The sequence below is a fragment of the Niallia sp. 03133 genome (assembly GCF_052663225.1).
In genome coordinates this window covers 115,344-173,014 of sequence record NZ_JBQTCY010000003.1, presented here as the reverse complement: position 1 = coordinate 173,014, position 57,671 = coordinate 115,344, and the positions used below count along the sequence as shown (strand labels likewise).

Below are 57,671 nucleotides of genomic sequence, written 5' to 3'. Positions count from 1 at the left end.
GCCATTGAAACTGCTATCCAAGCGTACAATTTAGAAAATAGCAGTGAACAAGAACAGAAAGTGGAGGTTGTTTGAGAGAGGGGAAATTCTCTCTTTTTTTGTGATATTTAAGAGCAGACAAAATTGAGTTTAGACCATATCCTTGTAAACCTTCCACCTTTTTGTTCCTTTGCTTGCTAGATGAAGTGATTTTAAAATTCTTGCTGCAACGAAAGGAGAGGATATCTTTAAAAAATCTCTTAATTTGCTGCTCGTTATATAGGGACCAAATAAAAGATAATAGTCCTGTAATGCTTGTAGATGTGCATCTCTACATGTTTTATCGCATTTAGGACAATACCATGTTCCGTGCACTCTAGTTAACGGGATAAAATTACAAGTTGTGCATCTAACCCCTTTGATCAGCTCCCTTTCCTTTATTTGAAGCCTTTCTAAAATAGAATCTTTATTAGGGGTTTCCTGGTTCTTTAATGTGCGAATCCACTTTTTCAACTCCTTCTCTTGCAGCATTACTTTCTGGTTGCATTTTTCTAATTCGTTTATTTTAGTTGGAATGAATTCACGATGAATTACTTTTTGATGAAGTTGATGATTTTCGGGGGAAGTGTGAATGAAGGTCTGGGGATTACTGATAACCACGACTGAATAGATTGGAATATTCGTTAACTTGTTTGCTGAAGCCCATTTTCTCAACTGATCCTTGTGCCGGTTTGCTTGCAGCATCGGATCGGAAAAAACCGTATCTACTCCTTCTTTTGTACGTACTAACTGATGAAACATAGGATCAAAATATAGAGAACCTGAAATATTTTTCACTTCTATTATCAGAGCGAATTTTTTAGACAATAACAACGTATCCATTTGAAAATAGCTAGATTGAAAGGAAAGCCGTAAATCATGAAAAAAATAATAATCTTTTTCGGGAAGTAGATTTAGAAAATAATCAATCGAGGTCTCGCCTTTATAACCGGCAGTGTGTCTTTGAATATAATCTTTGACAAGGGGGTACTGAGGGTGATCACAAGGAGTTCTTGGTTCTAATACGAGTAGTTGACGCAGAAAAAAAGGCTTTTTTCGTTCTTTTATTATCATTTCATCACTCCAAACACCATTTTCCCGTATATTTCGGCAAAAATGCTGAAGATTCCTGCTTTTTATAGAGATACTTTTTTATATTATTTGATACTATTTGCAATTTTCGGGTTCTATTTGCGAAAATCCTACTTCTATTTGCGATTTTTCAGATTCTATTTGCGAAAATCCTACTTCTATTTGCGATTTTTCAGGTTCTATTTGCGAAAATCCTACTTCTATTTGCGATTTTTCAGGTTCTATTTGCGAAAATCCTACTTCTATTTGCGATTTTTCAGGTTCTATTTGCGAAAATCCTACTTCTATTTGCGAATCCCCACGTTAGGCATCCAAAACGCCAATGGAGCCTCCACCATCAAAAAAAACCACCTCTAAAAGTGGTTTTCACACATAAGTTAATAACATTGAAAAGACCGGATGCGATCGGCGTCTGTGCCATAGTACACCCATCTGTAGTTGCGCCAACGGTATCCTGCAACGGATGTTCTTCCAATATAGGTCGGATAGAACCAAAAACTACGTCCGTTATTTAGCCATACATAAGTATATCGGCGCAAACACCTCCTCATAGAACCTGGATCGACTGCGTATACTCCCGCAGATTGCTGCAATTGTGGCGTATAAGATGGCGGTGGCGATGTTGGTGCATCATAACCTCCACCACTTCCTGGGAAATTAGGCTGTGATGGCTGCCCTCCTCCTCCAATTGGCGGAAAAAAATTCCCTTGACCAGGAATAGTCGGAAACTGTCCTTGACCTGGGGGTGGAAATGGGGGCGGACTTCCAGGCTGTTGGCGAAAGGCATTTACATCATAAGGATAGAATGATGGATAGTGCATAAACATATCTCCCTTCGGATTAGTATGCTTTAACTTATGCAATTTGCCTAATTTGGTGAGTAGTAAAAAGAGAACAAAAAAAACATTTTTTCTAAAAAAGAAAAAATGTTTATCTAAGCGTCCATATTTTCTACTGTTCCTGCTTTAACAAACTTATATAACAAATAACCAATGATGGTTCCAAATGTATTTAGAATAATGTCATCTATATCTGTAAACCTATTGGATAATAATAGTAACTGTGTGACTTCTATACATGTTGAGAAGCATGCACCAATAATGGCAGCTTGGTAAACAGCATGAATTCGGCGAAATCTCCAAGGAAGAAGGAAGCCAAAGGGAACAAATAAAAAAATATTGCCTCCAACATTAATAATGAAGATCCTCAGCGACTCTTCTGTCCACAACCCTTGCAGCATTTTAAAGGGAATCAAGTTTATTCCACCTGCTCCAACCCCAATACCTAATGCAGGATGCGGAAACATGGTTAAATAAAAAATATATAAGATAGAAACCAGCAATAATAGATTTATAAAATTTCGATAAATAGGCTACACCACCAACATTCACTTAATAAAGTAAAATTATACCATCAATGAAAAGAAAAAGCTTTTGACAGACTTGCTACCCGTGTGAATTATTCCAAATTCAACAGCCATGCAACCCCGAACTTATCCACAATCCATCCGAATTTTTTACCCCCACTGATGGAAAGGTTCACTTCATTGCCTCTTCGGCTTGTCCTTGAAACATTAGAAATGGCGTCACTTTTAATTTGTTAATTTAGATAGAAGATGCAAATGATGATTAGCCATTCCACCTAACCCAATTAAACCAACCTTAATCTTTTCATCCCTCTGCTCCCTCCAATAAGTATGTTCCTTTTTTTACTGTATGATATGTAGCCTATAATTAAGAAAGAAATAGTGAAAACGTTTAATATAGTGCACTTTTTACGGAAGATGAAACGCTTCTAATTTCCATTAAGAAAAGCGCAAGCGAGGTGAGGGAAGCGTTGAAGTCGATAGGGTGCTTGCGCTAGACACTTGTCAGACTTCAGAAAACTTATACTTTCTTACTCTTTCAAAAAAGAAAGCCATCCCTTTTACCATGGAAGGTGAAGGGATAGCCCATTTATATTAGAAGATAATAATGACTAATACCTAATCTTTAAGCACCACTCAACAGGCGCTTTAGATTTCTATGTTATTTTAAAAGATAGACTCTTGCCTCATATGGTTTTAAAAGAAAGCTTGAAATATCTTCGTTCTCTTCTTTATAATTGCTAATTAACAGTTCTTTCGTTTTATACGTGATGCTGTTTGGCAAAGTAAAGGTTGGCTGTTCACTAGAGAAATTTGCCACTACAAGTAATGTTTTCTCTCTCAGTACACGAGTGTAGGCATAGATTTGCTCATCTTCTTCTAAAATCAGACGATAATCTCCATACACTATAATGTCATTTTCTTTTCGGAGTTTAATTAACTGTTGATAATAATAGAAAACAGAATTAGGATCTGCCAATGCTTGCTCTACATTAATGTCATTATAGTTTGGATTTACTTTCAGCCAAGGTGTACCTGTCGTAAATCCTGCATTTTCCGTATCATCCCATTGAACAGGTGTACGAGCATTATCACGTCCTTTTGCATAAATGGCTTCCATTACTTTATCAGGATCTTCTCCACCTTCTATCACTTTTTCCCGATACATATTTATAATTTCGATATCATTATAGTCTTCCAAGTCGAATTGAACATTAGTCATCCCAATTTCTTCGCCTTGATAAATGTATGGGGTGCCTTGTAGCATATGTAGAAAAGTTCCCAGCATTTTAGCTGATTCCACCCTATATTCTTTATCATTTCCAAAGCGGGACACCATTCTTGGCTGATCATGGTTATTTAAATAAAGGCTGTTCCATCCTTTCCCGTTTAGCCCATATTGCCATTTTGACATAACCTCTTTTAGAGCCGATAGCTTAAATGGTTTTACATTCCATTTGCCGCCTTCTCCTGAATCCACATCCATATGTTCAAATGTAAAAATCATATTCAGTTCTGTATCTTGGTTGTTTGCATATTGGATGGCATCTTCAACAGATGCTCCTGGAGACTCGCCAACTGTAATAATGTCATACTTAGATAACACTTCTCTGTTCATTTCCTGTAAAAATTCATGCACGCGGGGGCCATTCATAATATAATCGCCGCCCCACTCATACTGCCCGTCTCCAGCACCGTCAGGAAGTCCCTCTACTTTAGAGATTAAATTGATAACATCCATGCGGAAGCCATCAATTCCTTTTTCCAGCCACCATGTCATCATATCGTATACTTCTTTTCTTACTTTTTCGTTTTCCCAATTAAGATCTGGCTGTTTTTTACTAAATAAATGGAGAAAATATTGTTCGGTTGATTCATCATACTGCCAAGCAGAACCGCTGAAAAAGGAGGACCAATTATTCGGTTCTTTTCCATCTTTTCCGTCCCGCCAAATATAATAGTCGCGATAAGGATTGTCTTTTGATTTCCGAGACTCTATAAACCAGGCATGTTCATCAGAAGAATGGTTGACTACTAAATCCATCATCAGCTTCATCCCACGTTCATGTAAACCAGCTAATAATTTTTCCCAATCCTTCAATGTCCCAAATTCATCCATAATATCTTGATAATCGCTAATATCGTAGCCATTATCATCATTTGGCGATTTATACACAGGCGAGAGCCAAACAACGTCCACTCCTAGTTTTTTCAAATAGTCCAATTTTGAAATAATTCCTTGCAAATCCCCTATTCCATCACCATTGCTATCCATAAAACTGCGGGGATAGATTTGATAGACAACACTTTCTTTCCACCATTTTTTTTGCACGATTTTTCCTCCTGTTCTCTTGTAAGCACTTCATCTACTTCTTCTGCTGATTTAATTAAACCTTTTTTTACATATCTTTTACAAATTGCCAGCTTGCTTTTAAATACTAATTCCCTTTCATTCTCCTTTAACTTTGCCGTAGGAAATGAGTGTTCTTTAAGATACTAAGAATATTAAATAATTGCAGCCTTTCTTAATCTAGTTGCTGGTACGTATTGATCTGATTGGAATGAAGATTTTGTACTAATTTCCTTTTTTTCATTTCAGCGCCCATACTCTTTTGATAAAAATGGGTCACAATTATAGCTGTCAACCCTGGCAAAATAAAAATCAGCAAAGGCGGAAACACCCTCCACATAATATACGCTGCAGCCACGGCATCTAAAATCATAAGAATAGCATTCAAAGGATGCATGAGTAATAAAAACATGGTGTTGGTAAGGTATGCCTTCAAAGGCAATTCCTGATCAACGAGAAAACAGTAGACGTACAAAAAGAAGAAGGGTGTAACAATGACCAGTACGTAAAAAACTATCGCCAATATAGAGGAAATTCCTGCATAATATCTTAATGCTAGATAAAAAACAACCAATATTGAGGCATTCAGACAGCCAAATCCCATACTTTTTTTATACTCTCTTTTATAATAATGCAAAAACATTTTAAATAATGGAAACCCATCGTCACCCTTTAAAAATCTTCTTGTTATTCCCATGACAGATGCAGTTGCCGGCGCAGCCACAAACGGAAATAAGATGATACCGATTAATACAATTGTGTGGACGGCATCTATCTCTCGCGCTGCCAGAAGATTTACACTTAAAAAAACATATGGAACATTAAATAACCACCAAATTCCCGACAGCTTTAGAATCATATAGAGCCACTTCATCAAATGATTACTCCAACCCAGCCAGTTCATTTGGCACCTCCCACTTTACATTGAACTTCTTCTCTATTCTTTAACAGACCCGATGACTAATCCGCTCGTAAAATACTTTTGCAAAAATGGATAAATGATCAATACAGGAATAGTAGAAACCACAATCTTAGCTGCATTCAATGTTTGATTGGATATCGAAGCGACAGCCTTTAATTGTGACACATCCGTAATCTTAGTCACGTCAATGTTTAATTGTTGAATATACGTTTGCAGCGGGTAATTTGCCGCTTTGTTTATATAAAGCAAACCACTGAAATAATCATTCCAATGTCCTACAATAGCAAAAAGGGAAATGGTTGCCAATGCAGGCAAAGAAATCGGCAAATAAACTTTAAACAAAACTTTTAACTTTGACGCACCATCCATGATAGCGGCTTCTTCCAATGAATCTGGAATACTTTTAAAAAAGTTCATTAATAAAATAACATTAAAAATTGGCACTGCTCCTGGTAAAACAAGGGACCAAATGGTATCAATCAACCCTAAACTCTTTACTACTAAAAACATGGGAATCATTCCACCAGAAAAGAGCATTGCAAATATCAAAAGATTCATATAGATATTGCGTGCACCGAATTGCCGCTTATTTTTAGACAATGGATAAGCCATCAGAATGGTTAATATCATATTTAAAGCTGTCCCTAAAACTACTCTTTCCACCGAAATCATAAAGGAACGCCAAAACTGTGCATCACTTAGCAACACCTGATAAGCACCTATATTAAAATTAACGGGCAGCAATCCGACCTCATTTGCTTGAGCCGCAACTCTGTCACTAAAAGAGATAGACACCATATTAAGCAGCGGCAGCACACATAAGGCCGTCATCAGTAAGATTACAGCCCAGATACATACATCTGAAAACCGACTTCCAAACGTTTTTGATCTCATTGATTATTTCGCTCCTTTTAAAAAATACGCATGTTTGCAAGTTTTTTAGATAATTGATTTGCTGATAATATTAATATACAGCTTACCACTGATTTCAATAAGCCAATTGCCGTTGCAAAACTATACTGTTGTCCCAACAGACCTACTCGATAAACATAAGTATCAATAACATCCCCTGTTTCATACACAATAGGATTATATAAAGCAAAGATTTGGTCAAAGCCAGCATTCAAAATGTTTCCTAAATTAAGTGCTGAAATCAGCATAATAGTTGGTAAAATCCCAGGCAATGTGACGTGCAGCAATTGTTTAAAGCGATTAGCACCGTCTATGGAAGATGCTTCATAAAGACCTGGATCAATCCCTGTTAAGGCTGCTAAATATACAATCGCGCCATACCCGAAGCCTTTCCATACGTCTGTTGATATAATAATACTTCTAAACCACTCATTACTCCCTAGGAACAAAATTGGATCCATCCCAAGTCCTTGTAAAAAATTATTTACTGGTCCATGGTAGTCAAATATATTAATAAATACTGCTGCTAAAACTGCCCAAGATAAGAAGTTAGGCAAATATACAATCGTCTGAATCGATTTTTTAGCCCATTTCAATCTAATTTCGTTTAACAATAAAGCAAAGATAATCGGCACCAACGTACCAAAGATAATCTTGCCAACAGCAATTACGACTGTATTCCTTAATATTTTCATACTATCCGGGATTTGCAGCATATATTTAAAGTTTTCCAGCCCGACCCATTCGGACCCTAAAATACCTTTAGCAGGTATATAGTCTTGAAATGCCATGATAATCCCAAACATCGGGATAAAACTGAAAATAATCAAAAAAATAATGCCCGGCGCCATCATTAGATGATACTCCAGCTGGCCACCGCGTTTTTTCTTTTTTTTCATTTTTGATTTCATCTTCAGAGGATACTCCAACTGCTCTACATGTTTTTTCTCTATTTCCATTTCACAAGCTACCCTCTTTCTCTTTTTTTATTAAATGGGTACAAATATTCATTTGTACCCATCTGTGGTTTTATTTTTCTTTAATCGTTTCAGTTACTTCTTTGGTGATATCGCTGCCACCTGTTTTCTTCCATGTATCAACAAACTTATTGAAATAATTCAAGTCTTTTTCACCTGTCACAATTTTCAAGAAGGCTTCATCTTCCAGTTTTGTTAAATTCGCCCATTTCAACTTCATACTTTTTGTTTGTCCAAAGAAAACAGGATTTACTTCATTAATTTTTGTCTCAGCCATTAATTTACCAGCTACCATTCTAGACTTATATGCACTCCATTGGTTAGCATCTGCTTTTGCTGGATCTTTTAAATAACCTGTAATTTTTTCATAAGATGATTGGTCATCAAGTGATAATGTAGCAGGATCTTTTTTCCCCTCAACAGCAGAATTAATATTTTGATACATTTGCGCGGTTGCATCATTAAAGTTAACCATAATATTTATAGGTGCCCCGCGATCGCCGCCTTCTTTTATAAAGTCAACAACTGGCTGGTAATTACGATCTTCGCGGCGTAGTTTATCATCTAATGCGCTTAAGACTTTAGGTAGTACTTCTGGATGCTGAAAGCCTTTTTTCACAACGTAAAATTCAGAAGCAGGATTTTGTGTATAAGCAGTAATAGTACCACTGCCATCTTTAGAGATAATGTATGGTTCCCAATCAGCTTTTGCATTTTTCTGTTTTGCAGAATTTAATGGATAGTCAGGTGTCCACCATGGACCAAAGTACGCACCAGTTTGACCGCCTATAATCAAATCTTCAATACTTTTTCTTACAGCAAACTGCGGATCTATTAAACCATCTTTATACCATTCTGCTAATTTGCCTAATCCTTGTTTTGTTTCCTCTGTAATAGATCCATAAACAACCTTGCCATCTTGTTCAATCCACTGGCGTGGGAAAGAATTATAAGTGGAAAGGATATTATCCGCTACGAACAATGATCCATACAGACCACCAATACTAGGAGAAAGAGCCAGCCCAACCGTATTGCCTTTTCCATTGCCGCCCGGATCTTTTTGGACAAATGCTTCTAAGACTTTTTCCATATCCTCAACCGTCTTAGGCGCATCTAAACCAAGCTTATCCATCCAATCTTTTCGCAGCCAAAGCATGGTAGGAATATTGGCATTAGCAGTTGATGGAAGCGCCATTAATTTACCGTCAAATGTCGCTGCATCCAATGCACGTCCGTCATAGGAATTGTACATATCTTTTATATAATCGGAAGCACTGGATTTATAAACATCTGATAAATCAGCAATCATATCATTGTCGACTAATTGCCGTAATGTTGTTGCATCAACCGACATAATGTCTGGTAAATCACCGGAGGCTACTGCCATCGAAACTTTTTGATTATAAGCATCCCCGTCTTGTGCTTCAAACTTATTTTCACTTTGGATATTAAGCGTTTCCTTTAAATACCGTGTATAAGCATCGTCTTCGTATGTTTGCCCCTTAGGTAATTTTGCAATACCTGGTGTTGCTTTTCCGACGGTATAAGTAACGGTTTCTTTATATTTGCCGAAAGGTGTTAATTCTTCTTTCGTTGCAATCGTTTTCGTTTTTGTATCTTCTGAAGAGTTGGAGAGCATGGAACATCCTGCCAAAACACTAAATGACATCAGTGATGCAGCAGCAATCGAGAAAATTTTCTTCATGAATGTTTCCCCCTGTGTATTCATTTTGTACTAGTTCTATTTAATTCATCAAAACATCGCTTCACAGAAAATGCCCTTACAGTTATTAATTAAGTGGATGAAAGCCAACAGATGTCTTAGTCTAAAAAACAATGCCATTATATCGTTACATCTATTTTATTGATCACCAGTTTAATTTCACTGATCACACTCCTTGATTTTATGTACTTGCCGCTTCGGTAAACGTTTACGTTTTATCCAAAAACATAAACGTTTACTTATTCAATTCTACATTAAAGTAAACGTTTACGTAATGAATATATCATGTGATTCACTATCAGTCAATATCTTTTGGCAAACGTTTACATTTTCTTTTCATTCCCTGTAAAACAGAAAATTCATGTCTATAAAAATGAAACTATTATTTTAATCTTAAAATCACTATTAAACTAACCAGAAGGAATTTACCCCACACTTAACGAGCAGTAAGACCAACACCTCGAGGATGCCGAGAAATCGAGGAAGCTAGGTGGGGGATAACTGCCTGTAAAGGTCCGAGGGTGGTACACAAACTAATGTCGCCACTTCCTTATGTCTTCGTTTGTGTGATCCACATCCTGTGGACCTCAAGCTTTCCATCAGTGTGGGGATGAAGAACCCCCCACTGATGGAAGGTTCACTTTATCAGCCCTTGCTGGAAAGGAATTTTTCCAAAGTCGCAATAGCCTCCACTTCATCCATTCCATCTGCAAGAAGCATGATTTCTTCTTTTTGTCTAATGGCCAGCGACATCACTCCCATAATACTTTTGGCAGCTACCCTTCTTCCATTTTTCATAATGCCTATTTCACTGCTAAAAACTGAAGCTTTTTGCACAAATTCTGTAGCATTGCGGGATTGAATTCCATGTTCAAGAAAAACAATTATTTGTTTTTCTATCATTTCAGCACTTCCTTTCCTTTAATAAGATTCATTAGAACGCAAACATTCGCCTTTTTACTCCTTCAAGAACAAGTAAAATTTCATTTCTTTTCATCATTATTCCTAATGAATTTTCTGCGCTGCGTTTATTCATTTATTTTTAAAGTTTTTTTGTTTTGAGGACCATCACAGTCGATAACAATCATTTCCCAATATTCGAGACTAGGAAGCGTGATAACTAATTCTGCATTTTCCCATTTATAGGAAAGTTCATTTAATTGTCCCTCATTCCGATCTGGACTTGCCGCATAAACCTTTAAATGAGGCAGTTCTTTTACTGTTTTCCCGATTGGATACCTTACTGTTAAATGATCGTATTTTTTTGGTTCTGACGCTGCATTTCGCCAATTTTTATCATTATTAAGCAAATTGACAAGATGAATAATCTCGTAATCTTCAAATCCTTTATTCTTTTTATTATTCCTTACAATCGACCAGATGGTATTATTTTCTCCTGTCTTGCTTATCTTTACCGGCTGCCCATTATTCTCTATTTTTACTTCTTTTTCTGTTTTTTTACTGTCAAACAGAAGATTTTCGTAGGCAGTAAAGAATTTATAATAGTCCTTCATCGACTCTTTTAATGAATTGGTCATTTTTTTACTGCGATTTGGATAATATTCATGTGCCAGCATATTAGGTCCTTCTTCCAGTTTTTCAGCAGTACCAAGCTCAATATGCGTAGCGCCCATTGCTGCTAATCCTGCATCCATCAGACGAACGGAAGGTTCATCGAAAAATCCAATGGTCATTCTCTTCAATTGAATTGTTCCTTTTTGATCGGATTCTTGCTTTAAGGTTACTTTATGTTTTCCAGCTGCTAAATCTGGCAATACAATATAGCCATCTTCACTATAGGATTCTATATTTCCTGTGCTTTTGAATGCTATGGTAGACGGACTTCCTTGCTCATCTAAAATCGGCTTTCCATCGATGTAAATAGTACGATCCGTCTCTGCTCCCGCATTGGAATAAGTAAAAATAAAACTCGTTTCTCCTTTTTCTGCTAATTGAACATCAAAGGTTACTTCATCTCCTGCGTGGCCAAAATTTTTCAGTGTATCTTTAAATAGGTGCATTGGTGCCAGGGCGTCTGCTGATTCAGCATGATACTTTTTGCTTCCCATTTGCAAGTAATCAAGCTTTACACCATCATCGTCTAAGTTTTCTACTTTAATGGTTACCTTGTTTTTCCCTTCTTTTAATGGAATGTCCTTCATAATCAGATCTTTCCATTCGTTTCTATAGACAAAGTTAACGCTTTCAACTTTCTTGTCATTTACATATACAGCTCGTGTAGCATCGCGTTTTGATTGTGCATCGTTATTATATCTCCAAATCAAATCATAATTTCCTGCTTTTGGAGCATTCATTTCAAAATTTAAGAAGTCGTTTTCCTGTTGGAAATCAGATACATAACCTGTGGTCGTTGTAATCCCATGGTTTGCTGGGGCAAAAGCCGCTTCTTCCACCTGGTATTCTTCATCACCAACAAGCAAACTATCCAGATTCATATATTCCCCATCAGAAGCAAGTTCCAATTCAATTTCATGAGTGCCAGCAGGTATAGTGGCTTTTACTGATTTTTCCACCATTGCACCGTCCCAGCCTCCTGGTGTACTCGAAAATATATTTTCTGAAACAGTTTTTCCATCCACATACTCGTTGTTTTGGGAAACAATTTTTCCGTCTACATAAATATTCACTTTTGGATTGTTGCCAGTTCTATACTTGAATCGGAGTGTAGTTGTCTCTGTTTGATTTTTCACAGTGAAAACGACACGTTGGCCAGCTTTCCCAAAATTATTTGTAAAACCTGGCACCACTGTAACCTCACCTGTTTTTGGCGAAACAGGATTCCATCCTATCTCTGCCTGTTCTGCTTCTTTTACATAATTATTAAGTATAAACTTATCCACTTCTATTCCAGTGCCCTCTGTCTCGTCTTCCATTTTAAATTGAAAATCATTTGCTCCTTCATAAAGGTAGATGACAGTCTTCACTTCTCCCCAGTTATTCCCGTCTGTAGGAGGGAGCGTTGCCACTGCTGCCTTTTTTCCATTTACCAGCAAGCTTCTCTTTGTTTCTTGACCAGAATTCTTATAAATGATAGAGATAGGTACTTGCTTTGACTCTTCTGCATTCATATTAAAGGCGATGAAATCTCCTTGTTGTTTAAAGTTAATCGCCTGATTAGGTATTTTTTCGATCATTGGCTGTTTGGTCGGCTGCCAGCCAATTTTTGCTTTTTCTGCTTCATATCTTGCTTCGCCAACTTTCATATAATTAATATTTGCTCCGTCATCACTTGTTTTTTCCACTTTTAAAACAATTTTGTTCTCTCCTTCATTTAAAGGGACTGCTAGTTCCGAAGTATTTTGAAAGGTTTCCAGACCTCCTGTTGGCTCCATTTTAAGCGAGTCGGCAACAAGTTCATTATTGACATATAAAGAACGAATCACTGCAGTTTTTGCCACCCCATAATTGAACGCAACCGGATGAGAGCCAGTTTTCTCTGCCTTCACCGTAAACTCAATGTAGTCTCCATCTGTATTAAAGTTGTATACCACTCCATACTTATCTACCTTGCAGCTGATTAATTCAGCATCTTCTGCTTCATAGATTTTTTCAAAAGCATCTTTTTTTATTATTAAGCTGTTTACATTTAACCACAAGTTATTGCTGTTTAATTGAAGCTTTATTGCATTCGTTCCCTTCTTTAAATCCAATGTTAAATCTTTGCTTGCAACTGGATTTCCCCATCCAGTTTTCTTATTAAATTCAATACTGTTCTCTACAAGTTGATTATTGACTGATAATTTTCCGATTGGACTGCTTTCATTATCATGTCCATACATAAGGGAAACATTATACGTCCCATCCTCTGGTGCTTCGACTGTCCATATGATTTGATCTTCATCCTGCTTCCCGAAATCTCCAACCCATCCATTAATTTTTTGAAGAGTGGATGCAAGCTGGGTAAGTTTAGGTATGTTTTTCAAATCTGCAGCTTCGTAATGGTCTCCAGTTGCTTGTTTATAGTTCATATATCCAGCAATGACTACTGCTTTTCCTCCATTTTTTTGTCGTGTCTCTTCCACAACTTTTAATAAATCAGTGTAATTATCTTTATCTTGCCATATTTCACTATAATCAAAGTCTGTTTTAGTAGAGGGAGAAGGAACATCCTGATAGCCTTCATTGCCTCCAACCATATTAAAAGTAACAAAATCTTTCTTTTTATTATTTTTTACAAGTGATTCTTTTACTGCATTAATAAGAGAATCGTAGTCTTTAGAAAAAAAGCGTTTTTGTCCGTTGTAATCATACAAATAATCATTATCCGACCAACCCCATTGATCAAGATGCATGCCGTCAAAGCCAAATTCATTGACACTTCGATTAAATTCTTTCGTAATATATTTTTGCCATTCTGGATTGCCCGGGTCTTGAAGATAAAGTGCTGTTGGAGGATTTACCCAATCAAAAAGGAAGCCTTCCTGGTCACGATTTATATCGATATTAGGAAAAATCGTATTCTTTTTAAATAATCCCCATTCTTTTTTCACACCGAATGCTTTATAGTTTTCTCTGGCTGCATAATTCATTTGATAAGCCATGGCAGCAGCATTGTATTTTTGAGCAGCTTCTATTTGTTGTTTGATTGTCTGCGGGTACAGCTTTCTTCCTAACAAATCATGATAAGATGCAGCAGTCGTTATTTTTTCTGAAATAAAGTTTCCCTTTTTATCTAAAATAGGCTTTCCCTTGCTGTCTGTTTTTGAATAAACAGATACATCATGACGCCACATCCAATCATAAAATTGAAAGCTGTTCAAATAATATTCTTGTGTGAGCTGTTTCAATTTCTTATCACTGTCTGCAGCTGATTCTGTAGGAAATTCTGTTGTGTACCCATAGCGGGGAAACCGTGTCCAATCACTCGAAACATCAATAGCTGCAGTTAAAACCTGATCTGAACCTTCCATATATGCTTTTACAGAATAGCCGCGGAAATCATTAGCTGGAGGAGTCCAGCTTATTTCTACACCCTTTAACTTCGTATTAACTCGAATATTCTTCTTACCTTCAGCTACTTTTTCATTTAAATGATAGACTTCAATATGAAGTTTTCCCTTCCAGTTTACGGTGGAATCAAATAATAAAGACATGTTTACTTTTTCACCTGGATTGTATCTTGCTTTGTCTACTAAAAATGCTTGAATTGGTTGAGCTGGAGTGGTCTTATATATTTCTTTTTCATCGTTACTAGATATTTGTTGACTAGCTGCTTGAGCTTTTGATGTTGATGACAAAAGGGGGACGGGCGATATAGTCAAGTTCAAAGCTACTAAACTCAAAAGAGATAATTTCCGTTTGGATTTAAAGTTTTTCATGCTTTTTCTCCTTCATTATTTTATCTTTATTAAAGCTTTTAAAACGTTTTACGTAAACGTTTACGTTCGGTTTAAAAAAAATAATCTAAAGTAGACGATTATTTTTCACTGACTTTCTTACCACTAATTGAAAAGGAATTATTTTAGAAGGAATTGTTTTCTTGCTTTGAATAGATTCTATAACTCGTTCACATCCTTCTTCTCCCATTTCAAAGAACGGCTGCCCAATAGAAGTTAATGGCGGGATGGACATTTCTGCCACTCTCGTATTATCATATCCGATAACAGATAATTTTTCTGGCACTTTCAAGCCATGATCGTTCGCTTCTGAAATGATCCCTAATGCAACGTCATCACTTACACCAAAAACAGCAGATAACTCCACTTTTTCTTCTAGATAGGATTTCATTGCTTCTTTACCGGAATAAAAACTAAAATCCCCATACTTCACTAGTTTTCTATTAAACGCTATCTCATTGTCTTCCAACGCTTTTTTGTACCCTTCAATTCTAGGAATTCCAGCTACTCTGTCATCAGGATTTACACCAGCTATCCCAATTTTTGTGTGCCCATTTTCAATAAGGAACCGTGTTGCAGCATATGCAGCATCAAAATCATTCACCTTAATATAGGGTGCATCCTTACATGGCGTATCCGTCGAAAGCAAAATATAGGGAATTTGAAGGGAATTTACTAACTCTACCTGTGCTTTGTTTAATTCCACTGTCACAATTACTAATCCATCTACCTTTCTTTCTGCCATTACATTGACACAATCATTAAATCTGTCACCGTTAATACCGGAATGGGAAATGATAACACTATACCCATTCGTATGTGCTACACTCTCTATACCATTTACAATTTCTCCATAGAATATAGTTGCAACATTTGGCATGATAACTCCTATTAAATTGCTGGAGTTTTTCACAAGACTTCTAGCCATCTCATTTCTTCTATATCCTAATTTGTTTACTACATCCATTATTTTGTTTTTTGTTTCTTCATTATATCCCCCAGCTCCATTAAGAACTCTTGAAACGGTTGCTGTTGAAACATTTGCTATTCGTGCAATATCTTTTATCGTTACATTCATTTTCTCAATCCTTTTAAGTAAACGTTTACTTTGTTAATATAACATTCGATTTTTTTTAAGTCAACTGCAAAAACAAAATAAAGAAAGCGTTTTCTTATACTTGAAAGAAAAAGCATGATCAGACATTTCCGATCATACCTTTTCATTAATCCATATTAACAGAGATTATATTTCCACCGTTTCTTTTTCCGATACATGATTAACAGCGGGTCTTCCAATCGACCGATAGAAAATGTCTGCTTTTTGGGCTTCGGCTAAACTGTAGCAATTTCTTCCATCATATATATAAGGTGAAGCCATCTTTTCTCTAAAAAGCGAAAGAGGAAAATCCTTAATCTTCTTCCATTCGGTAAAGATAAAACAAATATCTGCATTTTCTATTGCTTCCTCAATCGTTGATTCGTATGTCACTTGAGTCGGAAAAATTTTCTTGAAATTTGCTGCGCCAATAGGATCGTATAGATGAACATTTGCTCCTTCATTTAATAACAGCCGTACATTCGGGATAGAGGGTGCTTCGCGCAGATCATCAGTACCTGCTTTAAAAGTGACGCCCAATACCGCTACTTTTAATCCTGCAAAAGAAGCGAATTCTTTCCGTGCCTTTTTCATTAACTTAAACTTTTGTTTTTCATTTACCTCTATAGCTGCTTTTACTGTGCGCAGCACATAGCCTTCCTCTTCGGACAGCCAGTGCAGTGCTTTTGTATCTTTTGGAAAACAGGAACCGCCATAGCCAATGCCCGCCTGCAGAAATTTATTGCCGATGCGGCTGTCATAGCTCATTCCATTCGTGACATCATCAATATTAGCTCCTACCACTTCACATAAATTAGCGATATCATTTACAAATGAAATTTTTAATGCTAAAAAATCATTCGATGCATATTTCACCATTTCTGCACTGCGGCGATTCATGGAAATTATCGGCTGTTGAAATGGCTCGTACATTTCCATTAACGTCTGCTTTGCCCGATCACTTTCAATCCCTATTACAATCCGTGAAGCATGCATCGTATCGTGAACAGCCGTTCCTTGAGAAAGAAATTCCGGATTAGAAGCAACTTCGATTTTCACATCATTCACCACATTTTTTTGCATAAATGCTTCCATTTTATCATTTGTACCGATGGGAACCGTTGATTTTATTACCACAAGACAATCTTTTTCAACGGATTGGGCAATTTCCCGAGCTACCGTATAAAGAAAGGTCAAATTGGCAGAACCATCTTCATTTTCCGGTGTACCTACTCCAATTATAATAATATCTGCATTTGCGTACGCTTTTTTATAATCGCATGTAAAAAAAAGCTTCTTTGCTTCAGCATTTTTTCTTATTAATCCATCAAGCCTTGGCTCATAAATAGGAGAAATATTTTTATGTAAAAGTTCTATTTTTTCTTGAATAGGATCGACGCACGTAACGATATGACCAACTTCTGCTAAACAAACCCCTGTTACTAAACCTACATATCCGGTTCCTGCAACTGTAATATGCATGATAAAATATCTCCTTTTCCTGTTGGTTAAACTAGCTTATTTCATAATACCAAATGGTAGTTAAACAACTTTGTTTTTTTTGTAAAATCGACGTAAACAAAATGTAAAAACCATTAATAACAAGAATGCGGATATAATCACCGGTAAAAAAGATCTATTTTCCATGGGTATTTAGATTTATTTTCCCTAAAAAAGCATAATAAATCGGTAAAAATTAAGCATTTTTATAGGGAAAGAGGTACAATAAAATCGGATGGAATTTCCAAATCCAAGGCATTCCAACACTCACTCACTGAATGCCTTGGATCTTTTTTTACACGATAAGAAAGTATAAGTTTTCTGAAGTCAGATAGCTGTCTAGCTCCGACTTACAGGATGTACTAGTGCCGATGTTGCAACAGGACGTTGCTTACTTAATCGGCCAGTTCGTACGGCAATGAGCAAAGTGCTTGCGCTTTTCTTAACCTAGTACTTTCTATCTATTTTTGTATTTAGAAAATCCCCCTCCATGCCATTTTCTCTATCCTTCTCTCATTTTATTGTTAGTCGATAGAAGATCACTTCCCATCCAATATCCAATGACAATCAGCAACCCTCCCAGCATATTCCTGTTGTTTCTATTTATTGTAATTCCCTCTATTTTACTTAAATTTTTAGGACAGCTAAAAAAGTGTATGAAAATAGACATTATAGGAAATTTTAGTAATGATACATTATTAAACATGGAGTGTATAAACATATGAACAGCGCATGGAGTCGACTAACCAAAAAAAAGAAAAAAGAAAAACAATCAGTTCACTATGTAGAGACAGAAATAAAATCTATTGCAGAAGATCTTAATGTAGATATCAATATCAATATTAAAAACATTAAGCAGGCATTAGGGAACAGCAGTGATGTAACTATTCGCGAATTTAAAATGGGGAAACCCTATGAAAAGAAAATTGCCACTATTTATATTAACGGATTAACGGATAAACAACTGATGGGCAATTTTATTATTGATAAACTAATGAATAATATAAACATAGCTGAGCATGCAGACCAATCTGTCTCATCTCAAATAGGCAACTTCATCAAAGATCATGTTATTGCCGTCACACATGTAGAGGAAGCAAAAGATTGGAAAAAGCTTTTCCAATTCCTTTTGTCTGGTCAAACGATTGTTCTTATAGACGGCTGGAATCAAGCACTGGGCTGCGCCGCTCAAGGGGGAGAATTAAGAGCTATTTCAGAGCCGCTAGCAGAAGCATCTGTTAGAGGACCAAGAGACAGTTTTACAGAGTCGTTAATAACCAATACCGCTTTGATTCGCAATAGAATTAAAACACCTGATTTATGGCTAGAGACAAGAGTAATGGGCAATATTACACAAACGGAAGTTGGAATTATGTACATCAATGGAATTGTCAATAATAAGCTTCTTAAAGAGGTCAGAGAACGGCTGGATAAAATAGAAGTAGATGAAGTGTTTGGTACGAGTACGATTGAAGAATGGATAAGTGATAAAATGGCTACCCCTTGGCCTACCATGTTTGTAACCGAAAGACCAGATGTTGTAGCCGGAAACCTTTTGGAGGGCCGTGTAGTTATTTTTGTCAATGGAACACCGAATCCTTTAATTTTGCCAGCAACATGGATTCAATTTTTCCAAACAGCGGAGGATTATTATTTACGCTGGTCATTTGTAGGCTTTTTAAGAATGATCCGAATTCTTTCCTTTTTGATTACACTGCTTGGTCCATCTTTATTTATTGCTTTTTTATCGTTTCACCAAGAGTTAATTCCTACTCCTCTTTTGATTAATCTTGCCTCACAAAGGCAGAATGTTCCATTTCCTATTATTATAGAAGCTTTGTTGATGGAATTTACTTTTGAGGTATTGCGAGAGGCAGGGGTAAGGATGCCTAGACCAGTTGGCCAAGCTGTTTCCATTGTTGGTGCCCTTGTATTAGGAGATGCAGCAGTTTCTGCCGGAATTGTCTCAAGTGCTATGGTTATTGTGGTGGCTGCAACAGCAATTGCGAGCTTCACCATCCCGCACTATCCAATGACTGATGCCATACGGCTGCTGCGTTTCGGGTTAATGCTTTTGGCTGCTACTTATGGACTTTTTGGCATTGGCCTTGGTGTCATTATACTAGTTGCACATACTTGCAGCTTGCGGTCTTTTGGCATTCCGTATTTGGCCCCCTTTTCTCCTATGATTTTGGCAGATCAAAAAGATGCACTTATCCGGGTTCCATTTCCATTTATGTCCAAACGCCCACGTTTAATTAGTCAAAAAAATATACAAAGATCTGGGGATGCTCAAAATCTTGGCCCCCCTAAGGAAAAGAGTACAGATACTAACGGAAAAAAGAGTGATGCAGATGAAACATAAGCGGGTTTCTATGTTTGCACTGTGTATATGTACAGTTCTTTTGTCTGGATGCTGGGATAGCACCGAACTGCCGAAACTTAGCATTATATCGGGCATCGCCATTGACAAAGATGACGAGGATCATAATCGATTTCGTACAACCGTTCAAATTATCAATCCATCCCAAGTTGCTGGCGGTCAGCAAGGTGGAAAGGTGCAGGCGTCTCCAGTAAAAACATTCAGCAATACAGGCAGCACTTTATCCGAAGCACTGAGAAAGATTTCACCAATGGTTCCAGGTCAGCTGTTTTTCCCTCATATTCAAGTGATGGTGATTAGTGAAGATGTGGCAAAAGAAGGCATTCAGCATTTATTTGATGTGATTGAACGGGATTCTCAATTTCGCGTCCTTTTCCCCGTCTTAGTTGCAAGAAATAGTGCGGCGAGTGATGTACTTCAAGTAACCACCCAGCTATATCCTATTCCTTCTGATGAAATCGTGAAAAATTTACAAACTTCTGAAAATGAATGGGGAGAATTTATCAGTACACAGGCGGATCAAGTGATAGAAGGACTAAAAGATGGAAGTCTAGTCATTTCAGGGATAAAAGTAACTGGTGATAAAAAAACAGGAAATACAACGGAAAATATGCTGCAGATTTCTCCAGGTGCAAAAATAGAAATAGGCGGTCTCGCTCTTTTTACTAATGGAAAACTTGTCGATTGGATGGATGGAGAAACAACAAGAGGCTTTACCTGGATAATGAATGAAATAAAAAAAACGGTAATTAACATCGATTGCAAGAAAACAAAAGAAGCCGTGGCAGTGGAAGTAGACCGTTCGAAAACGAAAATCAGAGTGAACATGATGAACCATCAACCAGTAATTAATATTCATGTTGATGCAGAGGGAACAATTTCCGAAACACTTTGTTCCGTGGACCTTTCCAAACCAAAAGAAATTATAAAGCTGCAAAAAGAGCTGGAGAAAAAAATCAAGAAAGAAATAGAAAAAACGGTTAATATCGCAAAAAAGAATAAAAGTGACTTTTTAGGCTTTGGGGAACATATCAACCTGAAGGACAAAAAAGCATGGAAAAAAATCAAAAAAAATTGGGATGCAGAAGTTTTTCCTGAAACAAAAGTAAACATAAAAGTAAATGCGTTTATACGTCGAACTGGCATGCTTACGAACCCTTCTAGTAAATAAATGAAGCGAATGGAGATTCTATCAATGTGGAAAAAGCTAAAATAAGTGGCATTCAGTTGTTTTCAATGATGATTATGTTTGATATGGGAACTGCTTTGGTAATTAGTTATGGAATATCTGCTGGAAAAGATGCTTGGATCGCCATTCTTATATCCATGGGAGCAGGTATTTGCTTATTTTTTATGTATTACTTATTATTCAACTTTTATCCTAATCTTCCTCTTACGAGCTATACTAGAATCATTTTCGGCAAATATTTAGGGTGGATCATTGGTTTTTTATATGTCTTATACTTTTTGCATATTGCCACAAGAAACATTCGCGAGCTTGGCGATTTGCTTGTCTCCTCCACCTTAAGGGACACACCGTTGTTATCCATCATTATCCCGTTGGTTCTTGTTATCTGTTACGTGCTTTATTTGGGAGTAGAAGTGTTGGCTAGAACTTCAGAAATATTTATTGTGATTTTGTGCTTGTTTGGAATTGCTGGAAATTTTTTTGTTTTAGTTTCTGGCAATGTGGAATTTTCAAATTTGCTTCCAATGATTGAAAATGGCTGGAAGCCCATAGTTAAAACTGCTTTTCCACATATTATCGCATTTCCTTTCGGTGAGTTGATTGTCTTTACGATGCTTCTCCCTTTTTTGAATCAAGCTAAATACGTGAAAAAAGTATGGCTTTCTGCCTTAATCTTCAGTGGGATTATTTTAAGCTGGACTGTCAGCTTAAATATTGCTGTTCTTGGAATGAAAGTGACACAACGGGCTACCTTTCCGACTTTGGCAACGGTTGGGAAAATCAATTTGCTGGATTTTATCCAAAGACTTGATGCCATTATCGTGTTTACTTTGCTGATTACGGTTTTCTTTAAGGCATCTATCTATATTTATGCTTTATTATTAGGAATTGCAGACCTATTTAAACTAAAAAGCCATCATCGCATTGTTTTCCCCATTGGGATGATTGTTATTTACTTATCGATTACTACCACTGCTAATTTCCCAGAGCATATAAAGGAAGGGAAGAATATGGGATATTATTATCATTTCCCAATGCAGATAATCATACCATTGCTATTATTAATTGTCTCGTTTATCCGCAGGAGGCTAAAGAAGAAGTCCAGGCCTATTTTCTAAGGAATCATCCTCCTAAGGAAGAAGGAAAATAGTTTACAGTCATATTTGCTGAATGAACATTGCATCCATCCTTCTCTTTAAAGTTAGTTACTACTGTTGGAGAAATTAATTTGCAACACACCTTTAATTTTAACTATGCACCATAAAGCAAACTTCCATCAGTGGGGGTTTTTCCTCATCCCCCACTGATGGTTAGTTGCACTTATCGGACCTTTACGGGCGAATTTCAATACCTAGCTTCCTCGATTTCTCGGCATCCCCGAGGTGGTGGTCTTACTGCCCGTTAAGAGTGGGATAAAATAAGAAAATAGTGTTTGTTGTTTTGGTGAAATAACAGTTAATTTATGGTTTCATATGGCGAAATAAAATTAGGAGAAAATCATGGAAAAAGCTAAAATTAGTAGTATTCAATTATTTTCGATGATGTTTATTTTTGATATGGGAACTGCTTTGGTAATCAACTATGGTTTATCAGCAGGAAAAGATGCATGGCTTGCCACGCTTATAGGCACATGCATTGGAATTATCCTATTTATCCTTTATTACTTATTATTTCTTCAGTATCCTAAACTCCCTCTTACAAGTTATGCAAGAAAAATCTTAGGAAAATATATAGGGTGGGCTGTTGGTTTTTTATATGTACTATATTTTTTGTATATTACCTCTAGAAATGTTCGTGATTTCGGCGACCTTCTGATTTCCTCGACATTAAGAGAAACACCCTTAATAGCCATTAGTGTGCCCTTTATTTTAGCTATCTGTTATGTGCTTATTTTAGGTGTAGAAGTGGTAGCTCGAACTTCCGAAGTATTTATTGTCATTATCTTTTTGTTTGGTGTAGCAGGAAATTTTCTTGTTTTGATATCAGGCAATATGGAATTTCATAATCTCCTCCCTTTTCTAGAAAATGGGTGGAAACCAGTTCTCAAAACTATTCCTAATATCATTCCTTTGCCTTTCGGGGAAATGATTGTGTTTACTATGCTTGTCCCATTTTTAAATGAAGCGAAGAAAGTGAAAAAAGTGTGGCTTTCTGCCATGATCTTAAGTGGTGTTATTTTAAGCTGGACCGTTAGCTTAAATATTGCTGTTCTTGGGGTGGATGTAACAGAGCAAGCTACCTTTCCTACTCTTAAAACCGTAGGAAAAATCGATCTGTTGGATTTTATACAGCGGCTTGATGCTATTATCGTGTTTACTATGTTTATTACTGTATTTTTTAAAGCATCCATTTTTCTTTATGCTGCGGTGATTGGGATAGCAGACTTATTTAAGCTGAAAAGTCATCATCGAATATTGTTTCCTATCGGGTGCATTGTCATCTATATATCGTTGATAATGGCAGCTAATTTTCAGGAACATATAGCGGAAGGGGAAAAAATGCGGAATTACCTTCATTTACCAATGGTAATCATCTTTCCTTTTCTTATGATTCTTGTATCTTTTATTCAAAAAAGAAACAAAAAAAAAGCAAAAAGCTAACTAGAGCCCTTTGCTTTTTCAGATTTCTCTTTCCTAATCATGACAATTTGCTGTCCGACAACGATAATAATGAGGCCAGCTAATATAACATACTCTCCTGCATGCATAGCTCTAAACGGATCAATGAGATGATCAAGGGATTGCGACAAGCTATCTCCGATCAAAAAATCCATTGCCATCACCATTAATAAGGAACTAACTAAAACAACAAAAAAAATCCCAAGTATCTTCATTTTATTTTCACCTAGCCTTTTCGCTCTCTTTCTCTAGTATTGGTAAAAAAGAGAGAGAATAATCAAAACATTAGAGGAATGAAAACAACACCGCCAATTAATTATTCGTATTTTCTAACAATCAGAGAATTAATTCTAAATAATCGCATTTTAAGATTCTTTCTCCTGTTCTTTCTCCTCCATCGTTCTTTTCTGTTCGTAACTTGATGAATTTCCATCCCTTTTTTTTGCTAATTCATGGAAACTCCATGATATGCTAAAATCTACTATATAATGAATGTATATTCGTTAATTTTCAAAAAGGAGGAGAATGCTGATGAAAAAAGGTATGACGTTATTGCTTATTCTCTTTTTATTTTCTTTTGCATCGAATGTCTTGGCTGCAGAAACAAAAAAAAACAGCCACCTTTCTACAAATAATGTAGAAAAACAATTTGATTCGAATAAAGAGTTTAAAGGACTAGAGCTGATAATAAAATTTAATTCTTGGATAACAGATAACGAAAGACAACTTATTTTATCTAGCGCCAGTCTAGAGGAGAAATCGTTTTACAAAGGATTTTCCTTAGCAAAAGCTGCTTCCAAAGATGCTTTTAAAATAGCCGCTGATCGTTTAGTAAAAGATACTAAAATTGAGTTTGTGGAGCCAAACTATACAATAAAGGCTTCTTACACCCCAAAAGATTCTTTCTATCCAAAACAATGGTACTTAAACAAATTAAACAATCAACAAGCATGGGATGCAACAAAAGGTTCAAAAAAAATCACAGTAGCTGTTATTGATGGAGGAATGCAAACAAACCACCCTGAATTCAAAGGCAGAATTCTCTCCCCTTTCAATGCTGTAACAGAAAGTGAATCTATCAAGACTGATGTACATGGAACACATGTAGCAGGAATAATAGCTGCTGCAAATGATAATAAAGGAACAGTAGGAATCGCACCGAATGTCCAGATTATGCCTATTAATATTTTTTCAGGAGATGGAGCAGACGCTTATGATGAATCGGTTGGCATTATGTATGCTGTCGATCATGGAGCGAATATTATTAATATGAGCTACAACAGCCTGGAATATACATATACAGAAGAATATGCTATTGACTATGCAGCATCAAGAGGAGTTGTTTTAGTTGCAGCAGCTGGAAATGATGGAAATAATGCCCCCAATTATCCAGCAGCATATGATTCCGTTATTTCAGTAACAGCAGTTGATCAGAAGGATAGACTGGCCAACTTTTCAAATTATGGTACATCTATTGATATTTCTGCACCTGGTGTAAACATCTACTCAACTGTTCCAGCCAGTCATTACCGTTCCATGGACGGAACCTCGATGGCAGCTCCGATGGTTTCGGGTGTGGCAGCACTTATTCTTTCCAAAAATCCTTTGCTGACACCAGAAGATGTTAAACATATACTAACTTCAACTGCAAAAGACCTTGGTGCAAAAGGATTGGATGAACGCTTCGGATACGGCCGAATTGATGCAGGAAACGCTTTGCAAAACACTCCCGCTCCTCTTAGTAATATGAAGGTAGATACAAATTCCTTTAATATAGACGGAAATAGGAGAAACAATATATCTATCTCTATTTATAAAGGAAGCAGTGTTTCAATAACAGTGGAAAATGCGAAAAGGAAAACGGTTAAAACACTCGTTTCCAATAAAAAGTGGAATGGCGGAAATCTTTCTGCTCCTTGGGACGGCACCGATGATCAAAACCATTTAGTCCCAGAAGGAACATACAGCTTTGTTGTAAAAGCGAAAAACAACAAAGAAATCGTAAGCAAAGCAAAAAAAATAAAGGTATCACATGAAAAAACAGCGTCTCTTACCCTTAAGAGCAGCTCTTCTGATCATTTTTCACCTGCAAGAAAGAAAAAAGGAACAGCCTCCTTCCGATTAACAAAAAAGGCGAAAATAAATGCAAAAATAATCGACAATAATGGAAAAACGGTTAAAACACTTCTATCGAAAAAACAGTTTGCAGCAGGGAGCTATTCGTTAACATGGGATGGAAAGGATAAAGGGAAAAAGGAAGTAAAAGATGGGACATATCAACTTGTGGTATCCATTGCTGATATCTATAGCAGGATCAAGCCGGCTTCCCTAAGAATGGTTGTTGATACAAAGGCCCCTTCTTCCAAGAAAGAAAAACTATCCTCCACTAACCTTCAAATGAATGGAAAGAACCAAATAACCTCCACACTTGAGCTGCCGGAGGATGCTGCTGTTACAGCCTATATCCAAACAGATAAAGGCAGCAGCCGTAAAAAACTGACAAATAAAAAACCAGCTAAAGCGGGAAAAACAACATTTCGTTGGAATGGAAAAAATGATAAAAACGATTTTGTAGAAGAAGGAAACTATTATTACTACTATGAAATATTCGATAAAGCAGGAAATAGCATCAGGAAAAAAGGAGCCTCCTTTATTGTACAGGATTGGCAAAAACCATCCTTAATCTTAAACAATGTAAATTATGATAAAACGTCCGGCGAGCTTTTGATCCCATATACTGCTTCTAAATCAGGAATCATTCACGTAGAACTATCAAAAGATAAAAAGACTGTCAACATGCTAGAAAAAGAGACAAGTGCAGGAAGCCAAACTATAACATGGAATGGAAAAGATAAGGATGGAAACACAGCTGAAGATGGAAAATATGAAATAAAAATGACCATGATAGATTCCTATCATCAAAGTATCACAAAAACAGCTATAGTAGCAGTTGGATCCACACCAATTACATTAGAGGCTCCAGCAACCGTTCAATATAATTCTGAATACGTGGCAGAAAAAGCGGCAGAGGTGTTTTATAAGCTTTCCAAAGATGCGGATGTTACGATAAAAATATTCGATACATACAGCAATTTGGTCAAAACAATACAAGACCACGCACTAGTACATGGTGGAGTTAACAGTTTTAGTTGGGACGGAAAAGATAATGATGGCTATTGGGGCATGGACAACAGCTTCACCTATGAAATAACAGCAGACGCTGGAACAGAGAAACAAACCTTAAAAGGCAGCATAACAACAGAAAAGCCAGCGTGGCTAAAAAAAGAACAACTAACCAATGTCCCAAGTAATAATGGAGAACAAGAGTCAAAAGGAATCGATCTTCATATCACGACAGAAAGTGATATGACTTTAAAGTGGGATGTGTATGATGATGAAAATAATCTAATAACGAACCAAAAATACAACCTAACAAAAGGATTATTTACAGCCTATTATGAAAAACCATCCCCTTCTAAAGAGTATCATTATAAACTCACCTACACAGACGCGTTAGGAAACCAATATATGAACAAATATGATGAATAGAAAAAACACCTTGTCATTTGTCTATGACAAGGTGTTTTTTCTCACCACTTCCATTTTATCCCTTGTTAATCATTCTAAACACAGGAAGGCTTAAAAGCATCGGGTGGTATAAAGTAAACCTTTCCATCAGTGGGGGTTGTCTTCATCCCCCACTGATGGAAAGCTTGCGGTCCACAGGATGTGGATCACACAAACGAAGACATAAGGAAGTGGCGACCTTCGTTTGTGTACCTCAATCGGACCTTTACGAGCAGTTTTCCACCACCTAGCTTCCTTGATTTCTCGGCATCCCCGAGGTGGGGGTCTTACTGTCCGTTAAGAGTGGGATAAAGGAAAATCCCACTGTTGACGTTTCCCTTTATCTTTTATCATGATGTTTGGTGGCTAATTTTAATGGGATAATCTTACTGCTGTTTTCATGATGATGCTCGCTTGCACCGATTGTTTCATCATCTAACACTTCCTCTTCCTCCCATACATCTTCTGCACTGAAACGATATAAACCTGATGGATACTCTCCGTCAGCGTTTACCATATTGTAATGCAGGTTTGCCAACTCATCTGCGAGTAAGGTCTCTAACTCTGCAACTTTTGCGGAAATGCTGTTTTTGGAAACATCAAATTCTGCCGCCAATTCTTTTTGCGTAGGAATATCTTCATAAGGAAAATGTTGATTTATTAAATATACAAGTGCAGCCACATAAATCATCGGCTTTTTTATGGATGGATCTTTTCGCTGACAGTATTGAAACCAAAGCTGCACGCCTATATCAATATTGCCTCCATCCCTATTAGCTTCTATCATAAAATCAATAAAAAGCAAGGCAACATTTTTTTGCTGAGTACTATTCCAATACAATCCTTCTACCGTTATATCGGATGGACCAAAGAAAAAAAGAGAAAGCACTTCCGGATAATGCTTGCTAATAAAAGCATGCTCATTTGCTTTATTTTTCTTTTCATATAATGTCAAAACAGCATCTACAATTCTATCACTTATATTTGCAGGCATTTCCACATATGTCGTAAAAAACAACGCCGTTTCACCTGCTGGAAGAATGGTTCCTAATAGAATGCCTCCAGGTTGAACGGTTGCCTCATCGCCAAAAAGCTTTACTCTAAACATTTGCTTTGTAAATATATCTTGTACTGTTACATAAGAGTCATCATAACTTTGAATAATGGATACCGAAGATTGTGCATGCTTCCATAATTGAAGCAGAGATTTAATTCTTTTCCCTTTTAAAGAATAACTAAAGCTGTCAATATATTCGGCCATAATCGTTTTTCCATCTAATTCAACACAAGAAACAAGCCATGTGGCAGTAAAAAAGTGAAGCATATCCTTAATTTCTGGCGTTAAGGTCAAGTTTTTATAATACTGCTCTAAATATTCTTCTATTTCCGACTCATATTGAATCATCGCGTACTCAAATATATCCATTTGGATATTATTGAGTACCTTTTCAATTTTATTATTTAAAGACAGAACATTATTTTTCCCGCAGCAATGCATAAACCTTTTGTCGCTGCCACAGCTGCATATATAATCATGTCCTTTTTCAGCCATCACTTTCCCCCCAATCATCCTACTGTTTCTTATCCTTTGGCTGTTTTCTAAAAGTTTGTTGCTTTCTAATAAGTTGAAAAACCTTTTAGAATTACGAAGCAGCCTGAATACACGTAGACTCCTGTGGGATTAGCGAGACAGGCGAGAACCTCTGCAGGAGTGAAACGACGAAGCTGTTCAGGCGTAGCCCCGCGGAAAGCGAAGTGTATTCAGGCTGTGGGTTAAATAACAACATTCTATACGAAAAGAGCCTATCCTTTTATCTTGTTCTTTTTCCTTTTTGATTGAGCTGTTTCAGTCCCTATTCATTTATTACTTATTCCTATTATATCATGTTAGCGTGTAGACAAAGTGTTATTTGCAAAAGATCGAAAACGTTGGTATTTTAATGCATGACACGTCGAATAAGCGAAAGTTAATGTTAGAATAATGAGCACATTACTTAAACTAGCATCACTCTTAAAGAGCATTACGCTCTTCTAGCTTTTTCAAAAAGATGCTGGCATTATTATGCTTTGGATATCTATCTCCAATTTGTTACAATAGGAAATAACCAGTAGAGAAGGGGGAATTTGCAAAGTGGAAAAATCTCAAGAGCAATTAGAACAAGAACTTGATGCTTCAGGCAAATATTATTCTGATGATAAGTTTTGGGATAAACTAAAAAAATTCGGAAAAAAAGCGGGCTCTTCTGTTGTTTATGCTGTTTTGCTTCTATTCTATACGTTAAAAAAGCCGGAAGTACCTGCCAAAACAAAAGCCACGATTATCGGTGCTTTAGGATACTTTATCCTTCCACTGGATTTAATCCCCGACTTTGTTATGGGAATTGGCTATACAGATGATTTAGGAGCATTGGGAATTGCCTTGATACAAGTGGCTATATATGTAGATGATGATATTAAACAAAAAGCAAAAGCAAAATTAAATGACTGGTTTGGTCCAAATGTAGATACTTTGGTCATTGATGAAAAGATACATGGAAAAAGCTAGGATGTATTCCTCCTAGCTCAAAATGCAGATATATGGATCCATCTTTTACATGTAAAGGGTAGATCCGAGTGTAGACAAAATATTAATTCGCACAAAAGTTAAGCCTTATTATTGTGTGACTTCTGTTTTTCTGCTTAAAAACAACTCCAATAAATCTTCATCACTATAGTGCTCTTTTAGAAGGAAATCGATCATTTCCCGAACAGCTCCATTTCCTCCACTTGACTTTGTTATAAGCTTTGCTTGTTTTTTTACAAAATCAATGGCATTGTGCGGGGCACATGGAAATCCTACTTCTTTTAAAATAGGAATATCATTGAGATCGTCTCCCATATAACAAATCTCCTCAAAACCTATTCCTATTTGATCGATTAAGTTCTGCAAAACGGTTAATTTATCCGCTATTCCTTCATAGATAAAATCTATCTGCAGCTCTTCTGCTCTTTTAAGGACAGCGTTTGATTTTCTGCCGGTAATAATGGCTGTTTTTATACCAGCTTGGCGGGCTAAGCTGATTCCCATGCCATCTTGTGTGTGAAATGCTTTATATTCGACAGCATCTGAACCGATATATAGACGGCCGTCTGTTAATACACCATCTACATCTAATACGATAAGTTTAATCCTTGACATAAGCTATCTGACCTCTACAATCCTAAATTCATTAAATCATGCAAATGAAGCATGCCTACAGGTTCGTTCTTTTCATTTACAATTGGCAATACGGTTATTTTTTTATTCTCCATTAACTGCAGCGCTTCCACCGCTAATGTTCCTTCTTCCACCACAATAGGAATATCCGGAGCAAGGCTTTCTACCTTTTCATTTAATGCATCTACAGATAGAGAAAAGGCTCGGCGTATATCTCCATCCGATAAGACTCCTATCAGCCGATTTTCTTCATCCACTATAGAGGCAGCTCCTAACCCTTGGTCTGTCATTACAAACAAGGCGTCTTTTACTTTGTCTCCTTGACGAACAATTGGATTCTTCCGTGTATTTGAAACAACATCATCCACTTTTAATAGAAGTTTCCTTCCTAATGATCCACTAGGATGAAATAATGCAAAATCTTCTGGACGGAATTTTCTTGCCTCAAGAAGTGCAATCGCTAATGCATCTCCCAAAGCTAATGTTACAGTAGTACTTGTAGTTGGCGCCAGCCCTAAAGGACATGCCTCCTCAAATTCACCGAGGCATAATACAATATCTGCTTTTATCGCTAATGTGGAAAATATATTTTTTGAAATCGCGATCAATTTTGCCCCAATTGTTTGAATGGATGGTAGCAGACTTAATACCTCTTCACTCTCTCCACTATTCGAAATAGCAAGAACTACATCATCAGCTGTTATCATTCCAAGATCCCCATGAAGTCCTTCAGATGGATGCAAAAAACAGGATGGTGTACCTGTACTAGATAAAGTGGATTTAATTTTTCTTGCAATAATTCCTGATTTCCCAATACCTGTAACTACTACTTTTCCCTTGCATGATAAAATCAGCTCAATCGCTTCTTCAATGGAAGAATCAAGGACATGGCGTAAATCTAGTATGGCTTGTGCTTCTTTTTCCAAAACCGTGGCAAATGTATCTGTATAATCGATTCTAGTCAAATTAACATTTTGCATTCGACTCACTCCTATTTTTACAGATTTTTTACTAACCTGTCGATCTCCTGAATTGGTTTTAAAACTTCTTCCAATTCCGCTAGTTTTACCATATTAGGACCATCTGACATCGCTTCATCTGGATTTGGATGCACTTCCATAAATATCGATGAAATACCAACAGCCGCTGCGGCTCGAGACAAATATGGAACAAATTCACGCTTCCCACCAGTTGTTGTGCCATTTCCTCCAGGGATTTGCACACTGTGTGTAGCATCAAATACTACCGGCGCACCTAATTCATTCATAGAGATTAGGGAGCGCATATCCACGACTAAATTATTGTATCCAAACGTAGAACCACGCTCTGTTAATAAAATTTGTTCATTTCCCGATTCTTTCAACTTGGTCACGACATTTTTCATATCCCACGGCGCCAAAAACTGGCCCTTTTTTACATTCACAATTTTCCCAGTTGCAGCTGCTGCGACTAATAAATCCGTTTGTCTGCATAAAAATGCTGGTATTTGCAGAATGTCCAGCACTTCTGCTGCTTTTGCCGCCTGATTCGGTTCATGAATATCAGAAGTTACAGGCAGATTATAGGACTCTTTTACCTTTGCTAAAATTTCTAATCCCTTTTCTAGACCCGGGCCTCTAAATGAATGAATGGAGGATCGATTTGCCTTATCATAGGACGCTTTAAAAATAAAAGGAATCCCCAATTTCCCAGTAATCTCTTTTAATTGACCAGCAGTTTCCATAATTAATTTCTCATCCTCAATCACACACGGACCTGCGATCAATACAAAAGGATGTTTTCCTCCAAACGTAATCGTATCGTTTAATGAAATAGTATTCGTGATAACACATACCTCCTTGATGTTTTATGAAGATGATCGTTAGTTAAAATGAAAGCAGCGGATTAAATTAATTTACCATCATTAATTAAGTGGGAAATGGAAGGGTCAGTTCCTGCAGGAAAATTCGGATTATTCTGTTAGTTATGCCGTGTAGTTTACATAATACATGATATTGAAAAAGAAAGAAAGCAATATGCTATATTATCTGACATATTATTTCGCAATAGCATTCCTATTCTGTCAGATTTTATTGCCATAAACAACTTAAAAAAGGTTGATGCCAGAGCCATACAGCCCATTAACATCAACCTTTATTCAGGCAAAACTTAATTCGTTGTAGAAGATGCACCTTCTAATTTGTCAACACTTTTTTCCTTGCCAGAAGACTGCATAAGAAATATATAAGAAAAGAATCCAAATCCTATTCCTAGAAACCATGAATACGTATAAAGATCTTTAAGAGCTGGGACCATTAAACCAATGAAGGACGCAACCAATCCAATTACCAATGCAATAAACGCTTTAGGATTATAGCCCTTTTTATAAGCATACTGCCCATTTTTATTATAAAAGCTTGCTTTATCATAATTCCTGCGTTTCACAATATGGTAATCAGCAATCATTATTCCTGCTACCGGTCCAAGGGCGCCGCCAATTGCTCCAAGAATATTGAAAATCGTTCCTGCATTATTAAACCAAAGCCACGGCATAAAGAATACTGCTAATATAACAGATATTAATCCTGCTTTCACAAAGGTGAGCTTTTTAGGAAACAAATTGACTAGATCATATGCTGGAGATACGACGTTTGCGGCAACATTTACGGATAATGTCGCAATAAGCAAGGCAAATGCTCCTAAAATAAGGACAATGGGATTTCCAAATGCTTGTAAAAGCTCTACAGGGTCCCAAATAGGTCTGCCAAAAGCAATAATCGTGCCTGAGGTAGTAATAATACTCATAATCGAAAAAATAATAGCAGTTCCTGGCAATCCTATCCCCTGGCCAATGACCTGATCCTTTTGGCTTCGCGCAAAACGAGTAAAATCTGGAATATTCAATATTAAAGTAGCCCATGTTCCAACAAGCCCTGTAACAGAAATCCAAAACACATTCCAAAATGCTGCACCTGATAAAGTGGATGGTTCATTAAATAACGGTCCAAATCCTTTTGAAACGACAATTGCCCAAATAACGAGTCCTAATCCCAGTACAATGACAAGAGGTCCTGCCCAAAGCTCAAAGAATTTTACACGCTCCATTCCATGGGAAATAATAACAGCATGCAACACCCAGAATAAGGCTACAGCTATGGCATCATTTAAACCCATGCCAATAAAATGAATATCTGATAAGCTGTTCCATCCTGGTATTAAGACACCTAAAACGGCTCCAACCGCCTTGCTTCCAGCATATGCCTGAACAGCAAACCAAAAAATTGCAACAAATGCTCGGATAATGATAGGAAATTGTGCACCATTATAGCCAAAGGATGCACGGACTAAAACAGGGAATGGCACGCCAAATTTTGCTCCCGATGAACTATTCAGCCACATCGCAATAATCAAAATAATATTGGCAAAAACAACGGTTCCTAATGCCTGCCAAACATTCATTCCTAAACCAAGAAGACTACCTGCTGTCTCATACGCTACAATATTATGAACCATCCCCATCCAAACTGTCGTGTAATTTAGCCAGGTCCAATTTCGCTTCTCCTTTGGTACGGGTGCCAGGTCCTCATTGTATAAAGATGGATCCATTACTTCCAAACCATTTTTTTCTTTGACTAAATTCGTATTCATTTTAATCCTCCTTCTTTAATGACAGCTTTTGATCAACCTTATAAAGTAAACTTCCATCAGTGGGGTTTTTCCTCATCCTGCCCGTTAAGAGTGGGATAAATGGTAAGACGTTCCTTTACAACGCAGCAGATACTCCTCCTCTATTATAATCTTCATAATTTTCTGACTTTTATAGTTTATCATGTTCCCATTATCTGGACAATGATATACTTTGTAAAAAAATAGGGAAAGATAATGGACAAAAAGTTAAAACCTACAGCTGAAATGAAATAAAACAAATGGAGGTAAAAGTAAACTTCCATCAGTGGGGGTTTTTCCTCATCCACCACTGATGGTTAGTTGCACTTATCGGACCTTCATGGGCAAGTTTCAACACCTAGCTTCCTCGATTTCTCGGCATCCCCGAGGTGGGGCTCTTACTGCCCGTTAAGAGTGGGATAAACTAAGAGGTTGAATAAAAAAAGACGGCTTCTCTTTCAAAACATGAATAAGAGCCGTCTTTTAAAGTTTATTCTATTAGGAACTGTTATCCTGCTTTGCGTTGTTCCACTTCTACTTTTCCATTTTCCGCACGGAAGTTTGGCACTAGATTAAATAAAATATTTAACACAATCGCTGTCACACTGCCTGCTACAATTCCGCTTTGTGTGAGGATGCGCACCCCTTGTGGAAGTCCTGCAAAAAGATCTGGAACAACCGTAACACCTAATCCCAATCCAATCGCGCATGCAACGATCAACAGATTACCTTGCTCATTAAAGTCCACTTGTCCCAGCATTTTTACGCCGTAAGCTACTACCATTCCAAACATAGCAATAGATGCTCCTCCTAATACTGCGGTTGGAATTAATGTTGTGATTGCTGCTACTTTTGGAAGAAATCCTAATACGACTAAGATAGAACCAGCTGCAAAAATTGCATTTTTCGTTTTAACGCCTGTTAATTGAACTAATCCCACGTTTTGAGAGTAAGCTGTATAGGGGAAAGAGTTTAAAATCCCTCCTAATATAATCGCAAGTCCCTCTGCACGATAGCCTTTGGATAAATCTTTTTCTGTAATTTCTTTTTTTGTAATATCCCCAAGAGCAAGATATACACCAGTTGATTCGATTAAACTAACAATTGCAACAAGAGTCATTGTTAAAATAGAGGTAATTTCAAAAGTAGGCGTTCCAAAATAAAAAGGCTGCAGCCCATGAAACCAAGAAGCATCGGCCACTTTAGAAAAATCTACCATTCCCATAAAGGAAGCAGCAATCGTACCTGCAATTAAACCGATTAAAATAGAGATTGTTTTTAAAAATCCTGAAGCAAATTTATTAAGCAAAAGAATAAATGCTAAAACACCAAAAGATAATAATAAGTTGCTGCTGCCTCCAAAATTTTCACTGCCTTGTCCACCAGCCATATCATTAATGGCCACAGGAATTAAGGTTAAACCGATAATCGTTACAACTGATCCAGTAACAACCGGGGGAAAAAATTTTACCAGTTTGCTGAAGAAAGAAGAAATAAGCACTACAAAAACACCGGAAACAATAATCGCTCCATAAATAGCTGTTACCCCATGCTGGCTGCCGATTGCAATCATCGGTCCTACTGCTGTAAAGGTGCACCCAAGCATAACAGGCAATCCAATTCCAAAAAACTTGTTTTTCCAGACTTGAAGCAATGTTGCAATGCCACATGTTAATAAGTCAATAGAAACTAAATAAGTCAGCTGCTCAAAACTAAGCTTTAAAGCCCCTCCTACAATTAACGGAACGAGCACAGCCCCAGCATACATGGCTAAAACATGCTGCAATCCAATTGACCATGTTTTCAACTGATGATTTTTCATTTTATCGGCCTCCAGAGTATGAATTCTCTTGATGATGTTCTTTTGCAAATTGTACTTTCCCATGCTTTAAAGAAGCAATTCGAGCTAATGATTCTAAACGATAGCCTTTTGAGATAATGTCCTCTGCACCAGGCTGGAATGATTTTTCTATTAAAATCCCGATTCCGGAAATGTTGGCTTTTGCCTGTTCCACAAGATCTGCCAATCCAATTGCCGCCTGGCCGTTTGCCAAAAAGTCATCAATAATAAGAACATTGTCACCTTCTGTAATAAATTGTTTCGATATGGTTATGTTATTAGACTCTTGTTTGGTAAAACTGTATACCGTAGATGTATATAAATCATCTGTTAATGTTAATGACTTTCTTTTTCTTGCAAAAATAACAGGTACATTTAATTCAAGTCCTGCCATAATTGCAGGAGCAATTCCAGATGACTCAATCGTTAAAATTTTTGTAATTTTATCCTCTTTGAATCTTTCTGCGAATTCCACACCGATTGCTTTCATCAAATTTGGATCCATTTGATGATTAATAAAAGAATCCACCTTCAATACATCTTCACTTAACACGATGCCTTCTGTTTCAATTTTTTGTTTCAATAAATCCATTGCGATATCACCCGCCCCTTTAAAAAGTAAGGCTGTTTTCGTATAGATTTGTTGCTTTTAAACTCGCAGCCTGCATACACTTCGTCCGTTTAGCGAGCGTCGAGCCGCATCAAAGCTTCGCTCCTGCATAAGTCTCGCCTTTCTCGCATTCCCACAGGAGTCTGCGTGTATGCAGGCTGCTATGTACTCTTCTCCCATTTTTTTATGGGAAAAACAACAAACTTTGAGAAAACAGCCAAAAGTAAAAAAGAGAGCAGCTGCTTACTACGAAAGTAAGCAGCTGCTCTCTTTTAAGCTGAAAACTATCATTATTTTCATAAAAATAGTTTTTGCCATATGCACGCTTACTCGTAGTCAGATAATTTGCGGTTATCTGGTAGAAACTCACAGGCCATATTCCTGCTATTATACGAGAAAAATATTTTTTTAGACATTATGGATTATAACGGAATAATGAAAGATTGCAAACAAGTTTTTTGCTAATGGAGGAACATACCACAAATGTACCAAAAAAAAGTCACAATTAAGACAAAATATCTGCTCGAAAAATGGCTTGCAGCATGATAAACAGACGATTCAGCACGCCCCCCTTTCCATCCTAAAAAAAGATTGACAATAACAATTAATTAAAATATATTTAGTTGTACATACAAAATATATTGACTTACCCTGCTTTTTTTACAAAAAACAACTATAACAAATCACATGACTTTACTTTTATGCTGTTATACTTAATCGTTTATTATTGCATGTACAACCAATATAAAAAAGATTGGAGAGAATGAAATGGATGCAAACACAAAGTCAACTAGGCTCCATTATGGGTGGGTCGTTGTTGCTATTACGTTTCTTGTCTTATTAGTATCTGCAGGCATTCGTTCGATGCCAAGTATTCTTATTCTTCCTTTTAAACAGGAATTCGGATGGAGCCTTAGCGGGATTTCCAGTGTTATTTCCTTTGGCATTTTTTTATACGGATTAGTCGGACCATTTTCAGCATCTTTGCTGCAGCGATTCGGCATTCGAAAAGTAATCATTATTTCTCTAGCTGTTTTGGCTGTCAGTCTCTCGCTTACTCCTTTGATGACATCATTATGGCAGTTTCAGCTATTATGGGGATTAGTCTCAGGTCTTGCAACAGGCATGATGGCAAATGTTCTTGGCGTGACCATCAGCAATAACTGGTTTGTTAAAAGGCAAGGGACTGTGGTCGGATTGCTGACTGCCAGTGCGGCAACCGGTCAATTATTATTTCTGCCGCTTCTTTCTAAAATTATTGTCGAGGCTGGCTGGAAATATTCCGTTTATACAGCAGTAGCTGCTATACTAATCGTGCTTCTAATTGTTAGCATCTGGATGCGCAGCCATCCAGATGAGATAGGAGTTCCGCCATATGGGGCAAGCGAGCTTGTTCAACCACAAGCAATCAAAGGAAATATTTTTCTTGCACCAATACAGGCACTGGGTTTGGCCGTTAAAAATCCGACTTTTTGGCTTTTAGCAGGGACTTTCTTTTTCTGCGGCTTTTCAACAAATGGTCTAATTGGCACGCATCTTATTGCTGCTGGCCATGACCATGGAATAGCTCAAGTAACGGCAGCGGGAATGCTTGCTTTTATGGGGATTTTTGATTTAATTGGTACAACACTTTCCGGCTGGCTTTCCGACCGATATGATAGTCGAAAACTGTTATTTTGGTATTATGGTCTCCGAGGAATCTCTCTTTTATTTTTGCCTATTGCTCTCACTGGCGATCATATGATGCTGATGATCTTCTCCGTCTTTTATGGACTGGATTGGATTGCCACAGTCCCTCCAACCGTTAAGCTTACATCACAAGAGTTTGGAAAAGAAAAAGCGGGAATGATTTTCGGCTGGATTGTTGTAGCACATCAAATCGGAGCATCTACTGCTGCATACAGCGCCGGATTATTAAGGGATTTACTAGGAAGCTATACGGTTCCATTTGTATCAGCTGGAATCGTGTGTCTGCTGGCAGCCATAATGGCATTAAGAATTTCGAAAAACCGTGTGAATAAAACACATTCCATGAATGTAACTTAAGGCCTTTCCTCTTGCTGTTCAGGCAGCAGGGGGAATGATTTGACAAAGCAGAAAAATTCCTTTACATTTTTGTTGTACATACAAAATAATGGAGGAGCAAAAACAATGGATGAACTATTTCTTCACAATTGCTTATTTTTTTCTGCCAACCGATTAAGCCGAGCGATTACAAAAATAGCAGAGGAAGAGTTTGCTTCTACTGGTTTATCTCCCATGTATGGATATATCATTCGACTTGTTACCGGAAGTCCTGGCATTTCTCAAAAAGAACTATCCGAAAAACTTTATATTACAGCTTCTACCATTACACGCTTTATTGATAAATTAGAAGGAAAACAGTTGGTGGAACGACAAGGAAAGGGTAAAACAGTACTTATTTATCCAACAGCAAAAGGAAAAGAACTAGAACCTTTCGTTCGTCAAGCATCCAAAAATTTGAAAGCTCGTTATATAGATATTTTAGGACAGCAAATCTCCGAGCAGCTTGTAGATGATATTAACGAAACAAGTGATAAATTAGAAGAAAAGCGCAAGCGTCCTTGCTCATCGACAGAATAAGCTGGACTGAATCGAGTGAGATAAAGGAAACACGAAGCACGTAGTGATTCGATGTTGACTTATCGTAGACGAGGTGAGGGAAGCGTTGTAGTCGATAGGGCGCTGGAGCTAGACACTTCTCAGACTTCCAAAACTTAAACTTTCTAATCTTAGAACAAAAGCATCATAAATAATAAGCCTGCAGCCTGTAGAAATAGTCGATATCAGCTAATCTGCAGGCTTTTTCCCTACCTTTATTGACCTTGAAACGGCATAACCGATCCAAGCAGCTTTTTTGCATATTCATGCTGTGCAAGGGCAAGATTGGCGCTGTCTGCTTCTTCCACAATTTTTCCTTTATAAAGAAAAAGAATTCGATCACATAGATTAGCAGCAGCTTGAAGATCATGGGCAACGAAAAGATACGTAATTTCCATCTCTTCCTTCAATTGATGAAGCAGCTCAAGAATTTGCGCCTGCACCGACACATCAAGGGAACTGATTGCTTCATCAAGCACAATAAATTTTGGCTTTATTGCAATTGCCCGTGCAATACAGACACGCTGAAGCTGCCCTCCACTCAGCTCATGAGGATATTTATGTACGGCGGCATGTGGCAGTCCTACTATAGCAAGAAGCTCATTGATCCGCTCGTCCAAATTTTTATTATCTCCTACAGCCAGAAGTGGTTCTGCTATAATATCGCGAATGGTGAAAGAAGGATTTACGGAAGAAGTATAGTCCTGAAATACAACACTGGCTCCTCCTTTCTTATTCTTCATCCATTTTGAAATAGGTTCTCCCTCCATCATTACTTTGCCTTGCTCAGGCTTTTCTAGACCAAGTATGATTCGACTAAGCGTGCTCTTTCCACTTCCACTTTCTCCAATTAAGCCTAAGCACTCCCCTTTTTTAATAGAAAAAGTAATATCATCTATAACCTTTCTTTTTGATTTTCTAAAAAATCTCCCTTCCGTTTTATAGCTTTTGGATATATTCACAATGTTCACAAACATACCGACCCTCCCGTAGCATAGATTCCTGAAATGGCTTTGTAAGGCTCAATCGGGTGTCAATTAAAAACTGCGTAAAATCGTGTTTTGGAGAAGCAAATACTTCCTTTGCCTTTCCAGCTTCCACACATTCCCCATTTTTCATCACAAGCAATTCATCAGCCAAATATTGCGCAACTCCTAAGTCGTGGGAAATAAAAATGATCGAAGTTCCTGTTATTTCTTGAAGCAATTTAAACTGTTCTACAATCACTCTCTGGTTGATGGAGTCGAGTGCCGTTGTCGGCTCATCTGCTATGATGATATCCGGCTCCACCATCATAGCAATAGAAATCATTACCCTTTGCAGCATCCCTCCTGACAGCTGGTGGGGATACTTTTTCAGCACCTGCTCAGGATGATGGATATGCACTTGATGAAGAGCCGTTCTTGCCATATCTTTCGCCTGTTTCTTTTTTATCTCCATATTTTCACAAAACGTTTCGATCATTTGTTTTTCAATAGTATCCAGCGGATTAAAAGCAGACATAGGATCTTGAAGAATCATACAAATTTTTTGGCCGCGGATTTTTCTCATCATTCGGCTTGATTGCCCAATTAAATTCTCTCCATTAAAAATTGCCTCACCGCTCACATCCATCCATGGAGAAGTTAATCCTAAGATTGCTTTTGCTGTCAAAGACTTTCCGCTCCCGCTTTCCCCAACAATGCAAAGGCATGTATTTTCTTTCAATGCAAAACTTGCATCTTTTACTATCAGCTTTCCACTAAGTGTGTCATTTACGGATAACTTTTTGACTTCTAATAAAGTGAACCTTCCATCAGTGGGGGTTTTCTTCATCCCCCACTGATGGTTAGTAGAACTTATCGGACCTTTACGGGCAGTTGTCCCCCACCTAGCTTCCTCGATTTCTCTGCATCTTGAGGTGGGGGTCTTACTGCCCGTTAAGAGTGGGATAAAGACATTCATGCGCCCTCCTTTCTTTTTCTTATGAAAGACTTTAGGATGGATGGCTGAATGCAAACTGTCCCCAAGGAAGTTAAATGCTGCTACAATGAGCAAGATAGCAAAACCCGGTGCGAGCATATGGGTAGGATGGGTAACCATCACATTCTTCGCTTCATTTAACATCATGCCCCATTCAGGTATCGGAGCCTGAACTCCTAAACCGAGGAAAGAAAGTGCGGAGATGTTTAAAATAACCCCTCCTGTATCAAGGGTAGCTAATACTGCCACTTCGCCCGACACACTAGGGAATAAGTGTTTTCTCATAATATAGCCAGTGCTGCATCCTGATACTTTAGCAAAACGAATATAATTTTTGTCTGTATATTGAATGACTACTGACCGAATCATCCTAGTATACCAAGCCCACTTTGCAATAATGTTTGCTATTACTACATTCGTTAATCCAGGTCCAAGTACACCAACAATAGCCAAAATCATTACTTCCGCTGGAAAGGAAAGCATCATATCACAAATCCTCATTATAACCTCATCCACTTTTCCACGGAAAAATCCCGAAATAATTCCAAGTAATGTTCCAATGGCAATCGTGATACTTGTCGATGCTAATGCAAAAAGGATCGTGGTTCGAATGCCAAACAAAAGCCTTGATAGAATGCATCGTCCTAATTGGTCTGTTCCCAGCGGATAAGTTTGGCTGATGCCTGCGTATTTCTGCAGGATATTCATTTTTACAGGATCATGTGGTGCAAGTATAGGTGCAAAAATACCGGCAGCACTAACCAATAGGATCAGTGACAAACAAAACATCGCCATTTTATCCGCCTTTAAGCGACTCCAAAAATTCATGCTACCCCTCCTTTCTCATGCGTGGATCAAGCAGTTTTTGAAGAATATCAACAAGAAGGTTAAATCCAACGAACAGTACGCCCATTATTAGTATATAAGCTTGAATGATTGGAAAATCCGAATGAGAGATAGCCGTAACACATAATCTCCCAACACCTGGCCAAGCAAATATATTTTCTACAATAACCGTTCCTGCAACGAGCTTAGGAATCGACATTCCTATCGCCGTTATGGAAACCTGGAGAGAGTTTTTAAAGACTTTTCGTATAATCGTTCTCTCTTTTAAACCCCGGACTCTTGCATAAAGTACAAACTGTTCATTTTTATTTTTTATCATATTATTCCGAATGAGACGGACATAGGTAGAGATAAAACCAAGCGACAGCGTAACTGCTGGTAAAATGACGGAGCTTGGCCTCTCCATGCCGCTTGTGTCGAACCAATTCAGCTTAACCGAAAAAAACCACATCAAAAGAATCCCTACCCAAAAGCTTGGCATAGCGGTTCCAATAAATACAAATGCACGCATCACTTTATCAGCAAAGCTTCCTTCATAAACGGAGCATAGCACTCCAATAAAAATGCTTGCGGTAAGAATAATGACCAGCGAAACAGCTGCAAGCGCTAGTGTCGCTGGCAAGGCAGCAGCTATTTGATAAGCAACTGGATCATGCGTTACATAGCTGGTTCCAAAATCACCTTGAAGACTATTTCCGAGCCATGAAAAATAACGGACCAAATATGGCTTGTCCAATCCAAGATTAACTCTCATTGCCTCTATCATTTCCTCCGTTGGTGCAACCTGGTTTACACGCAGTGCAATCTCCGCTGGATCGCTGGCTCTTAAATTAATCAATACAAACGCTAAAAACGATATGCCGAGAATCATTGGAATAATTGCCAGTACACGTTTTACTAGATACCTATTCAATGTTAAGTACTCCTAACTATATTTATGAAAAAAATCCCCGCCTAGCACTTTTATTTACAAAAGGATAATCAGCGGGGATTTCATAAGGATCATTTATCCACAAGATTGTTCACGATGATTATTCAAAGTACATTTTTTCAAAAGGAATCTCGTATTGAGAAACATTAAATCCGACCCCTTTTAATGCTTTTATATGAACAGCTTTTGTTACAGAATACGTTAGCGGTATATAGATGTTTTCATTGTGAATATACGTTAATATATCTCTATACATCTGTTTGCGTGTTTTTTCACTTTGTTCAATCATAAGATCTGAAATAGTATGATCCAGCCAATCCTTTTTATCAAGTCCTGCTTGTGCTTGATAATCTGCATGGGAAGGCACTCGCCACGATGACACATATGTCTGTGGATCATAAGGCATTCCCCATGATAAGGAATACATTAAATCAAACTTTCCCGTTTTTTGGCGGTCAAAATACGCTTGTTTTTCTTCTCCTATGATGTTAAGGCTCGCACCAACCTGTTTTAAATCATTTTGCATGGATTCACTGATTGTCCGTTCCTGCGCATTATCAGCGTTATAATAAATGGTTACGTCAAGCTTCTTCCCATCTTTATAACGATAGCCATCCTTCCCCATTTTCCAACCAGCTTTTGCAAGCAATGCATTTGCTTTTTCTTTCTTATATTCTTTTCCTTTTAAACCAATATCAGCATACGGTACAGATTTCGCAAGAAGGGTATCTGCCACATGCTCCGCTCCATTTAAGATGCCTTCTGCAATCATTTGCTTATTAATCGCATGCTGAAATGCTTCACGAACTTTTGAATCTTTTGTAATTTGGTTCTGCGAATTTAAAACAATTGCCCGCGAACCAACAGGATGGCTGACAGTTGCACTGTATTTCCCTTGCTCAGACAGTGCTTTGAAAGAATCACTATCAATCATGTCTCCATCTGCTCCAAATAGAAGACCAATTTCTCCCTTTTCTAATGCCAGTAGCATTGTTTGGTGATCAGGCATTACCTTCCATTTAATAGACTTGATTATTGGTTTTTCTCCCCAGTAATTCTTATTTTCTGTAAAAACAGCATATTGATTTTTTTTATGCTCTGTCAGCACATAAGGGCCTGTACCAGCATAACTGCTTACACCATTAGCCGTCGTTCCATTGATAAAGCTTTTAGGAGAAATAAAACGGAATGGGCGAGTTAATGCGAGCTCCTCTAATGTAGGATAATAGGGGTTTTTAAGAACGATCTCAAAGGTTAAATCATCGATTACTTTTGTCTCTTTTATTTCAGACACAAGGTTTAACCATGAGTTTTTTTCTTTATTGTCTACAACAGCATCAACATTCATTTTTACAGCTTCTGCGTTAAATGGTTCCCCATCCGTAAAAAATACTCCTTTTCTAAGGTGAAAAATATAGATTAAACCATCTTGAGAAATATCCCAGCTTTCAGCTAAAGCGGGTTTCACTCCATCAGTCGTATTCATTACTAATGATTCAAATACAATGTTTTGTGCTGGCATTTCCCCTGCATAAAGATGTGGATTAATATCGCGAATATCTTTTGTGCTGGCAAATACAAGTTCATCGTTAGAACTTTTATTTGCGGATGATCCTGCTTCCTCCTTTTTGCTAGAGCAAGCAAAGAGGAATAATATCGTTATGATAGCTAAAAGCATAGAACTTTTTATATTTTTCATTGTTTTCATTTTCCTTACTTTTTATTTGATAAATAGATGGACTTTTTCTTGCACCTTATCTAGTGAGTACCATTATACAATACGTAATTATTTCGATTTAACTCTTAATTCATACTATCCACTTAATTATTTTGATTGGGATTCTACTAATTTAGTTAAATTTTCCCAAGATGACTTTTTTACACCAGACAGCTGGCCTTTATATGCTAATTCACAAAATTTAATACTACGATTTATAAAGTATTTATCTTACCTATTTATTTGGTTTCACGATGAAGTGTATGTCGTTTTAAACGAGGACAATATTTTTTTAATTCAATTCTGTCTGGATTCGTTCTTTTATTTTTTGTTGTGATATAGTTGCGATCTCCTGTTTCCGTACATGCTAGTGTAATATTTACTCTCATTTTTAATCTCTCCTATTTTTATAAATTATCGTTATTGTGTGAAAAAATTTCTTTATGCTTCTATCGTTTTTTATACACCTGTAAAAGAGGGAATAGGATCGTTTAACAATTTCCAATCAGATTCCATTTCTTTTTCATTCAATATACATTCATCTAGTGAATGAATAATTTCTTCTTTATTCATATCTATTCCAATCAACACCATTTCCGTCATTCTATCTCCATATTTAGAGTCCCATTTTGCTTTCAATTCTGGTTCTTCTGCCAAAACCTGCTCTATTTCTGACTGTGGATAGGCAGCAATCCAATTTCCCGCTCCTTGTATCATAATGGATGGCCCTGCTTGGGATAAAAGTCCGACCATATCGTTTCGGGAAGCGAGCCAAAAGAATCCTTTCGCTCTTACAATATCTTCCGGCCAATTCTCCAGCCATTTCATGAGCCTTTCTGGATGGAATGGACGATTGCTTCGATAAACAAAAGAGGAAATGCCATATTCTTCTGTTTCTGGTATATGCTCTTCATTTAGTTCCTTTATCCATCCAGCTCCTTCACTTGCCTTATCAAAATCAAAAAGATTTGTATCCATCACTTTGTCCAACGGTACACGACTATGATCTGTTTCGATTATATCGGCATCTGGATTTAGCTTTTGCATCATTCCTTTCAATTCTTTCAGCGATGCTGCTTCCACTAAATCAGCTTTATTTAATAAAATAACATTTGCAAATTCAATTTGGTCAATCAACAGATCAACTACTTCTCTCGTATCTGTTTCTCCTGTTGCCTGCTTCCTGTCAAGAAGTGTTTCTCCTGATGAAAAATCCTTCCAAAATCGGTTTGCATCAACAACAGTTACCATCGTATCCAATTTGCAGATTCTCGTAAGGTCTACACCTAGTGTTTCGTCTACATATGTAAAGGTTTGAGCAACAGGAATTGGTTCGCTGATTCCCGACGATTCAATAAGGATATAATCAATGTTGCCTAATGAAGCAAGTTTTTCCACTTCTTTCATAAGGTCATCACGCAATGTACAGCAAATACAGCCATTTTGCATTTCCACAAGCTTCTCTTCTGTTCTTGTAAATCCACCTTTTTTAATAAGAGAAGCATCTACATTCACTTCACTCATATCGTTAACAATGACTGCAACTCTTTTTCCTTCTCTATTGGCTAAAATATGATTTAACAACGTTGTTTTTCCTGAACCTAAATAACCACTTAATACAGTTACTGGAATTTTCTTACTCATTTGAACCTCCCTATGCTTTTATCCCATTCTTAACGGGCAGTAAAACCCCCACTGATGGAAGATTCACTTTATTAGAATACAGAAACCTCTTTTTAACAAACCGAAATTATTACGATTTAAAAATAACACTGCTCTTATAAATTACTCTTTTTAATACTTTTACATTTTAAAACGTAATCGTTACTATTTGCAAGAGAAATTTTTATTTTTTTCATCCATTCGTTTTTCAATACAAACTAAATGGATGTAAATTTTTTAAATTCTTTTATATGCTTCACTGTGATGCGACAAACGTTTTCAATCAGCCTGAAGTTCCTGCTGAAATCACTTTGTCCACACTATCGTATCATTTGTATATATTCGAATTCTTATTTAAATTATTAACTGAATCCTTGTTTAGATAAGCTTCTAAGTCGACTGAAAAAAAACGCTCCTAGAATTCCTATACAAAAAAAGCCCAAGTGATCGTTACACTCAGGCAAAATAGTGATGTTATTCATACATCTCATTTCCTAGCTTTCAGATTTATCAAGTTCATTACGCAATTCTTTAATCATTTGAGGATTCTTTTTTCCAAATGTAAAGTAATACAAGATCACACTCGCCAGAACTACAAGACTTAATAATAGGATGAGATTACTGTACAAATATGCCTGAGAGTTTAGGATGAACGGATGCAGCGGAAAATCTAGCACTGCCTGTTCCATTACTCTGGCAACTACAGCTGTTCCTACTGCTCCGGAAATAAACGACGTCATGTTATAAAAACCCATGCCGACTCCGATTCGATCAGGAGGCAATATTTGCGTTACACTTTCCGTTAATGCCGTTTGTAAGAACGAGAATCCAATGTACATCATGATGAGAGACAACGCAATGTACCAGACCCAATGACCTATGGATGAAGACTGCAAAAGCAGACTTAGGGCAATCAATGCCAGACCCAAGTATACGACAAAATGACTACCTCTCTTAACCGTCATCTTCCCAGCCACTCTTCCGAATATGACGGCGCTAAAAGCTCCTGGAAACATGACGAGCCCAATGTTCTCTATCGTTAAACCGTACATTTTACTTAGCATTAGCGGGATCACAAACATCATCGACACGACCGTGCTAAAGGTAAGAAAGCCAATGATAAGTCCGCTGCGGTAAAGTGGATTGGTAAAGAGGGCAGGGTCGACAAACGGTTCATCAGCCCGTCGGATACGTACGATAAATAGAATGAGCGTTATCGCACCAATAAGTAAATAAAACCAGCTGGCTTCTGTCGTAAATAAAATCAAGGTTGAGACCGTGATTCCCATCAGCACAGCTCCAAGGACATCCAATTCTCCTGACCTAGTATTTTCCACAGGAAGGAACTTTTGAAAAAAAGGAATAGCGACTAGTGCAGGGAGCGGCACAAGAAATAAAAAGGACCAGTGGAACGATCCGGCTATATAACCTCCGAGTACTGGCCCGATGCCGATCGCGAAGGAAACGGTAGATGTAATGATACCAAACATGTTCCCACGTTCTGAGGGTGAAAAATATTTGGCAACAATGACCATAATGAGTGCTGGAATGGCGGATGCGCCGGCTCCTTGAATCGCTCGAGATACAATAATCGCGGGGTACCAGGCTTGCAAAGCAAAGCCTAAAATGGAGCCCGTGCCATAAAGGGTGATTCCGATTGTGATTAGTTTTTTGACGCTAAACAAATCTGAAAGCTTTCCGAAAATAACGGATCCCATACCGAATACGGTAATGAAGACCGTAATTACCCAGCTCACTCCGGAAGCACTCAGCCCGAACTGCTCGGCAATATCAGGGGTTGACACATTAAAAACCGATTCGTTTAATACGGCAAAAAACAGGATGTAATAAATCCAAAATACACTTTTTTTCATGTTTGATGAATTCGTTTCGGTATAGGTGCTTCTCTCCACGTTTTACGCTTCCTTTCTTTCTAAGGGGAGCCCTTGATTTAGCCGATTCTGAATTTCTTTCCAGCAAAACAGCGTTTCAAATAATTTGTTTTCTTGCTCTTTAAGTACCTCTATTTGCTGCTGGACTTCTTTTAGCTTGCTTTCATAGAGCGAGATTGCCTCGTACGCGCATTGGAAATGATCGACTGACTCGTTTTCAGGACATTCTACGATACGTGCGATTTCATTCGTCCTAAGCCCAAGTCCTAAGTAAAATTTGATCAGTTGGATGCGCTCGATGTCAGCTTGACCGTAATGCCGATATCCATTTTTGGTTCGTTTCGGAATCAACAGCTTCTTTTTCTCATAATATCGAAGGGAACGTGCGCTAACGCCGGTTTGCCTTACCACTTCATTTATGGTAATACGGATCTCCTCCTTACTTTTTGAATTATCTTGATTATAAAGATTGACATTGTGTCAATGTCAAGTAATTTTCCCCTGCTGCATGAAGTAGTTTAGGTTTTAAATGTAAGGAGTGGTTACAACCTTTGAACACGTTATAGATTTTTTTGGGATTTTTTGAACAGTATAGTTTATACATAAATAGTAAATATCATAAATCTGAAGTTGTATATTCATCTTGACTACACGTATACAACTAAATCTTACTGACCTCTAGAGGTTCATTATAAAGTGAACATTCCATCAGTGGGGGTTTTACTGCCCGTTAAGAGTGGGATAAACATAAGCATCTCTATACAAAGTTAGCCTAGTATACAAGAAATGTAGAAGGAATGACGGTAGAGAGTTTTTTTATAAAAATCGCTAAACGAATTAATAAAAATATCATTAAAAAACTTATTTATTATATAAATACTCATTCCCATTTACCGGAAATCATTAAATTGCTCCGCTTTTATTTTCATGTAGATATTCTCATTCAATTCTAATCTTCATATTATTAATACTAGCCCGAAATTCGAGTAGTGTAGATGGTTGTCCGTTTCATTATTCCCCAGAAAACATATACTGTTGTCATAATAAAGGAGGTGATTTCAATGAAAGGTATACTGCTATGTGCCGGCCGTGGCACTAGGATGCAGCCATTTACCTTTACCTTGCCGAAAACTTTATTGCCTGTTTTAAACATTCCATTGCTCTATCATGGGATAAACTTGCTAAAAGAAATTGATATTAAAGAGATTGGTATAGTAATTCATCCAAGTCAAACGGAAATAATAAACTATTTAGATTCCCTCTCTCTTCTCGATTTGGACATTCAGGTATTTGAACAATTAGAACAAAAGGGTATTGCCCATGCACTTCAATCTGTTCAAGATTTCGTTGGCCAAGATCCTTTTACACTTCTTCTTGCAGATAACTTAATTACGGAAGGTTTAAGCAAGCTAGTAGATTCCACAAAAAATGGTAAATCTTCTGTTCTATTAAAAAAAGTACCGAATCCACAAGAATTCGGAGTTGCATTGATAGAAAATGGCCAGATTAGTCAATTAGAAGAAAAGCCCTCTATCCCGAGAAGTGATATGGCAGTAATGGGGGCTTATGTATTTCAACCATCCATATTTGAGGCGATTCATAAAATACAACCTTCAGGTCGGGGGGAATATGAAATTACAGATGCCATTCAATGGTTAATAGATCATGGAAACGAGGTAGCATATATTGAAACTACACAGCCACTCTTTGATGTAGGCACACATGATCGTTGGCTGGAGGCAAATTCATGGATGCTTTCAAAATACAATAAAGGAAAAGTAAAGATTGGCAATAATACTCGGATCGAAAATTGTGTGTTTATTGGAGATGTATCCATTGGTGAAGACTGCGTGTTGGAAAATGCAGTAATCGGTCCATTCGTCTCCATTCAGAATTGCTGCGTTCTTCGTAACTGTACAATTGAAAATAGTATTCTAATGGAAAAGGCTCACGTAAATACGCATAATAAAGTTATCAACAGCATTTTTGGACAAGAATCTGTTTTAAATGATGCAGGGAAAAATGCCATAATAACATGCAGACTAGGTGATAAATCTACTTATATACCATTTATTCAATCAGAAAATAAATAATCTATTTCTTTTTATATAGAATAGCTTGAAGGTATATAAGATAACCTCATCTTGAGGTGGGGGTCTTACTGCCCGTTAAGAGTGGGATAAATCAAAAATAAGTAAGCTAGTTACAAGTTTAGTTGATAAAGGAGTAATAGCTAGATCTGAAACAGGTCTAGCTGATAATAACGTTCGTTCTTATGCATTATTTGTTAATCCTAATATAATCATTTCTGGAGATTCAACGGATTTCGTATACTGCTAGGACGATTAAATCAATTTCCCTGCAAACTGCGCGATCTTTTTTTGAGATAATGCAAACCTGCTTTCTTTTATTCCTTGTACCTTCCGGACGATCAATTTTTCAAAAAAGTTCATTTTCATAAAATCAAATTCATAACCGAACGTTTCTTTTGCCAATGCATGTTTAGATAATTCTGCTGGAAATGCTTTTTCCCATTCTTTCAGTAATTCTTCTGTATTTGGCTGACCTGCACATAAAAAAAGCCCGACTCTCTTTTTTAATAAAAGCTCTAAATGATCCTTCATATATTGAGACATCTCTTTTTGAATTTTCCCCATATAAATCGAGCCGCCTAAAATAACTACATCATACTTTTCCAAAGATGGTATTGCTTCCTTCTTTAAATGAAAAGAATCCACTGTCCCTTCCATTTCTTGCTTTAACTTATTCACTGCCTTTTCCACTGTCCCATGTTTTGTCGAATAGATAATAATAGATTGCAAGATTCCCACCTCTTTATTTTCTAAAAATTCTCTTTCAAAGGCTCTTTTATATTTTTTAAAATAATAGTTAGTGCGCTTATCCAGTTTTTATGTTTCATTCATTTTTCTTCCTTTGTTATTATTTTTCTTGATCCTGAAAAACCAATATACCTGCAGCCGTTATACTCAAATGCGTCTCCATAAGTTTCTGTCTTTGTTCGATTGGAAGGTCTTTTTCCAAAATTAATTTGATAATCAATCCAAAAGTAGCAGTCCAAACGGATTGCGCAATCAATTCTAATTGTGAAGGCTCTATATCATCAGGCAGCATCTCTTTAATCAATTGATAGAGCATGGAGAGAGCCTCTCTTTTTAAGGAAGCACCTTCAAATAGAAGAGAGGTATGCTCTAATAGTACAGGTGAGCTATTTACCAACATCCCTATATATTCATCCGAATTCTTTAGTGCGGACTCTATGTAGGTTCTCAATCCTTCCGTTAGCCTTTCTTTTGGATTCTGAATAAAATCTTGTGTAGGAAGAGAGTGAACAATGTTACGATACCCTTCTGTCATTAAGCTATTTACAATATCTTCTTTATCAACAAAATAGTGATAGATATTGGATGATGCACTATTTATTTTTTTTGCTATTTTCCGTATGGAAAGCTTCTCCATCCCTTCCATCCTAATAATTTCGCTCGCTGCTTGTAAAATGAGCTTTCTTTTTTTCTCCCTTTTTTGTGAAAGTTGATTTTGATTATTCATTTGACCTCCTTTTATCTAGCCTTTATCAACTTAAGATTCCATAAATTGTAATATATTAAAAATGATTGGTTTAAGTGGCGTCTGCTCGACTCCTATGGGAATTGCGAGACAGGTGAGCCCCCCCACAGGAGCGTCTGCGACGAGGAGGCTCAAGCGTAGCCCCATGGAAAGCGAGCAGTAAGCCTCGGAAAACCTAACGCTTATTCCTCTTTTTAATCAATTTCCAATATATTGAAGTTTAACTTAATGACATTGGGGTCTTACTGCCCGTTAAGAGTGGGATAAAAAACACTTAGATTTTTAAATTAGAACACTGTTCAAATTTATTTTACTGTGAATGAACTCCTTATATAACGGTAAAAGGATGAAGTTCACAAAAGATTCATATAGAACTAAATACTGTGAGGTTTAGCATTAAGAGTGAGGGAAACAAAGCAAAATCTTCTAATTATGCTACTTCCTTACGTCATCGTCAATCCACTCTCATCTTTTTAGTTTCCAAATGAAAAGAGGGATAAATTTACTAAAACAAGTAAATTCATCCCTCTTTTTGAACGGTTATTTCTCTGATAAATATTCATTTGCAACATACATCAACTTACAATGGATTTCTTACTTTTGTTGTCTGCACTTGCACGTAAAACAATAAAAGTCCAATAACAGTAATAAATGGTGCGACTAAAACTAGATCCTTTAGAGGCAAATACTCGACAGACATTCCACCAATAAAAGCCCCTCCAGCATTTCCTAAATTCAATGCCGATTGATTTAATGTACTTGCAAGTGTCGGAGCATCAGCTGATACTCCCAATATTCGAAACTGAAGCATGGGAATCATGGCAAAAGCCAACACACCAAAAATAAATATACCAGGCACCATGAGTATAGCGGAGAATTGGAATAGATAGAATATAAATAAATAAACTACTAAAGCAGATAAACTAATAAACAGCGATTTATTAATATTCCAGTCTGCCATCTTTCCACCTACGATGTTTCCGAAAGTTACACCTAGACCAAAGACAACTAGCAGCCAAGAAACCGTCGAGGATTGATAGCCTGTTACATCAGTTAAAACCGGTGTAATATATGTTACCAGTGTAAATACACTTCCAAAACTAAACATAGCAATAAGCAGTGCAAGCCAAAGATTGCCGCTTTTTAATACTACTAGCTCTTGTTTTATATTGCCTTTCTTTTGTTCCTTATTTTTCGGAACAAGCAGGAAGATGCCTATTAATGTGATGAATCCTATGATTGCAATAATAAAAAAGGTACTTCTCCATCCTAGCTGCTGTCCAATAAATGTTCCAAAAGGCACGCCTAATATATTGGCAACCGTAAGTCCTGTGAACATCAATGCCATTGCGCTTGCACGGCGGGAATACTCCACTAAATTCGCTGCCATTATGGCACCTACCCCAAAAAAAGAACCGTGTGCTAATGATGTGATTAAACGAGATGCCATTAAAAAGCTGTAGTTTTCCGCAACTGTCGCTAGTAAATTTCCTATGCAAAAAATAAGCATCAGCAGCATTAATAGATTCTTTTGCGCCATCTTATAAGTGATAACAACAAGAATCGGACCACCCACTGCCACTCCCAGCGCATATCCTGTAATTAGCTGCCCTGCTTGAGGAATTGTAGAATGAACATCCTGAGCCACTTCTGGCAATAACCCCATAATGACAAACTCCGTCATCCCAATGGCAAAAGCACCAATAACCAAGGTCCATAATGCGATCGGGTATTTTTTCGTCATGACAATCACCCCTCCTGAAAAAATATTTAATGAAATAGGATTATTATATAAAACTATTTCATTCACTGTCTCGTAAATTGCTCATATTTATCAGAAAGAAGCACGATTTATTAAAGAAAATGCTACCAATAAAAGTGCATGCGCCTTGATTATCAGCGTTAAAAAGTCGGGCGGTCACCTGCACCACCCGACTTTTAATCTTCCCTAATCAACTGTACCCTTCCAACTTGTCCATCCGTTAATCTTACCTTAATCCCATGCGGATGGAAGAAAGAGTTGGTTAATATATCTTTTACAACGCCAACTGTACGCTTCCCTGTTTTTTGATCTGCTTTCAGCACTATTTCTACAGTCTTGCCTGGAGCAATATCTTTTCTATTTTGGCCGTTCATTACACACCCGTGCGTTTTCTTTGATTATTTGGCTTTTTTGTCTGCTGACTACTCAACTTTTGCATTTTTTGATTGCCATTTATATTCGCTTTGCCAGCTTGTGCCTGCTTTTTTTTATTTGCAAGCTGTTGTTTCATCGCTTCTTGCAGACTAATTTTCTTCTTTCCTGTTTCTTGCCCACTTGATTGATTTGATTCGTTCAAGTAAATCCCTCCAGTAAAATATTTATACAAAAAAACATTATGTATCCTATTGCTCTCGAAATCAAAATAAAGACTTACAGTTGAATCAATCATAACAGGTTTATGAAAAATAAAACAGTTTACCCTTGAAATAAGAAAACGTTTTATTAAACAAAATTAAATGCAACAAGGTACTGACTTTATTATTTGTATTCATTTTTGACATTTTTACAGGACTTATCCACTTGAAGTAAGTAATTGGTATTTAAATATAATTTGTAACTTTCTGAAAACCAAGAAGTTCTGAGTGATGTACATTACCTGTTACTTTGGCATTCCCACTAATCTTAGATTTATCTGCCTTTATATCTCCTTTACTAAGCCCTTTCCATTGATGGAATTTGATGAAACTCTCCGCCATTAGATGAACCAAACCCGTTGATGATTAAATTTTTCGTTTGATCAATGTTCACTTACGGGTCCCCCCACTACAATAATTTTGGTTTTAATTCTTCCATACAATCCATGATGGACATCTTTACAACAACTTTTGTACCATGATCAAAATATAAGCCATCTGTATTTGAAACGAGCAGGCATGAAGAAACTTCTAATTTTCGAATAAATAGGACCATGCTGTTTTTTTCTTTTACTTGCTAGTAGTAATCCTGTAGCACTTGTAAAAGTAATTTCCCTTCCGAAAGGTTGATATTACCAGACTGTAAGAGCTTTTCTAATATATATACATGAAGAATTTTTTCAAAGGGTAATTTTTCAGTTTGCGGGAAATTCTCCAGAAAAAAGTTCAACGCTGTTACCGAAACAATGTTTCGTTCTATTAGTTCTTTTTGACTCAATTGAAGCCCAGAAACACTCGGGGAGAACATGCCAGCTAATTCATCAAGCGACAAATTTTCTTTCATTGCTTGAATTTTTTCAATTCTATCGAATATTTTTTCTTTTGGAAAAACGTCTCCTGCCCAGTAAAAGTAGATTTACGAATAAACCACTTCTCAGGAATTAAGTTTTTCCACTTCCATCTGTACAATTGGCCATACGAAATCCCAGTCAGATCCAATAAATCTTTTTTTGATATCAGTTCACCACTCATTCAATCTCTCTTTCATTATCATTAACGTAACATAACACTGTACACTGCAAAGATGTTAACATCCTATTTATAGGGAAATTCCACTCCGACTTTTTCAAACACCTTTACAAATTTTAGATTTGTTCTGAAAGTGTGCAAAAACGGGCACATCCCCATTACACTCCTCTATCTGTTTTCAATTAAGCTTCCACTTCGTTCATAGTTGTACTGTTATAAAAAACGGGCGCCTGCGGTGAATCAAAATCGCCGCGGGGTGCCCGTTTTTATGTATTATGTATCCTGCTCTTTAATTGAAAAATGCGTACCGGGCTCCAAGGGCCTTCTCCAAGGCACCTTTGTAGAGCATCGCAGCGGTCACATTGTCTTGAATGGCCATACCGACGGTATCAAAGATTGTCACCTCGTCTGGGCTCTCACGGCCGGGCTTATGGCGTAAGATAATCTCACCAATCTCGGCGTGAATATCCTCCGGCCGAATAATACCGGCCTTCACAGCATTGTGGGTCTCTCCGCTTTTCAAGCACAGGTCAATAGAGTCATTAACGACCTTTGCCCCGGCATAAACATCGGCACACAGTTCTTGCTTATCCGGCATATCAGCGCCGATCGCCACGATATGTGTACCGGGCTGTATCCATTCTTTTTTCACTATAGGACCGCTGCGAGCGCGGGTGGTGGTCACCACAATATCGGCGCCCCGTACCGCTTCTTCAGCCGTTGCGTATTTGCGAATCTTCAGTCCCGTTTCCTCGGACATCTCCTTCACATAAGAGTCCAGGAACTCCGGCGAGGCATTGCACACCCGCACCTCTGTCAGCTTTCGCATTCGCATAATAGCACGCAGTTGTCTCCGGGCCTGGTTACCTGCTCCGATGATGCACAGTTTTTCTGCATCGGCACGTGCCAGGTACTTCACCGAGATGGCGCCAGCAGCGCCAGTGCGGCAGCCAGTGATCCAGGTGCCGTCCATAATGCACTTCAGAGCGCTGGTCTTAGCATCGAACAACAGCACGGTGTTCATGCCCGTGGGCAGACCTAATTTCGGATTGTTGTCATATCCACCGGAGGACGCCTTCAGGGTGATGTATCCACCACCTATGTCCAGACCTCCCTTGAAGTCAATACCTTCGTGCGTACCGGGCAATGTTACGGCCATGAAATTCGGCTGAACCACCAGACCGCTGTTGAAGGACCGATAGCCGTCCTCCACCGCCGCGAGTATCGCGTCTAAGTCAATAAGGCTGCCTACTTCTTCCTTGTTCAACAGTAAAGTTTCCATTTTTGTATTCTCCTTTTATATCAAAATTTGCTCTCAGTGGAAAAGTCTTCACTTTTGCTTCTCTTACAAAACGCCTTCTACATGCTCTCCTTTAAGGATCTTCCCGATCATATCGATGTCCCAATTGCCAGAGGTCAACACCGAGCAGACTTTCTCATCCGGCCGCGTCTTCACCTTGCCGGACAACAGAGCAGCAATTCCCACGCAGGCGGAAGGCTCCGCCACCAGCTTGGCACCGTGTGCCACCAATCTCACAGCTTCTTTGATATCTTCTTCCTCTACGACAACTATGTCATCCACATACTTCTCGATGATGGGATAGGGGTTCTCACCCGGCCATCTGCAGGAGAGACCGTCCGCCACTGTAGGGAGACTCGGCGCCGCAGACGGATGTCCGTTCTGGCGGCTGAAATAGTAAGCACAGCTGGCAGCGGCCTGAACACCGATCACCCGCACATTCGGTTTTGACTCTTTTAAGGCTGTGGAAATACCCGAGATCAGTCCACCGCCGCCAATAGGTACCAGCACGGTGCCTACGTCGGGCAGATCTTCCATAATTTCCATGGCAATGGTACCATGGCCCGCCATAACAGTGTAGTCCTCATAGGCATGGACGATGATGTAACCGTGCTCCGCCACCTCTTCACGAACCTTCTTCCAGCGCTCGACATATCTGCGGTCCCACACGATCACCTCGGCTCCCATGGCTTTGGCATTCTCAATCTTGATGGCCGGTGCGTCCTCCGGGATTACCACCGTTGTATGGATGCCGAGCATCTGTCCGGCGTAAGCGACAGCCTGAGCGTGATTTCCGGATGAGCTGGTGATGATTCCCTTCTTCAGTTCGTCCGGGGTCAAAGACAGAATCTTGCTCAGTGCGCCTCTCAGCTTAAAAGCACCGGTTATCTGGAGCATCTCGGGCTTGATATAGGTCTGACACCCCAGTACTTTATCCATGTTCTTCTCCTGGAGCAACGGAGTGCGGCGAATATAGGGGTGGATACGCTCCGCCGCTTCCCGTACATCTTGCAAAGTGACTGTCGTTTTTTCCATAACATTCCCTCCTATTTTAAAAAAATGGTGGTTCGGATTCCGTAAATCAGTCTGGAGAGAACACGTCGTCTCTAGGCGTCTGTTCCTAAAAGATGTGACATGCTCATCCCCGCTTGTTTATGCATAATGTCTATTTCTAAAGGGTCATGCGGGGCAAGAAACAACGCAAAAATACCGGTTCCTAAATGGAGTAAAGAACGCCCAGGGCAGCACTTGTGACAAGGATAATATGATCGCAACTACGGCTAGATAGAGCGTTTCCGTCAAGGACCGGGCGATTTCATCGGCAACCGGTGTGCGAGTCACATAGACTTAGACCAAAATCCCCTTTG

45 protein-coding genes, 1 pseudogene and 1 riboswitch (1 of these 47 only partly in view) are annotated in these 57,671 nt (G+C 37.8%); of the genes and pseudogenes, 10 read left to right on the top strand and 36 right to left on the bottom strand.

What is annotated here, in order from left to right; translation table 11 throughout:
• Positions 1–75 carry the 3' portion of a PucR family transcriptional regulator gene (locus tag ACTYBU_RS05440; protein ID WP_445487791.1) on the top strand. Its footprint begins 1,566 nt before the window's first position, so only the last 75 of its 1,641 coding nucleotides appear in the window; the start codon falls outside the window, past its left edge; the stop codon is at positions 73–75.
• Between the two features lie 54 nt (positions 76–129).
• Here ACTYBU_RS05440 and ACTYBU_RS05435 read toward each other — a convergent pair whose 3' ends face one another.
• From ACTYBU_RS05435 to ACTYBU_RS05380, 12 genes are all read right to left on the bottom strand, one after another.
• Complete coding sequence (locus tag ACTYBU_RS05435; RefSeq protein WP_445487789.1) at positions 130–1,092, bottom strand: nuclease-related domain-containing protein; 963 nt, start codon at positions 1,090–1,092, stop codon at positions 130–132.
• A gap of 395 nt (positions 1,093–1,487) precedes the next feature.
• Positions 1,488–1,931, bottom strand: coding sequence for a transporter (locus tag ACTYBU_RS05430; RefSeq protein ID WP_445487788.1), 444 nt, complete (start codon positions 1,929–1,931; stop codon positions 1,488–1,490).
• 113 nt (positions 1,932–2,044) lie between these two features.
• On the bottom strand, positions 2,045–2,452 hold the full coding sequence (locus tag ACTYBU_RS05425) for a VanZ family protein (RefSeq protein ID WP_445487787.1): 408 nt from the start codon (positions 2,450–2,452) through the stop codon (positions 2,045–2,047).
• 685 nt (positions 2,453–3,137) lie between these two features.
• Complete coding sequence (locus tag ACTYBU_RS05420; protein ID WP_445487786.1) at positions 3,138–4,808, bottom strand: glycoside hydrolase family 13 protein; 1,671 nt, start codon at positions 4,806–4,808, stop codon at positions 3,138–3,140.
• Positions 4,809–5,001: 193 nt separating this feature from the next.
• Positions 5,002–5,730, bottom strand: a complete 729-nt coding sequence (locus ACTYBU_RS05415; RefSeq protein ID WP_445487784.1) for a YesL family protein — start codon at positions 5,728–5,730, stop codon at positions 5,002–5,004.
• Positions 5,731–5,763: 33 nt separating this feature from the next.
• Positions 5,764–6,642 (bottom strand): carbohydrate ABC transporter permease, encoded by an 879-nt coding sequence (locus ACTYBU_RS05410; protein ID WP_445487783.1) that lies wholly within the window; start codon positions 6,640–6,642, stop codon positions 5,764–5,766.
• Between the two features lie 17 nt (positions 6,643–6,659).
• The gene (locus ACTYBU_RS05405) at positions 6,660–7,559 is read right to left on the bottom strand and encodes an ABC transporter permease (protein ID WP_445487782.1); all 900 of its coding nucleotides are present in this window, start codon (positions 7,557–7,559) and stop codon (positions 6,660–6,662) included.
• 130 nt (positions 7,560–7,689) lie between these two features.
• Positions 7,690–9,342: an ABC transporter substrate-binding protein gene (locus ACTYBU_RS05400; RefSeq protein WP_445487780.1), complete on the bottom strand. Its 1,653-nt coding sequence runs from the start codon at positions 9,340–9,342 to the stop codon at positions 7,690–7,692.
• A gap of 663 nt (positions 9,343–10,005) precedes the next feature.
• Positions 10,006–10,263, bottom strand: a complete 258-nt coding sequence (locus ACTYBU_RS05395) for an HPr family phosphocarrier protein (RefSeq protein WP_445487779.1) — start codon at positions 10,261–10,263, stop codon at positions 10,006–10,008.
• A 125-nt stretch (positions 10,264–10,388) separates the two neighbouring features.
• On the bottom strand, positions 10,389–14,699 hold the full coding sequence (locus tag ACTYBU_RS05390; protein ID WP_445487777.1) for a glycoside hydrolase family 66 protein: 4,311 nt from the start codon (positions 14,697–14,699) through the stop codon (positions 10,389–10,391).
• Between the two features lie 85 nt (positions 14,700–14,784).
• Positions 14,785–15,795 (bottom strand): LacI family DNA-binding transcriptional regulator, encoded by a 1,011-nt coding sequence (locus ACTYBU_RS05385; RefSeq protein WP_445487775.1) that lies wholly within the window; start codon positions 15,793–15,795, stop codon positions 14,785–14,787.
• Between the two features lie 165 nt (positions 15,796–15,960).
• Entirely contained in the window at positions 15,961–17,298 is a 1,338-nt protein-coding gene (locus ACTYBU_RS05380; RefSeq protein ID WP_445488137.1) for a UDP-glucose dehydrogenase family protein, read from the bottom strand.
• Between the two features lie 736 nt (positions 17,299–18,034).
• Between ACTYBU_RS05380 and ACTYBU_RS05375 the strand changes: the two genes are divergently transcribed.
• The 4 genes from ACTYBU_RS05375 (at position 18,035) to ACTYBU_RS05360 (ending at position 23,485) form a co-directional block, all read left to right on the top strand.
• Positions 18,035–19,678 (top strand): spore germination protein, encoded by a 1,644-nt coding sequence (locus ACTYBU_RS05375; protein WP_445487773.1) that lies wholly within the window; start codon positions 18,035–18,037, stop codon positions 19,676–19,678.
• Positions 19,668–20,867, top strand: a complete 1,200-nt coding sequence (locus tag ACTYBU_RS05370) for a Ger(x)C family spore germination protein (protein WP_445487771.1) — start codon at positions 19,668–19,670, stop codon at positions 20,865–20,867. Before ACTYBU_RS05375 ends, ACTYBU_RS05370 begins: the two co-directional genes overlap by 11 nt.
• 26 nt (positions 20,868–20,893) lie before the next feature.
• Positions 20,894–22,003, top strand: coding sequence for a GerAB/ArcD/ProY family transporter (locus ACTYBU_RS05365; protein ID WP_445487769.1), 1,110 nt, complete (start codon positions 20,894–20,896; stop codon positions 22,001–22,003).
• Positions 22,004–22,384: 381 nt separating this feature from the next.
• Positions 22,385–23,485: a GerAB/ArcD/ProY family transporter gene (locus ACTYBU_RS05360; RefSeq protein WP_445487768.1), complete on the top strand. Its 1,101-nt coding sequence runs from the start codon at positions 22,385–22,387 to the stop codon at positions 23,483–23,485.
• Here the strand turns inward: ACTYBU_RS05360 and ACTYBU_RS05355 are convergent.
• Positions 23,482–23,718, bottom strand: coding sequence for a hypothetical protein (locus ACTYBU_RS05355; protein WP_445487767.1), 237 nt, complete (start codon positions 23,716–23,718; stop codon positions 23,482–23,484). The two genes, ACTYBU_RS05360 and ACTYBU_RS05355, sit on opposite strands and share 4 nt — an antisense overlap.
• A 316-nt stretch (positions 23,719–24,034) precedes the next feature.
• Between ACTYBU_RS05355 and ACTYBU_RS05350 the strand changes: the two genes are divergently transcribed.
• Positions 24,035–27,052: a S8 family serine peptidase gene (locus tag ACTYBU_RS05350; RefSeq protein WP_445487766.1), complete on the top strand. Its 3,018-nt coding sequence runs from the start codon at positions 24,035–24,037 to the stop codon at positions 27,050–27,052.
• A 358-nt stretch (positions 27,053–27,410) separates the two neighbouring features.
• Here ACTYBU_RS05350 and ACTYBU_RS05345 read toward each other — a convergent pair whose 3' ends face one another.
• The gene (locus tag ACTYBU_RS05345) at positions 27,411–28,622 is read right to left on the bottom strand and encodes a hypothetical protein (protein ID WP_445487764.1); all 1,212 of its coding nucleotides are present in this window, start codon (positions 28,620–28,622) and stop codon (positions 27,411–27,413) included.
• Positions 28,623–29,201: 579 nt separating this feature from the next.
• On the opposite strand from ACTYBU_RS05345, the gene ACTYBU_RS05340 reads away from it, so the two are divergent.
• Positions 29,202–29,615 (top strand): YkvA family protein, encoded by a 414-nt coding sequence (locus tag ACTYBU_RS05340; RefSeq protein WP_445487762.1) that lies wholly within the window; start codon positions 29,202–29,204, stop codon positions 29,613–29,615.
• A gap of 108 nt (positions 29,616–29,723) precedes the next feature.
• On the opposite strand, the gene ACTYBU_RS05335 is transcribed toward ACTYBU_RS05340, so the two are convergent.
• From ACTYBU_RS05335 to ACTYBU_RS05310, 6 genes are all read right to left on the bottom strand, one after another.
• Positions 29,724–30,248 (bottom strand): KdsC family phosphatase, encoded by a 525-nt coding sequence (locus tag ACTYBU_RS05335; protein WP_445487760.1) that lies wholly within the window; start codon positions 30,246–30,248, stop codon positions 29,724–29,726.
• 14 nt (positions 30,249–30,262) lie between these two features.
• On the bottom strand, positions 30,263–31,246 hold the full coding sequence (locus ACTYBU_RS05330; RefSeq protein ID WP_445487759.1) for a KpsF/GutQ family sugar-phosphate isomerase: 984 nt from the start codon (positions 31,244–31,246) through the stop codon (positions 30,263–30,265).
• A gap of 17 nt (positions 31,247–31,263) precedes the next feature.
• The gene (kdsA, locus tag ACTYBU_RS05325; RefSeq protein WP_445488135.1) at positions 31,264–32,091 is read right to left on the bottom strand and encodes a 3-deoxy-8-phosphooctulonate synthase; all 828 of its coding nucleotides are present in this window, start codon (positions 32,089–32,091) and stop codon (positions 31,264–31,266) included.
• 323 nt (positions 32,092–32,414) lie between these two features.
• A complete protein-coding gene (locus tag ACTYBU_RS05320; protein WP_445487757.1) occupies positions 32,415–33,893 on the bottom strand; it encodes an NCS1 family nucleobase:cation symporter-1 in 1,479 nt (492 codons plus the stop codon).
• A 526-nt stretch (positions 33,894–34,419) separates the two neighbouring features.
• A complete protein-coding gene (locus ACTYBU_RS05315) occupies positions 34,420–35,733 on the bottom strand; it encodes a nucleobase:cation symporter-2 family protein (protein WP_445487755.1) in 1,314 nt (437 codons plus the stop codon).
• A gap of 1 nt (position 35,734) precedes the next feature.
• Positions 35,735–36,343, bottom strand: coding sequence for a xanthine phosphoribosyltransferase (locus ACTYBU_RS05310; RefSeq protein ID WP_445487753.1), 609 nt, complete (start codon positions 36,341–36,343; stop codon positions 35,735–35,737).
• A gap of 331 nt (positions 36,344–36,674) precedes the next feature.
• Positions 36,675–36,776: riboswitch (purine riboswitch) on the bottom strand.
• Between the two features lie 353 nt (positions 36,777–37,129).
• Between ACTYBU_RS05310 and ACTYBU_RS05305 the strand changes: the two genes are divergently transcribed.
• A complete protein-coding gene (locus ACTYBU_RS05305) occupies positions 37,130–38,407 on the top strand; it encodes an MFS transporter (RefSeq protein WP_445487751.1) in 1,278 nt (425 codons plus the stop codon).
• 39 nt (positions 38,408–38,446) lie between these two features.
• On the top strand, positions 38,447–38,965 hold the full coding sequence (locus ACTYBU_RS05300) for a MarR family winged helix-turn-helix transcriptional regulator (RefSeq protein WP_445487749.1): 519 nt from the start codon (positions 38,447–38,449) through the stop codon (positions 38,963–38,965).
• A 233-nt stretch (positions 38,966–39,198) separates the two neighbouring features.
• On the opposite strand, the gene ACTYBU_RS05295 is transcribed toward ACTYBU_RS05300, so the two are convergent.
• The 8 genes from ACTYBU_RS05295 to ACTYBU_RS05260 form a co-directional block, all read right to left on the bottom strand.
• Positions 39,199–39,960, bottom strand: a complete 762-nt coding sequence (locus ACTYBU_RS05295) for an ABC transporter ATP-binding protein (RefSeq protein WP_445487747.1) — start codon at positions 39,958–39,960, stop codon at positions 39,199–39,201.
• Positions 39,923–41,773 (bottom strand): nickel/cobalt ABC transporter permease, encoded by a 1,851-nt coding sequence (gene opp1C, locus ACTYBU_RS05290; RefSeq protein WP_445487745.1) that lies wholly within the window; start codon positions 41,771–41,773, stop codon positions 39,923–39,925. Before opp1C ends, ACTYBU_RS05295 begins: the two co-directional genes overlap by 38 nt.
• 1 nt (position 41,774) lies before the next feature.
• Positions 41,775–42,704 (bottom strand): nickel/cobalt ABC transporter permease, encoded by a 930-nt coding sequence (gene opp1B, locus ACTYBU_RS05285; RefSeq protein WP_445487743.1) that lies wholly within the window; start codon positions 42,702–42,704, stop codon positions 41,775–41,777.
• Positions 42,705–42,822: 118 nt separating this feature from the next.
• Entirely contained in the window at positions 42,823–44,421 is a 1,599-nt protein-coding gene (gene nikA / locus ACTYBU_RS05280; protein ID WP_445487742.1) for a nickel ABC transporter substrate-binding protein, read from the bottom strand.
• A gap of 257 nt (positions 44,422–44,678) precedes the next feature.
• A complete protein-coding gene (rpmG, locus tag ACTYBU_RS05275) occupies positions 44,679–44,828 on the bottom strand; it encodes a 50S ribosomal protein L33 (protein ID WP_102272613.1) in 150 nt (49 codons plus the stop codon).
• Positions 44,829–44,898: 70 nt separating this feature from the next.
• Complete coding sequence (locus ACTYBU_RS05270; protein ID WP_445487740.1) at positions 44,899–46,083, bottom strand: GTP-binding protein; 1,185 nt, start codon at positions 46,081–46,083, stop codon at positions 44,899–44,901.
• 512 nt (positions 46,084–46,595) lie between these two features.
• Positions 46,596–47,975, bottom strand: a complete 1,380-nt coding sequence (locus ACTYBU_RS05265) for an MFS transporter (protein ID WP_445487738.1) — start codon at positions 47,973–47,975, stop codon at positions 46,596–46,598.
• Positions 47,976–48,017: 42 nt separating this feature from the next.
• Positions 48,018–48,404: a MerR family transcriptional regulator gene (locus ACTYBU_RS05260; protein WP_445487737.1), complete on the bottom strand. Its 387-nt coding sequence runs from the start codon at positions 48,402–48,404 to the stop codon at positions 48,018–48,020.
• A gap of 650 nt (positions 48,405–49,054) precedes the next feature.
• On the opposite strand from ACTYBU_RS05260, the gene ACTYBU_RS05255 reads away from it, so the two are divergent.
• Positions 49,055–50,086, top strand: a complete 1,032-nt coding sequence (locus ACTYBU_RS05255) for a sugar phosphate nucleotidyltransferase (protein WP_445487735.1) — start codon at positions 49,055–49,057, stop codon at positions 50,084–50,086.
• Positions 50,087–50,338: 252 nt separating this feature from the next.
• Here the strand turns inward: ACTYBU_RS05255 and ACTYBU_RS05250 are convergent, their stop codons facing one another.
• From ACTYBU_RS05250 to ACTYBU_RS05215, 8 genes and pseudogenes are all read right to left on the bottom strand, one after another.
• Positions 50,339–50,815 (bottom strand): flavodoxin domain-containing protein, encoded by a 477-nt coding sequence (locus ACTYBU_RS05250; protein ID WP_445487733.1) that lies wholly within the window; start codon positions 50,813–50,815, stop codon positions 50,339–50,341.
• A gap of 118 nt (positions 50,816–50,933) precedes the next feature.
• On the bottom strand, positions 50,934–51,560 hold the full coding sequence (locus ACTYBU_RS05245; protein ID WP_445487732.1) for a TetR/AcrR family transcriptional regulator: 627 nt from the start codon (positions 51,558–51,560) through the stop codon (positions 50,934–50,936).
• A gap of 598 nt (positions 51,561–52,158) precedes the next feature.
• Positions 52,159–53,322 (bottom strand): MFS transporter, encoded by a 1,164-nt coding sequence (locus ACTYBU_RS05240; RefSeq protein WP_445487730.1) that lies wholly within the window; start codon positions 53,320–53,322, stop codon positions 52,159–52,161.
• Between the two features lie 194 nt (positions 53,323–53,516).
• The gene (locus ACTYBU_RS05235) at positions 53,517–53,714 is read right to left on the bottom strand and encodes a YwbE family protein (protein ID WP_445487729.1); all 198 of its coding nucleotides are present in this window, start codon (positions 53,712–53,714) and stop codon (positions 53,517–53,519) included.
• Positions 53,714–53,917 (bottom strand): hypothetical protein, encoded by a 204-nt coding sequence (locus tag ACTYBU_RS05230; RefSeq protein WP_445488150.1) that lies wholly within the window; start codon positions 53,915–53,917, stop codon positions 53,714–53,716. Before ACTYBU_RS05230 ends, ACTYBU_RS05235 begins: the two co-directional genes overlap by 1 nt.
• Before the next feature lie 467 nt (positions 53,918–54,384).
• Positions 54,385–55,007, bottom strand: a pseudogene (locus tag ACTYBU_RS05225) (YhbD family protein).
• Positions 55,008–55,293: 286 nt separating this feature from the next.
• Positions 55,294–56,286 carry an ornithine cyclodeaminase family protein gene (locus ACTYBU_RS05220; RefSeq protein ID WP_445487727.1) on the bottom strand — a complete coding sequence of 331 codons (993 nt, stop codon included), beginning with the start codon at positions 56,284–56,286 and terminating at the stop codon, positions 55,294–55,296.
• A gap of 63 nt (positions 56,287–56,349) precedes the next feature.
• Entirely contained in the window at positions 56,350–57,339 is a 990-nt protein-coding gene (locus ACTYBU_RS05215) for a threonine ammonia-lyase (protein WP_445487725.1), read from the bottom strand.
• Between the last annotated feature and the right edge of the window lie 332 nt (positions 57,340–57,671).

Bases quoted from the DNA above. Each gene is read 5' to 3' on its own strand.
- ACTYBU_RS05435 (WP_445487789.1), bottom strand. From the start codon at position 1,092: ATGATAATAAAAGAACGAAAAAAGCCTTTTTTTCTGCGTCAACTACTC.
- ACTYBU_RS05430 (WP_445487788.1), bottom strand. From the start codon at position 1,931: ATGCACTATCCATCATTCTATCCTTATGATGTAAATGCCTTTCGCCAA.
- ACTYBU_RS05415 (WP_445487784.1), bottom strand. From the start codon at position 5,730: ATGAACTGGCTGGGTTGGAGTAATCATTTGATGAAGTGGCTCTATATG.
- ACTYBU_RS05410 (WP_445487783.1), bottom strand. From the start codon at position 6,642: ATGAGATCAAAAACGTTTGGAAGTCGGTTTTCAGATGTATGTATCTGG.
- ACTYBU_RS05405 (WP_445487782.1), bottom strand. From the start codon at position 7,559: ATGAAAAAAAAGAAAAAACGCGGTGGCCAGCTGGAGTATCATCTAATG.
- ACTYBU_RS05400 (WP_445487780.1), bottom strand. From the start codon at position 9,342: ATGAAGAAAATTTTCTCGATTGCTGCTGCATCACTGATGTCATTTAGT.
- ACTYBU_RS05395 (WP_445487779.1), bottom strand. From the start codon at position 10,263: ATGATAGAAAAACAAATAATTGTTTTTCTTGAACATGGAATTCAATCC.
- ACTYBU_RS05390 (WP_445487777.1), bottom strand. From the start codon at position 14,699: ATGAAAAACTTTAAATCCAAACGGAAATTATCTCTTTTGAGTTTAGTA.
- ACTYBU_RS05385 (WP_445487775.1), bottom strand. From the start codon at position 15,795: ATGAATGTAACGATAAAAGATATTGCACGAATAGCAAATGTTTCAACA.
- ACTYBU_RS05375 (WP_445487773.1), top strand. From the start codon at position 18,035: ATGAACAGCGCATGGAGTCGACTAACCAAAAAAAAGAAAAAAGAAAAA.
- ACTYBU_RS05370 (WP_445487771.1), top strand. From the start codon at position 19,668: ATGAAACATAAGCGGGTTTCTATGTTTGCACTGTGTATATGTACAGTT.
- ACTYBU_RS05360 (WP_445487768.1), top strand. From the start codon at position 22,385: ATGGAAAAAGCTAAAATTAGTAGTATTCAATTATTTTCGATGATGTTT.
- ACTYBU_RS05355 (WP_445487767.1), bottom strand. From the start codon at position 23,718: ATGAAGATACTTGGGATTTTTTTTGTTGTTTTAGTTAGTTCCTTATTA.
- ACTYBU_RS05350 (WP_445487766.1), top strand. From the start codon at position 24,035: ATGAAAAAAGGTATGACGTTATTGCTTATTCTCTTTTTATTTTCTTTT.
- ACTYBU_RS05345 (WP_445487764.1), bottom strand. From the start codon at position 28,622: ATGGCTGAAAAAGGACATGATTATATATGCAGCTGTGGCAGCGACAAA.
- ACTYBU_RS05335 (WP_445487760.1), bottom strand. From the start codon at position 30,248: ATGTCAAGGATTAAACTTATCGTATTAGATGTAGATGGTGTATTAACA.
- ACTYBU_RS05330 (WP_445487759.1), bottom strand. From the start codon at position 31,246: ATGCAAAATGTTAATTTGACTAGAATCGATTATACAGATACATTTGCC.
- ACTYBU_RS05320 (WP_445487757.1), bottom strand. From the start codon at position 33,893: ATGAATACGAATTTAGTCAAAGAAAAAAATGGTTTGGAAGTAATGGAT.
- ACTYBU_RS05315 (WP_445487755.1), bottom strand. From the start codon at position 35,733: ATGAAAAATCATCAGTTGAAAACATGGTCAATTGGATTGCAGCATGTT.
- ACTYBU_RS05310 (WP_445487753.1), bottom strand. From the start codon at position 36,343: ATGGATTTATTGAAACAAAAAATTGAAACAGAAGGCATCGTGTTAAGT.
- ACTYBU_RS05305 (WP_445487751.1), top strand. From the start codon at position 37,130: ATGGATGCAAACACAAAGTCAACTAGGCTCCATTATGGGTGGGTCGTT.
- ACTYBU_RS05295 (WP_445487747.1), bottom strand. From the start codon at position 39,960: ATGTTTGTGAACATTGTGAATATATCCAAAAGCTATAAAACGGAAGGG.
- opp1C (WP_445487745.1), bottom strand. From the start codon at position 41,773: ATGAATTTTTGGAGTCGCTTAAAGGCGGATAAAATGGCGATGTTTTGT.
- nikA (WP_445487742.1), bottom strand. From the start codon at position 44,421: ATGAAAAATATAAAAAGTTCTATGCTTTTAGCTATCATAACGATATTA.
- rpmG (WP_102272613.1), bottom strand. From the start codon at position 44,828: ATGAGAGTAAATATTACACTAGCATGTACGGAAACAGGAGATCGCAAC.
- ACTYBU_RS05270 (WP_445487740.1), bottom strand. From the start codon at position 46,083: ATGAGTAAGAAAATTCCAGTAACTGTATTAAGTGGTTATTTAGGTTCA.
- ACTYBU_RS05265 (WP_445487738.1), bottom strand. From the start codon at position 47,975: ATGAAAAAAAGTGTATTTTGGATTTATTACATCCTGTTTTTTGCCGTA.
- ACTYBU_RS05255 (WP_445487735.1), top strand. From the start codon at position 49,055: ATGAAAGGTATACTGCTATGTGCCGGCCGTGGCACTAGGATGCAGCCA.
- ACTYBU_RS05245 (WP_445487732.1), bottom strand. From the start codon at position 51,560: ATGAATAATCAAAATCAACTTTCACAAAAAAGGGAGAAAAAAAGAAAG.
- ACTYBU_RS05240 (WP_445487730.1), bottom strand. From the start codon at position 53,322: ATGACGAAAAAATACCCGATCGCATTATGGACCTTGGTTATTGGTGCT.
- ACTYBU_RS05235 (WP_445487729.1), bottom strand. From the start codon at position 53,714: ATGAACGGCCAAAATAGAAAAGATATTGCTCCAGGCAAGACTGTAGAA.
- ACTYBU_RS05220 (WP_445487727.1), bottom strand. From the start codon at position 56,286: ATGGAAACTTTACTGTTGAACAAGGAAGAAGTAGGCAGCCTTATTGAC.
- ACTYBU_RS05215 (WP_445487725.1), bottom strand. From the start codon at position 57,339: ATGGAAAAAACGACAGTCACTTTGCAAGATGTACGGGAAGCGGCGGAG.